Raw genomic sequence first — 53,313 nt, 5'->3', positions numbered from 1 at the left:
TTTTCGGCGCATTTTTTTCGCCATGAGGAAATGCCGGATGTCGGATTTGCGCCGGATGCTGATTTCCCGATCATTTATGCTGAAAAAGGAATCATTGACGCCGATTTGTCGTACCGCCCGCCTAAATCGGCGGAGGCGGAAGGGCTCGCGCTTGCCTCATTCCAAGCCGGGCGCCGCTACAATATGGTGCCGGATGCGGCCGAAGCGGTGGTGGAAAGAGCGGGACGGACGGAGGAGCTGCTTGGCCTCTATGAACAGTTTTGCTGGGAGCGCGGCGTAAAGGGGAGCATGAGGCAAAGCGAAGGGGCCGTCGTCTTTCAATTGGAAGGGGTGTCCGCTCATGGCGCCGAGCCGGAGCGCGGCAAAAACGCCGGCGTCTATTTGGCTCAGTTTTTGGCGTCGCTTCCGCTCGATGGCCGAAGCCGGCCGTTCGTTCAGTTTGTGGCCTCCGCCTTTTTCGGCGATGCCCGCGGCCGGCGGCTCGGCCTTGCGTATCGGGACGAACAAAGCGGCGACTTGACGGTCAACGTCGGGGTGCTGTCGTATGACCGGCGGCATGGCGGAACGATTGGGCTGAACATCCGCTATCCGGTGACGGCCGACGGTGACGCGATCCGCCGGACGCTCGCCGGCGCTGCGGCTGAACATGGATTCGCGCTCAGCCGTTTCAGCGATACGAAGCCTCATTATATCGATCCGAGCCACGAGCTTGTCCGCACGCTTCAGCGCGTCTACGAAGAGCAGACGGGCGAGCCGGCCCGGCTTTTGGCCATCGGCGGCGGCACATACGCCCGCGCCTTGACCGCCGGGGTGGCGTTTGGCGCGTTGTTTCCGGGCCGTCCGGATGTCGCCCACCAGAAAGATGAGTATATCGAAATCGACGATTTGGTGAAAGCGACAGCCATTTACGCGCAGGCGATCTACGAGCTGGCGAAATAAACGGCGGTCCGCCGCCCCGGCGAAAAAAGAGAGCGGGGCGGGCGTTGTTTTAACGAAAGGGGGGACGGGATGGAAGCGGCGTTCAAACGGGAGGCGGCGGTGCGAAAACAGGTGTTTCCGCTCTTTTATTTTCTCATCTTTTTTGCTTTTGGCGCGTTGTTTCCGCTTTTGTCCGTCTATTTGCAGGAAGAGGCGCGCCTTTCGGGGGCGGCGATCGGCTGGATCATGTCGCTTCCCCCGATCGTGACGATGGCGGCCCAGCCGCTTTGGGGCACGGCGGCCGATTATACGCGCAAACCGGTCGAACTGTTGACGCTGGCGCTCGGGGTGACAGCGCTGTTTGGGCTTCTTTATTCGCTGGCCGGAAACTACCAGGTGTTCGTCGCCCTGACCGTGCTGCTTTCGGCGGCGCAAAGCGCGATCGTTCCGCTCTCAGACAGCATCGCCCTTCATCATGTGCGCCGCTCGGGCGGAAACTACGGGGCGATTCGGCTTTGGGGGTCGATCGGGTTTGCCGCGTCGGTGTTGGTTGTCGGATGGCTGTCCGATCATGTCGCGTTTGCGGTCATTTTTTACGCCTTTTCGTTGGCGCTGTTTTTCGGCCGTCTTTTCGGTCGACATGCNGTCGATCGGGTTTGCCGCGTCGGTGTTGGTTGTCGGATGGCTGTCCGATCATGTCGCGTTTGCGGTCATTTTTTACGCCTTTTCGTTGGCGCTGTTGGCCGCGTCTGTTTTGGCCGCCCGCCTGCCGCGCTACCCGATGGCGGCGCCGGGGGCGTTGACGTTTCGGGATGTGCGCGGGCTGCTGTCCGTCCGCTCGTTTCAGCTCCTGCTTGTCGCAACATTTTTGCTGTTTGGTCCGATTTATGCCAACAATTCCTATTTCGGGCTGTTGATCCACGAGCTTGGCGGCACGCTGACCGGCATCGGCTTCGCCTTTTGGCTGGCTGCCGGAAGCGAAGCGCCGTTTATGAAAACGGCCGACCGGCTCATCCGCCGGTTCGGCATGACGCGCCTGCTCGTGTTGGCTGCGCTCGTGTCGGCCGCCCGCTGGTGGTCGTATGTCGCCGATCCGCCGCTTTGGTTTGTCTATATCACAGCGATCGTTCAAGGATGTTCGGTCGGGCTGGCAATTCCAACCGCCCTCCAGTATGTGCGCCGCTTGGCGCCCGAGCGGGTGCAGGCGACGGCCGTCGCCCTTTACTCGGCGACGAGCAGCGGACTTGGCGCGTGGTTTTGCACGTTGGTGGGCGGATATTTGTTTGAGCGTTGGCAGATCGGCGCTGTCTACGTGTTTTTTGGCGCTTGCACCATCGTTGGAGTGTTCGTGCTCATTTGGTTGGGGAAACTGGAAAAAACGACCAAATCGGCAGGTGAGAAAGGATGAAACGGAGTCATTATTTCATCGCTGTTCCGCTGACAGCCGAAGCGAAACAAGCCATCGCCCGTTTTTCGAGCAATGCGGCGCCGTCGCTGCCGTTTCGCACATGGGTGCATGAAGAGGACTATCATATCACCCTCGCGTTTTTAGGCGATGTGCCGCCGAAAAAAATGGCGCCGCTGTGCGAAGCGATGGCCGCCACCGCCGCCCGATGCGCCCCGTTTCCCCTCGTGCTTGCCGGGCTTGGGACGTTCGGGGAGCGGACGGCGCCGCGCATTTTTTGGCAAGGAGTCGAAATGGAAGAGCGGCTGCATGCGCTGCGGCGCGACGTGTATGAAGCGTGCATGAAGCTTGGGTTTTCCTTGGACCGGCGGCCGTTTGCCCCGCATATTACGATCGCTCGCAAATGGCAGGGAGCCGAACCGTTTCACCCGGATCGCCTCCGTTCGCTTGCCGCGGCCAAGGCGGTGTTTTCGGTGCCTGAGATCGTGCTGTATCGGACGAATATGGAACGGACGCCGAAGTACGAAGCGATCGCCGTGTTCCCGTTGCTTGGCGCGCCGATGAATGGCCGGAAATAGCAGGTGAAACAATGGGTCAGCTCGTTAAACTCATGGATTGCATTTCCCGCTACGAAACGGATGTGTACTATTATGTGCCGGAGTTCATCCGGCTGAAGCAGCGGCAATGGGAGCAGGCAAAAGCGCGGTGGCAAGCCGAACGAACGGCTGAGGCCAGCGGATGGCTTGAAACGGGCGAGACGTGGAATGCTTGGCTTGACAAACCGTCATGGTGGGAACGGCTGACGAAACGATGGCGCCGCCGTGCCGCGCTTACGGAAGAAGAGACGTTTTCTCTTGCGCCGATGGCTCGTCCGGCGGCTACTCTGGAGGAATTGAAACAGCAGTTTTTGGATGAGTTGTTCGAGTTGCAGCTGAAATGGGCGAGTTCCACGATGATGTACGTTTCCTCCCTCGATGAAGCCGTGTATGGCGATGAGACGTTGAAATATTTTTTGCAACGGTTTCCGGATACGCATTTATGCTTTTACCGGCCGGTGGCGATGGTCGGCAAGGCGCCGGTGGAGCTGGAGACGATGATGTTGACGCCATCCGCGCTCTGGTGCATTGCCTTCGTCGAAGGAAGGCCGGACAACATCGTCATGGCGTCAACCGGCCGGTTTTGGGTGGAACAGGCCGGAACGAACGAAACGAGGCTGGTCAACCCGGTCGTGTCGCTGCGGCGGACGGAGCAGATCGTTTCGGAGATTTTTCGCAAACATGAGGTCGATTGGCCGATCCACCTCGTGCTGTTAAACCGCTCCGGCTACATTGACAGCGGCGGTCTTTTTCCGTTTATCCGCTATATTGATAAGCGAAATTATGACGAGTGGTTTTCCCGCCTGCGCCGCTCCGCTCTCCCGCTTCGGCACGGGCAGCTGAAAGCGGCTGAGGCGCTGCTTCGCCATTGCGCCAGCTTTTACGACCGCCGCCATGACGGGAATATGAGCGGCGAGGAAGGGCAACAATAGAAACATCTGTGCATCGATAGGGCGACCGGCCGATGATTTGGCACCGCCCTTTTTCTTTTACGTATGATGGTATTAACGGGAGAAAAAAGGGGTGAACGCACATGCTTCACATCAGCCGAACGTTTGCCGCCTATTTGGACGAGATGGATCAAATCGTTGTGCTTGCGCCGAAATCGCTCGGCTTTGATGGAATGGCGCCGTTTACGCTCGTGGCGCCGAGCGGCGAGGAGATTCCGCTGTCCGTGCAGCACGTCGAGGATGTTGGGGAGACGGTGAAATATGTGTGCCGGTTTGCATCCGCGTTCGAGTTTGGAGCGACATACTGGGTGCGTTCTTGCCGCGGGGAGGAGACCGATGTTCAAATCGGCGCCGTTGTGCGCACTCCTGCATTTGATGATCGGTTTTTCTATGATGGACCGTTAGGAGCGGAGTATCTCAAAGAACAGACGGTATTTCGCGTATGGGCGCCGACCGCCACCGCGGTTAGCGTCAAGCTGGTTCATCCGCATCTCGACGAGATCCGCTGCGTGCCGCTTGTGTGCGGCGAACGCGGCGTATGGTCAGCCGTCGTCCCCGGCGATTGGGAGCGAGCGCGTTACACATATATCGCCTGCATCAACCGCGTATGGCGCGAGGCAGTGGACCCGTATGCGACCGCGGTTTCGGTCAATGGCGAGTTCGGCGTCGTGATCGACTGGGAGAAAACGAAGCTGGCGCCGCCCTCTTTGCCGCTTCCGCCGCTCTGTTCGCCGACGGATGCCATCATTTATGAGCTGAGCATCCGCGACTTTACCAGCCACCCGGACAGCGGCGCCGTCCATAAAGGGAAGTATCTCGGGCTGGCCGAAACGAACACGAGCGGGCCGAACGGGACGGCCACCGGGCTTTCGTATGTCAAAGAGCTGGGCGTCACCCATGTGCAGCTCATGCCGTTTATGGACTTTGCGGGCGTCGATGAGCGCGACCCACAAGCGGCTTACAACTGGGGATACAATCCCCTTCATCTATATGCGCCGGAAGGGAGTTATGCGACCGATCCAGCGGATCCATACGCGCGCATTGTAGAATTGAAGCAGGCGATCCACACGCTGCACGAAAATGGCTTGCGCGTCGTGATGGATGCGGTCTACAACCATGTCTATGACCGGGAGCAATCGCCGCTTGAGAAGCTCGTTCCCGGTTATTACTTCCGCTACGACGCCTATGGCCAACCGGCCAACGGCACCGGCGTCGGCAACGACATCGCTTCGGAGCGGCGGATGGCGCGCCGCTGGATCGTCGATTCGGTGGTGTTTTGGGCGAAAGAATATGGCATTGACGGGTTCCGCTTTGATTTGATGGGCGTGCACGATATCGAGACGATGAAAGCGGTGCGCGATGCCCTCGACGCCATCGATCCGTCGATCCTTGTGTATGGGGAAGGGTGGGATTTGCCGACGCCTCTTCCACCGGAACAAAAGGCGACGATGGCCAACGCCAAGCAGCTGCCGCGCTTCGCTTATTTCAATGACCGGTTTCGCGATGCGGTGAAAGGGAGCACCTTTCATTTGCCGGACCGTGGGTTCGCCCTCGGCAACCCAGGCGGGCGAGAACAGGTGAAGCTCGCCATTGCCGGGAGCTTGCGAGCGCTCGGCGGGCTGTTTTGCCACCCGCGTCAGTCAATCAATTACGTCGAATGTCATGACAACCATACGTTTTGGGATAAGATGGAGGCGGCCAACCATGATGAGCCGGAATGGCTCCGGCGAAAGCGGCAAAAGCTGGCGACGGCGATCGTTCTGTTGGCGCAAGGCATTCCGTTTTTGCACAGCGGCCAAGAGTTTTATCGGACGAAAGGCGGCGATGGGAACAGCTACCGATCGCCGGATGCGGTCAATCAGCTGGATTGGGAGCGGAAAAGCCGCTATGAAGACGACGTCCGCTACGTTCAAGGATTGATCGCCCTTCGCCGTGCGCATGGCGCATTTCGCCTCGCCACGGAGGCGGAAGTGCTGCGTCATTTCACGTTTCTTGAGCCGCTGCCGCCGTCGGTCATCGCCTACCGATTGCATGATGCCGCCGTCTATGGGCCTTGGGAGGACATCATCGTCGTGCATCATAACGAGGAGAAAGAGACAGCCATTGCGCTCCCCGACGAGCGCGAGTGGGCGGTTGTATGCGACGGACAGCGATGCGGGACAACGCCCTTTGGCCAAGCGCGCGGCATGCTTCGGCTTGACGGCATCGGCACATGGGTGCTCGTCCATCCTGCAGGGTGACCGCTCAGACGGCGCGCGGGGTTCGCCACAAGACCTTTGGAAGGCCGATGAAAAACGAGTATGTTCGCCAAGCCAATGGGGGTTGTCGGAAAGGAGAAGCCGATTTGGCAATCCTTCTGCACTTGAGAAAGACCGGCGTTGAGCAGGTTGTTTGTTTCAGTCGTCAGCCCTTTGCAAGAGCGGCTGCGCTCGTCTTTGGCGCACCCAATGAACGGTGTTCCAGTTGAGACGAAACGGGAAAGGGCGGCCGATCGGAGTGGGAGCCGCGGGGCACTTCCGCTTTGGCAGTTTTAAGCAGGGCGTTTGCCGAGAAAAATGTTTGCATGCCGGAGCGGTATTTCAGTATAATACAAGTAAAACGGACGGAGGAAGGACGCGGCCTGGCCGTCCTTTTTATTTGGGCGCGAGAAGCAAACGGAGATGTTTCTATTTTTAAGTCGCAGGTGAACACGCTTGGAACAGTTACTAGGTAAGGAGTGGGAGATCACTCCCGCTGGCGGCGCTACAGGGGATGCGTATTTTGCGGAATATGAAGGAAAGAAATTGTTTTTAAAGCGGAATTCTTCTCCGTTTCTGGCTGTATTGTCGGCCGAGGGCATCGTCCCGAAGCTTGTATGGACGAAACGGCTCGAAAACGGCGATGTGTTTACGGCCCAGCAATGGCTGAACGGCCGGGAGCTGAAGCCGTGGGAGATGGGAAGCGAGCAAGTGGCGGCGCTGCTAAGGAAAATCCATCGTTCAAAAGAGCTGGTGACGATGCTGAAGCGGCTCGGCAAATCTCCGCTGCGCGCGAAGAAAATGCTCGCTCTCCTCGCTGAGCAGCAGCGGCGTCATCCGGTCGGTGGTTCTGTCGTCTGTCAGGCGCTTGACTGGCTGGAGCAGCATGTGTCGTCATTGCCGGATGGCGAATATGTTGTCTGCCACTGTGACATCAACCATAACAATTGGCTGCTGGCCGATGATGGCACGTTGTACTTGATCGATTGGGACGGAGCGATGATCGCCGATCCGGCGATCGACATCGGCATGCTCCTTCATCTGTACATTCCGCGCGCCGAATGGAAGACGTGGCTCGACCAGTACGGATGGGAATGGAGCCAGGAGCTTGGCCTCCGCCTAAAGTGGTATACGATCGCTCATACGTTGCACTCGCTGTTTTGGCCGAAAGGGAAGGACGGCCAAAAAGAAAAGGAGCAGTCGCTTCGGTTATTGAAGCGCGTCATGGTAGAGAGTTGACCAAGCGAGGCCTCAGCGTCCGAACGGCCGGCGCCGGGGGCTGCGCGATCGCTGTGTTCGGCTGCCGCCGCGCCATTTGTTTCCGCTGCCGATGACGAAGGCGCCGCGGTCAGGACAGCCCATTCACCCAGTCGGCGAGCTGGCCTTGGTGGGCGGAAATGTGGGCGTTTAAATCAGTGCTGTATTTCCCGCCTTGGCCATAAGCGTAAATATGGGGGAGAATTTGCTTGACTTGGCCGTCCACCTCATCGTTGGCGAGCAGCGATTTAGCGAGCCGTTCAATTTGTTCGCATTCGGAAACCGTTCCGCAGCAATCGAGCTGATGTTCGGATAAAATGTCGCGAAGTACGGTCAATTGATGGTTATAGTTGAGCGGCATGCTGGTCACCATCCTTTCGCCAGGCTGTACGGTTTTATCATGCCCGGATCGAGCCGAGTTTATTATTCGAAACCGAAAAGACCCCCTGCTTCTACGCGTGAGCGTAGGTGGGAGAGCGTTCAAGCCCGGGCGTTTTTTCGCGTTTGCTTCTTTGGCGCGAGTGTGGTATCGTCAAACCAACAAACGGAAACAAGGCTGAGGTGTCAATATGCGTTTGCGCAACAAACCGTGGGCGAAAGACAAAATCGCCGCGTATCCGCAATACGTCATTCCCGATCCCGAAACAAAGCGCGGGCGATGGCGCGAGCTGTTCGGCCACGACCAACCGCTCCATGTCGAGATCGGGACGGGGAAAGGCAAATTTATCACGGAAATGGCCAAACTTCATCCGGATGTCAATTTCATCGGCATCGAGCTGTACCCGAGCGTGCTCGTGTCCGCGCTTGACAAACTGATCGAAAGCGGGCTCGCGAACGTCAAGCTGCTGAACGCCAATGCGAAAGATCTGACCGCGTTTTTTGCCGACGGGGAAGTGTCGCGCATTTATTTGAACTTTTCCGACCCATGGCCGAAAAAGCGGCACGAAAAGCGGCGGCTGACGTATCGGGACTTTTTGGCGCTCTATGACCGCATTTTGGCGGAAGACGGAGACATCCATTTGAAAACGGACAATCAATCGTTTTTCGAATACTCGCTTGTCAGTTTGTCGCAATATGGGTTTGTGCTCGCATCGGTCCAGCTCGACTTGCATCAAAGCGGCATGACGGACAATGTCATGACAGAGTATGAGGAAAAATTTTCTGCCAAAGGAAACCGCATTTACCGATGCGAGGCGGTGCGCCCGCCGCGGCGGTCGTCATAGGCCCGAACCGATTGGTCGGGTCTTTTTCTATTTCCGATTGATGGAGAAAATGGTACACTAGTGGAGGGGGGAGAGAGGAAATGGAACAGTTGCGAATTGGACAAGTCACATTGACATGGCTTCGGGGCGGCGTCACCCATCTTGACGGCGGGGCGATGTTTGGCGTCGTGCCGAAACCGCTTTGGTCGAAAAAATATCCGCCGAACGACAACAATCAAATCGAGCTGCGCACCGATCCGATTTTGGTGGAAGCCTATGGAAAACGGCTGCTCATTGAATCCGGCATCGGCAACGGCAAGCTGACCGACAAGCAAAAGCGAAACTTCGGCGTCACGGAAGAATCAGCGATTGATGAATCGCTTGCCAAGCTCGGGCTGACGCGGCGCGACATCGACATCGTCATCATGACCCATTTGCATTTTGACCATGCGTGCGGATTGACCGTTTGGGAAGACGGACGGCTCGTGCCGGCGTTTCCGCGCGCGGCGATCATCACCTCGGATGTCGAGTGGGAGGAAATGCGAAACCCGAACATCCGATCGCGCAATACGTATTGGAAAGAAAATTGGGAGCCGATCGCGGATCAAGTCGTTCCGTTTAAAAAGGAAACGGAAGTCGTTCCTGGCATCCGCCTCGTCCATACCGGCGGGCATAGCGCCGGGCATGCGATCGTGCTCATCGAATCAGACGGGGAGATGGCCATTCATCTTGGCGATTTGCTTGGCACGCACGCCCATCAAAACGTCCTTTGGGTGATGGCGTACGACGATTACCCGATGGATTCGATTTTTGCCAAACAGCGATGGCTCCCGTACGGCATAGAAAGAAACGCGTGGTTTACGTTTTATCACGACGCCTATTACCGGGCGGTCAAATGGCGGACCGACGGAACGATGGAAGCTGCCGTGAAGCGGGAGCGGTCTGCGCTATAGCGGTCTGATCTCGATGATGGCGCCGGTGCAGGCGTTCACGAAAAACTCGTCATCTCCATCGTCGCAACAGACGCCGCCGCGGTATACGGTGTACGCCAGGCCGTTTTTCTCATACCGCTCCGGGGCGGATTGAATCCAGGAACCGCGGATGGCGCGCGGACCGCCAAGCGCGGCTTTCGCCAGCGCCAGCGCTTGTTCCGGGGCAAGGAGCGCCGGTTTGGAAGCGGAGCGGATGGCATAGACGACGGCCGCACCGACGGCGGCGCCGACGAGCCACTGTTTCCAAGCCATGTTTCTTTCCTCCTTTTCGCTTTGATACGGTTTAGTATAGCCGATTTTGGCGGAACATGTAAGAAGGACGGAAAGAAACGGAACGGTGAAATCGAACATAGAAAGGGAGACGCGTGATGAATAAGGACACGCTGCAATTATTCCAAACGTTGACCGAGCTTCCAGGCGCACCGGGTTATGAACATCCGGTGCGGCAGTTTATGCGCCAAGAGCTCGCGAAATACGCCGATGATATTGTGCAAGACCGCCTCGGGAGCCTTTTCGGCGTCAAACGCGGTGATGAGGCGGGCCCGACGGTGATGGTCGCCGGCCATATGGATGAAGTCGGATTTATGGTGACAGCGATCACGGATCACGGCATGATTCGTTTCCAGCCGCTAGGAGGCTGGTGGGATCAAGTGCTGCTCGCCCAGCGCGTGCAGATTATCACGGACGGAGGGCCGGTCATCGGCGTGATCGGGTCGATTCCGCCGCATTTGCTTGATGAGGAGCAGCGCAAAAAACCGATGGAGATCAAAAACATGTTGATTGACATCGGAGCGGAAAGCCGTGAAGATGCCGAACGAGTCGGCATTCGCCCCGGCCAGCCGATCGTGCCGGTCAGCCCGTTTACTTTGCTTGCCAACGGAAAAACCGTGATGGCAAAAGCGTGGGACAATCGGTTTGGCTGCGGATTGGCGATCGAGCTGTTAAAAGAGCTGAACGGCGAAACAGTGCCGAACGTCTTGTACGCCGGGGCGACCGTGCAGGAAGAGGTCGGGCTGCGTGGGGCCCAGACGGCGGCCTCGATGATCAACCCGGACATCTTTTTTGCCCTGGAAGCAAGCCCGGCCAACGATATGTCCGGCGACAAGCAGGCGTTCGGCCATATCGGCAAAGGAGCGCTCATCCGCTTGTACGACCGGACGATGATTACGCACCGCGGCATGCGCGAATTTGTGCTTGATACGGCGGAAACGATCGGCGTCCCGTACCAGTTTTTCATTTCCCCAGGCGGCGGAACCGACGCCGGGCGGGTGCATATCGCCAACCGCGGCGTGCCGTCGGCGGTGATCGGCATTTGCGCCCGCTACATTCATACGCATGCGTCGATCATTCATGTCGACGATTACGCGGCGGCCAAACAGCTCATCGTTGAGCTCGTCAAACGGTGCGACCGGACAACGGTCGAGACGATTCGCCAAAACAGCTGAGGAGAAGCGAGCGCTTCTCCTTTTCCATGACAAGGAGGGCACTGGATGAAAACCGTTGCGGTTGGAACGAACAACGAAGCGAAAATCGCCGCCGTTCGGGCGGTGCTTTCGGAAAAGGAATACCGCATTGTATCGCTTGAGGTGCCATCAGGCGTTTCCGCGCAGCCGCTGTCCGATGAAGAGACGCGGCTTGGCGCCATCGGGCGCGCCAAACGGGCGCTCGAAGCGACGGAGGCGGACATCGGCATCGGATTGGAAGGCGGCGTGACGAAGATCGATGGGCAATGGTGGCTGTGCAACTGGGGGGCGCTCGTTGACCGAGACGGAGTGATGGTGGCCGCCGGCGGCGCACGCCTCGCCCTCCCGCCGGACGTCGGCGCCGGCATCGAGGCGGGGCGCGAGCTCGGCGACGTGATGGAAGCGTACACCGGGCGGAGGAACGTTCGGCGGAAAGAAGGCGCGGTCGGCGTATTGACGAACGGGCGCGTTGACCGATCGGCGATGTTTTCCCACATCGTCGAGCTTTTGGCCGGTCAATATGAATGGCTTTGTCAAAACGGGTCGTTCCATGTATGATAAATAACGAACGGTCATGCCGATGATGGCGGGCGGCTGAATGAGCGGGCCGCGCGAGGATCTAGACCGAGCGGCCGGCAAAGCGAGGGGCGGCGCCAAACGGTGAAAACGCCGCACGGGCATGGCCTGGCATTGTCAACGCCGGATGCGCCTTTGGCCAAGTCCCGGCCGAAAGAGGGAAACGGAAGGCACGGCCGCCGGCAAAACAAGGAGGAACACGAATGAACAGCCGGCAAATGTATGAGAAGATTAAAGAGCGCCTCGTCGCCCACCGGCACTGGACGTTTCGCTTTGACGCCAAGCAAGACGCGATGCGCGTCGAAGACCGCCGCACGAAAAAAGGCGTCACGATCTCGCTTCCCGGCGTGATCGCCAAATGGCACGAACAAAAAGATGAGGCGGTGCGCGAAGTCGTTTATTATGTAGAGGAAACGTTGAAAACGATGGAGGAAGACGCGGCGCTTTCCGGCAACGAGCGAAACATTTATCCCGTCATTCGCTCGGCGTCGTTTCCGACGGAGACGAAAGAAGGCATTCCGTTGCTGTTTGATGATCATACAGCCGAAACGCGCATTTACTATGCGCTCGACCTAGGCAAAACGTATCGCTTGATTGATGAGCGCATGCTGGAGAAAGACAAATGGAGCCGCGAGCGGGTGAAGGAAATCGCCCGTTTCAACGTTCGGTCGCTGCCGACGCCGGTGAAAGAGGATCGGGTGGCCGACAACGTGTTTTATTTTGTGAACACCAATGACGGGTATGATGCGAGCCGCATTTTAAACGAATCGTTTTTGGCCGGCATGCGGGCGCGCGTGGAAGGAACGATGGCCGTCGCTGTTCCGCATCAAGATGTGCTCATCATCGCTGATGTCCGCAACGACATCGGTTATGACGTGCTCGCGCAAATGACGATGAGCTTTTTTGCCGGCGGCCGCGTGCCGATCACGGCGCTGTCGTTTTTATACGAAAATGGGAAACTTGAACCGATTTTTATTTTAGGAAAAAAACGGAGAACGTAGCGGCAAGGAGGAATGAAGCGATGAACGTGTTTTACAACCGAGAAGGGGTCGGCGACGTGCTGCTCGTGTCGCTGAAACCGGCGGCGGATGAGGAACGGACGTTTGTCAGACAAGGCGATGTCGTCCGCATCATGTCCGAACGGACGGGCGAGACGGTCGGCTATAACATTTTTTCCGCGTCTTCGTACTATCCGTTTTCCGGCAACGGTCCGCTGGAAGTGAATGAGGAGCTCGTCGGCGTCATCAACGACATCTTGGCGAAAAACGGTTTTGACGAACCGATCGAAGCTGACTTGTCGCCAAAGTTTGTCGTCGGATATGTGAAAGAGAAAACGAAGCATCCGAACGCCGATAAATTGAGCGTCTGCCAAGTCGATGTCGGCGGTGAGGTGCTGCAAATCGTCTGCGGAGCGCCGAACGTCGCCGAAGGGCAAAAAGTCGTCGTCGCCAAAATCGGCGCCGTGATGCCAAACGGCCTCGTCATTCAAGAAAGCGAGCTGCGCGGCGTCCGGTCATCCGGCATGATTTGTTCGGCCCGCGAGCTTGGGCTGCCAAACGCCCCGCAGGAGAAAGGCATTTTGGTGCTGTCCGATGAGTATGAGGTCGGCCAGCCGTTCGTTTTTTGACGTTCCGACGGGCGGTGCAGACGGATTCCGACTGTTGTTTCGCCACTGGAACGACGCCAGTGGCGTTTTTTCCGACAATGAAGGCAAAGAAAGAGTGACGTGATGGATGAAATTTTGGAAACGATGGCTTCGTTTTCTCACGAGCGACGAGGAAGAGGAAGGGAACGAGCAGCGAGCGAATTCCCGGCTGTCGGCCGGCATGCCCGAACGCGGCGCGGTGAATGTCATTTACCAATATCCGCAAGGCCGCTTCCGCTTTCCGTTGATTCCGGATGACCAGCCGGGTGAAAATCAGGAAAGGCCGAGGCGGGAGAAAAGCGAGGCATCCCGGCCGCTGCCGAGTCGGCGCCCGTCAGCTGGCGTTTCAAGGGAAATAGCGGAAAAACGGCCGTTCCGCCCGTCCGATGTGCCATCCCCGGTTTTTGGATATGATCGGAATCGGGGGAAACAGCGGCAACGAGCGGATGAACCCGAGCTGACCGGTGCGGGGGACATAGAGAATCGGAGCGATGAGGCGGTTCGGGAAGAGGCCCTCCGCGGAGAAGCGACACGGCGAGACGCGCGAGAGGGCACGGAAAGCCGGGCGGCTGAACCGCCAAAAGAAGAGGCGCCTTTGGCCAAGGGGGCAGAGGAATGGAACGAAGACGCGAGCGGAGCGATGCCCGCGGCTGTTATGGAAACGGAAGGAAAACATGAGCTGGCGCCGGCGGCAGGGCAGGAAGAACGTGATGCCGAGGCGGATGAAAAGAAAGGGCAGGAGCTGGACGAACGAGGCAACGAACGCGCGCCGCACGCAACAGACGGCGGCTTGGAGAGCGAAGGACGAGGGGTGCCGTCACAGATGAGGAATGGAGACGGAGGGAGCGCTTCTTCGACAGAACAGCGGGAGACGACCCCAGATCGCGAAATCCGTCACTCGGCGGCGCCCGCGGGCCGGGAGGAGGCTTCCCGCCCCGAACGAACGCGCATCCCGTATAATGTGATCATGTTAAAGCAAGATTGGCGCAAACTCGAAGAAAAGGCGGCGAATCGATCGAACGGCTGCGTACTGCCGCCATTGGCGCTTCTTGAACCGCCCGAGAAAGCGGCCGAACGCGACGAGCAGTGGCTTCGCGACCAATGCCAGCGTTTGGACCGGACGTTTGCGAGCTTCCATATCGGCGCCAAAGTCGTTGGGGCGACGCAAGGACCGACGGTGACGCGGTTTGAAGTGCAGCCGGATTTAGGAGTGAAAGTGAGCAAGATTACGAGTTTAATCGATGATATCAAACTCAGTCTGGCGGCGAAAGATATTCGCATCGAGGCGCCGATCCCGGGAAAACGGACGATTGGCATTGAAGTGCCGAACCGAACGAGCCGTCCGGTGCGCCTGCGGGAAATTTTAGAAAGCGAAGCGTTCCGTAAAAGCCCATCGCCGCTTACCGTGGCGCTTGGGCTTGACATTAGCGGTGCGCCGGTCGTGACTGACATCCGAAAAATGCCGCATGGGCTGATCGCCGGGGCGACCGGGTCGGGAAAAAGCGTATGCATGAACGCGATGCTTATCAGCATGTTGTATAAAGCAGCGCCGCACGAAGTGAAATGGCTGCTCATTGATCCAAAAATGGTCGAACTGGCGCCGTACAACGGGCTGCCGCATTTGCTCAGCCCGGTGATCACCGAGGCGAAGGCGGCGGCGGGGGCGCTCAAGTGGGCGGTCGGCGAAATGGAACGGCGGTATGAACAGTTTGTCCACGCCGGCGTGCGCGATATTGAAAAGTATAACGCCCATCTTCGCGAACGCGGAAGCAGCGAGCCGCCGCTGCCGTACATCGTCATCGTCATTGATGAGCTAGCGGACCTCATGATGGCCGCTCCAGCCGATGTCGAAGAATCGATTTGCCGGCTGGCGCAAAAAGCGCGGGCGTGCGGCATCCATCTGCTGATCGCGACGCAGCGGCCGTCGGTCGATGTCCTCACGGGATTGATCAAGGCGAACATTCCGACGCGCATTGCGTTTTCCGTCTCCTCCCAAGTCGATTCGCGCACCATTTTAGATGTGAATGGGGCTGAGCGGCTGCTTGGGCGCGGCGATATGCTGTTTTTGGAAAATGGTTCGGCCAAGCCGGTGCGGCTGCAAGGCTGCTTTATTTCTGATGAGGAAATCGAGCGGGTGGCAGCGCACGTGAAAGAGAAGCAAGGCCCATCCTATCTGTTTGATCCGGACGATTTTCGGCAAACGGCGTCGATGGGCGGCGAGGATGACGAACTGTTCGAGGAGGCGTGCCGGTTTGTCATCGCCCAAGGAGGGGCGTCGACATCGAGCCTGCAGCGTCATTTCCGCATCGGCTACAACCGCGCTGCCCGGTTGATCGAGATGATGGAGGAACGAGGGTTGATTTCGGAGGCGCGCGGCAGCAAACCGCGCGATGTGTTGATGAGCGAGGATGAGTGGGAGCGCTGGCGCGAGCAGAACAGCTGAGGGCGGGCGGCCTCCTTTGGGCGGGCGGTAGTGTTTTGCCTCCTTGCGTGCTATAATGGGGAAATGAATGGTGCACCGCAATGAGAGAAATGGCAAAACGAGATGGATATCATATACTGTCTTACAGAGAGACGATGGTTGGAGGGCTTAACGATGACAGCTTACCATTTTGTAGGCATTAAAGGCACGGGGATGAGCGCGCTCGCGCAAGTGCTTCATGACCTTGGCTATACGGTGCAAGGGTCGGATGTAGAGAAATGGTTTTTCACGCAAAAGGCGCTTGAAGAGCGGGGAATCCCGGTGCTGCCTTTTTCGAAAGACAATATTCGTCCAGGTTATACGGTCATTGCCGGCAACGCATTTCCGGATACGCATGAGGAAATCGAGGCGGCCCGTCAGCTTGGTGTGCCTGTCATTCGTTACCATCGCTTTTTAGGCCAGCTGGCAGGCAAGTTTACGAGCATCGCGGTGACCGGTTCGCATGGAAAGACGACGACGACGGGGTTGCTTGCCCATGTGATGCAAGGAGCCCATCCAACGTCCTATTTGATCGGAGACGGCACGGGAAAAGGAGAGCCAGGGAGCAAATACTTTGTGTTTGAAGCGTGCGAATACCGCCGGCACTTCCTTTCCTACTTTCCAGATTATGCGATCATGACAAATATTGACTTTGATCACCCGGATTATTTTGCCAATGTCGACGATGTGTTTTCCGCTTTCCAGCAAATGGCGAATCAAGTGAAAAAAGCGATCGTCGCCTGCGGGGATGATCCGTATTTGCCGAACATTCAGGCGAAAGTGCCGATTTTGTTTTATGGATTCGGCGAAGAAAACGATTTTCAGGCGCGCAATATCGTCAAGACGACGGAAGGGATGGCGTTTGATGTGTTCGTGCGCAACACATTTTTCGCTTCGTTTGCCATTCCGCGCTTCGGCACTCATAACGTATTGAATGCTCTCGCCGTGATCGCCCTCTGCCACTACGAAGGGGTGGATGCGGGCACGATCGCCAAGCGGCTGCAAACGTTCCAAGGCGTGAAGCGCCGCTTCAGTGAAAAAACGGTCGGGCGCCAAGTGCTGATCGATGATTACGCGCATCATCCACGCGAAATTACGGCGACATTGGAGGCGGCAAGGCAAAAATATCCGGGGCGCGAAGTGGTGGCGATTTTTCAGCCGCATACGTATACGCGGACGCAGACGTTTTTGCGCGAGTTTGCCGAAAGTTTGCTGCAAGCGGACCACGTGTATTTGTGCGACATTTTCGGCTCGGCGCGCGAACATGAGGGCAAGCTGACGATCCGTGATTTGCAGGCGCAAATTCCGCGTTCCCAGCTGCTTGAGGAACAAAACGTAGCCGTGTTGAAGCAGCATCAAGACGCGGTGTTGGTGTTCATGGGCGCCGGCGACATTCAAAAGTTTCAACAAGCGTACGAACGGGCCGTTCTTTCCGCCTGACGGCCGACAGGGAACGGGCTGTGATGAAGATGGCCCGTTTTTTCCTGTTTCAAAAAGGAAGCCGTCTTTTCTATGTCGAAGTTTGAAAGCGGGAAAAGATGGGTACAAAGGGAATGAAACGTTCGAATGGGCAAGGAGGGAATCGGGTGGAATGGCTTTTGTATGGAAGCGTGGCGCTCATCGCGCTTGCTTTTTTGCTGCTTGTTGTTTACATAGCCAGGACGCTCATCGTTTTGCAGGAAACGCTGCGCCGGCTGACGGCGGCGATCGACCATGCCGATGAGCAAGTGCAAACGGTGGCGAAAGAAGTTCGTGAACTTCTCCATACGGCCAACGGCATCGCCAGCGATGTGCAAAAAAAAGTAGAAACGCTAAATGGCGCAATCGAAGCGGTCGGAGAGATCGGCGGCACGATTCGTTCGCTCAACCGCGCGCTTCGGCAGGCGGCTGCCGGTTTGTCGGCGCGGGCGGGCCTGGGGCAAGGAAAATGGGGCAAGGCGTTGCGCTGGACAAATGTTTTGCTCGATTTACGGGAAAAATGGAGAAAAAACAATCGTTAAAGGAGGGTGTATCGAATGGCGAAAAATAACGGTGGATTTTTGCTTGGCGCGCTGGTCGGCGGCATCGCCGGCGCGGCTGCTGCGTTGTTTTTGACGAGCGAAAAAGGGCGGAAATGGCTGGCCGAGTGGAGCAACGATGAAACGTGGGAGCCGGTGAAAACAACGGCTGTCGAATGGTTGGAAACGGCGAAAGAGAAAACGAAGGAAATCGCCAACTTCATCCCGTTGAAATCCACGACGGCGCCAGCCGGCGGGGAAAACGATGGAGAGGAAGCCAAGGAGGCGACGATTCCGATTCCGCCATCCGCCGGGCCAGCCGACCGGGAAACGCTGCAAAAGCTGCTTGAGGAAGCCGAGGCGGCGCTTGATGACGCCGAGCAAAGCATCACGTCGCGAAAAGAAACGGAGTGAAGGCGATGGGAATGGAGAAGCTGGAGACGATCGAACAGTTTGACCGCGTCATGAAGGAAACGGAGCGTTTTTTGTTCGTCAAGCATAGCCTCACCTGCCCGATCAGTCAAGCGGCGTTTGGCGAATGCGAGAAGTTCGCCGCAGACCATCCAGAGCTGGCGGTGTATTGCCTGTACGTCCAAGAGGCGCGGCCGCTCTCCAACTATATCGCCGAAACGACCGGGGTGAAACACGAGTCGCCGCAAGTGCTGCTGTTTGAAAACGGCCGCGTCGTCTGGCATGCGTCCCATTGGGCCATTACGTATGGCGCGCTCTCGGAGCATGTCGGCGCTTGACCGTCCGCCTTTACTGCGGGCGGTTTTTTGCACACTTTTTACTTTATCGCTTAAAAGCGTTTAATCAAAAAAGCATTTTTTTCGTGACAACGATAGCTCCATCGATTATAATAAACACTAATTAAACGACTTCGCTCTCCAAGACGGGGGCGCCGCTTGCCGGCAAGCGGCGAAAACAATGCACTACACTTGGCGAAAGGATGAGAAAAGCATGAGCAATGAGAGATTAGACGAACTGCGGGCGCGAGTCGATGAGATCAACTTGCAGCTGTTGAAACTGATCAATGAACGGGGGCGGCTCGTTCAGGAGATCGGAAAAATTAAAGAAGCGCAAGGGACGCACCGCTACGACCCGGTGCGCGAACGGAAAATGTTGGATCTCATTTCCGAGCATAACGATGGGCCGTTTGAAACATCGACGCTGCAGCACATTTTCAAGGAAATTTTTAAAGCAGCGCTCGAGCTGCAGGAAGACGACCACCGCAAGGCGCTCCTTGTCTCGCGGAAAAAGCATCCGGAAAACACGATTGTTGAAGTGAAAGGCGAGCGAATCGGCGACGGCAATCAATATTTCGTCATGGGCCCGTGCGCTGTGGAAAGCTATGAACAAGTCGCTGCGGTGGCGGAGGCCGTGAAAAAACAAGGGATCAAGCTGCTGCGCGGCGGCGCCTACAAACCGCGCACGTCGCCGTACGATTTCCAAGGGCTCGGCGTGGAAGGGCTGAAAATTTTGAAACGGATCGCCGATGAGTTTGATTTGGCGGTCATCAGTGAAATCGTCACGCCGGCGGACATTGAAATCGCCTTGGACTATATTGACGTCATCCAAATCGGCGCGCGCAACATGCAAAACTTTGAGCTGCTTAAGGCAGCCGGCCAAGTGAACAAGCCGATTTTGCTGAAGCGCGGCTTGGCGGCGACGATTGAAGAATTCATCAACGCCGCTGAGTACATCATGTCACAAGGAAACGGGCAGATCATTTTGTGCGAGCGCGGCATCCGCACGTACGAGCGGGCGACGCGCAACACGCTCGACATTTCGGCTGTGCCGATTTTGAAGAAAGAAACGCACTTGCCGGTGTTCGTCGATGTCACCCACTCAACGGGGCGGCGCGATCTGCTCATCCCGTGCGCCAAAGCGGCCTTGGCGATCGGCGCCGACGGCGTCATGGCCGAAGTGCATCCGGACCCGGCCGTCGCCTTGTCCGATTCCGCCCAGCAAATGGACATCGCTCAATTCAACGAGTTTATGGAAGAAGTGCGCGCGTTCCAACGTCAGTTTGTTCAGGCGTAAGACGATCCCCTCGGTTGTTGCCCGAGGGGATTTTTTGATGAGATGGCGAGTGTTGGGGCAAACTACCCGTGAACGGTTTGTGAACAAACCGGCAAAATGGTTGCGATTTCGTTGCGAGTTGGCGATAATGTATCGTATGATAGTTGTACATACATTCGGAATTTGACCGGTTATCGGATCGAGCGAAAAGGAGTGAAACAAAATGACGGTAACGATTTATGATGTGGCGCGGGAGGCGAACGTCTCGATGGCGACCGTCTCGCGCGTCGTCAATGGCAACCCGAACGTCAAACCGTCGACGAGAAAAAAAGTGCTTGAGGCCATCGAACGGCTCGGCTACCGCCCGAACGCCGTGGCGCGGGGGCTCGCCAGCAAAAAAACGACGACGGTCGGAGTGATCATCCCGGATATTTCGAGCATTTTCTTCGCCGAACTGGCGCGCGGCATTGAGGACATCGCCACGATGTACAAGTACAACATCATTTTGAGCAACTCCGACCAAAACAAAGAAAAAGAGCTGCATTTGCTCAACACGATGCTCGCCAAGCAAGTGGACGGCCTGTTGTTTATGGGCGGGACGATCACCGATGAGCACGTCGCCGAATTTCAAAAGTCGTCGGTGCCGATCGTGCTTGCGGCGACGATGGGACCGAACGAGATTCCCTCGGTCAACATCGACTATGAGCAGGCGGCGTTTGAAGCCGTGACGTATTTGCTGGAAAAAGGAAACCGCCGCATTGTCTATGTGACCGGTCCGACCGATGACCCGATCAACCAGCGGAAGTTGGCGGGGTACCGACGCGCGCTTGAAGAACACGGCGCGCCGTATGAGGAAGAGCTCGTCATTGAGGGCGACAACTCGTACGACTCCGGCTTGGAGGCGTATGAGAAAATCACAGAGCTTGCCGAACGGCCGACGGCGGTGTTTGCTGGCACGGACGAAATGGCGCTCGGCATCATCCACAGCGCCCAAGACCACGGGGTGCGCGTGCCGGATGAACTGGAAGTCGTCGGTTTTGACAACACGCGATTGGCGACGATGGTGCGGCCGCGGCTGACGACCGTCGTGCAGCCGATGTACGACATCGGGGCGGTGGCGATGCGGCTCTTGACGAAGTATATGAACAAAGAGCCAGTGGACCACCATATCGTTGTCTTGCCGCACCGGCTTGAAGTGCGGGAGTCGACGAAATGAAAAAAGCTGGCCTCAACACGGGGGCCAGCTTCTTGCTTGCTTTGCTCCATTTCTTTTTTGACAGCTGCAATCGCCTTGCAGTCGGCCCGTTTTTCGGTGAAAACGGAAGTTGACTAGGAAAACAGGACGTAGAAATCCATTGTTTTCTTTAAATGAAAAAAAATCAAGTCCCCGCCCGGCGTTGACTGCGAATGAAATACAACGCCTTTTCCACCGTTTGCGCATTTTTTTCGCTGATCTCCGCCTTGCGCGGGATCGGGGGATACAAGTCATCCGGGTCGTCCCACTCGAGCGGAAGCGCGACGGGTGAAAGCGGTTGCCAACGTTCGCGCCACTCATCCGGCAGCGGGCCGGACACATCGGCTTGTCCCGTCATCTCGAGCCAAAGGAGCGCCCATGCCCGCGGCACGACGCGCCAGATGTCATAGCCGCCGCCGCCGACGGCGATCCAGCGTCCGCCGCAATATTCATGCGCGATTTCGTGCGCGAGTTTCGGAATGGCGCGGTACGTTTTCATCGTCACCGACAAATGGGTGAGCGGATCGTAATAGTGGGCGTCGACGCCGTTTTGCGTCACGATGACGTCCGGGCGGAAAAAGTCGGCGATTTCCCGAAGCGCGGTCGTATAGGCGGCGATCCATGATTCGTCTTCCGTGAACGCATCAACGGGAATGTTGAACGAATAGCCGTAGCCCGCGCCTAAGCCGCGCTCGTTGACATTTCCGGTCCCTGGGAACAAATAGCGCCCCGTTTCATGAATGGAAAACGTGCAAACGTTCGGATCGTCGTAAAACGCCCATTGCACCCCGTCGCCGTGGTGGGCGTCCGTGTCGACGTACAACACGCGCAGTCCGTATTTCTCCCTGATGTATTGAATGGCGACCGCGCTGTCGTTGTAGACGCAAAAGCCGGATGCTTTGCCGCGGAAGCCGTGGTGCAGACCGCCGCCAAGGTTGAGCGCATGCTCGGCCGCTCCGGAAAGAACCGCGTCGACGGCGGTGAGGGTGCTGCCGACCAAAAGAGCGCTCGCTTCGTGCATGTTTGGGAAAATCGGCGTATCCTCGGTGCCAAGGCCGTAGTTTTGCGCCGCCGCTTCCGACAGCTCGCCGCGCCCGGCCGCTTTCACCGCCTCGATGTAGGAGCGGTCGTGAATGAGCGCCAGCTCGTCATCGGTCGCCATGCGCGGGGCGACGATCTGGCGGTCTTCGAGCGCGCCGAGCGTGCAAAGCAAGTCGTATGTCATTTTGACCCGCAGCTGGTTGAACGGATGGTCGTCATGAAATTTGTACTGAAGAAATTGCTCGCTATAGACGAATGCGCAGTTTCGGCTCATGACGTAACCCCCGGCAAGTTCGGCCATAGCACGTGATAGCCGGCGTTTTGCAAATCGCGGATCAATGGAAGCGGATTCATCGTCTGCACGCGGAAAACTAAAATTTTCTCATTCGGATCCGGAGCTGGATACACCAAGACGCTGGCGATGTTCACATGGCGCTCGCTGATGATGGCCGCCGCTTTGCTTAACATGCCGGTTTCGTTCGGCACTTTGATCTCGATTTGCGACCCCGGCTGGTGAACGCCGGTCAATTCAATGAACGTGCGGAGCAAATCCGTTTGCGTGATGATGCCGACGAGTTTCCCGTGATTGACGATCGGCAGACAGCCGATTCGGTGTTCGTAAAAGAGCGCCGCCACCTCCTCGACGAAATCGAGCGGATGGCCGACGATGAGGTCGGTTTTCATAATCGTGCTGACCGGTTTTTGCAAGTCTTCAAGATGTTCATGAAGATGGAAAATGGACGGGCTCGCGTCGCGCAAATCTTGGCTCGTCACAAGCCCCAGAAGACGTCCTTCCTCGTCGACGACCGGCAGATGGCGGATGCGGTGATGTCTTAGCAGCTGCAGCGCTTCGGCGATTGTATTGGTGGCGCGAAGCGTGATAACCGGTGCTTTCATCACTTGTTCGACAAGCATCGTTCTCCTCTCCCCTTTGTGCGTGGCATTTTATGCGCGCCGCCCGCAACCGGCAAGGCGGGCGCAAACGTCCGGACAGCTGAGAATTTCAGCTAGTACATATAGCGGTTCATAAACCGAAGCCGGTCGAACCGTTGAATCGATTCGGCGTCGACCCGTTTGCCAATGCGGACCATGAGGCAGTTCGCCGGATGGGAGCAAATTTCCGGGTCGTCGGTCGCATACCAGACGAGCCCGCCGGCGTTCATCATTTTCTCCATCACTTTTCGGTACTCCCATACGTTCAGCCCCGTGCCTTTTAGATCCCAATGCCAATAATACTCCGTTGTAATGATGATATAGTCTTCCATGGCGTCGTCCATCATCGAGACGATCAATAAATTTTTTCCGACGCCAAACCCGCGGAACTCCGGAATGACTTCAATGGCGCCAAGCTCGAGCAAATTTTCCATGTTCCCTTCCGACCAACGTTCGAGAGGATCAGGATACAAAAACGTCACATACCCGACAATCACCTCGCCGCGGCGGGCGATGATGATCCGCCCTTCCGGCAGCTTGGCGATTTCGATCAACGCTTTGTGCTGTTTGGCAGGCGGGCGGAAGGAAGTGAGGTCATGGTGGAATTCATAGCTGGCCAACGCTTCCGGCGTCACCGGCCCTTCGATGAGGAGCGTTCCTTTCGGGGTTTTCAGCTCTTTGGCGTTATACGTTTTTTTATGTTCCATTCGTCCACCACCTGAATTGGTCGTTCTGCTTCCATTATACATAAAAACGGCGCCGGCTGGCGCGGTTCAAAAAAATTTCAAAAAAGTGGGGACGAGGAATATTTTAAAAATTGAGAAATGGTTTTCAATCGACTATAATAGAAATGTAATCACTTACATAAGGGGGATCGGAGAATGAACACAGAACGGCTTCCTGTCATACAAGGGGACTACAATTTGAAAAACTACGAAGAAACATATAAACAGTTTCAATGGTCGGAAGTGGAGAAAGAGTTTTCTTGGCATGAAACAGGCCGAGTCAACATGGCGTATGAGGCGATCGACCGCCATGCTGAGTCGTTCCGTAAAAATAAAGTGGCGCTCTATTACCGCGACGCGGTGCGGAACGAGAAATATACGTTCAAAGAAATGAAAGAGATGTCCAATAAGGTGGCGAACGTCTTAAAACAGGCGGCGGACATTCAGAAGGGCGACCGTGTGTTCGTGTTCATGCCGCGTTCTCCGGAACTGTACTTTGCGGTGCTTGGGATCATTAAAACCGGCGCCATCGTCGGGCCGTTGTTTGAGGCGTTCATGGAAGGAGCGGTGCGCGACCGTCTTGAAGACAGCGGGGCGAAGGCGATCATTACGACGCCGGAGCTTCTGCCGCGCGTGCCGGTCGGCGATTTGCCGGAGTTGAAGTACGTCTTTTTGGTCGGCGACGGCATTGTCGAGGAAGGGCCGTACATCGATTTGAAAAAGCGGATGAATGAGGCAAGCAAGCATTTCGACATCGAATGGGTCGACCGCCAAGACGGCTTGATTTTGCATTACACATCCGGTTCGACCGGCAAGCCGAAAGGCGTTTTGCACGTCCATAACGCGATGATTCAGCACTATCAAACGGCGAAATGGGTGCTCGACTTAAAAGAAGACGACATTTACTGGTGCACGGCTGACCCGGGGTGGGTGACTGGGACGTCGTACGGCATCTTCGGCCCGTGGCTGTGCGGAGCGTCAAGCGTCATCGTCGGCGGCCGCTTCAGCCCGGATGCTTGGTATCAAACGATCCAAGATTTCGGCGTCACCGTCTGGTACAGCGCGCCGACGGCGTTCCGCATGCTGATGGGCGCCGGCGATGAAGTCGTGAAAAAATATGATTTAAGCTCGCTCCGCCACATTTTGAGCGTCGGCGAGCCGCTCAACCCGGAAGTCATCCGCTGGGGGATGAAAGTGTTCGGCCGCCGCATCCATGATACGTGGTGGATGACGGAAACAGGCGGGCATCTCATTTGCAACTACCCGTGCATGGAAATCAAGCCGGGATCGATGGGGAAACCGATTCCGGGCGTTGAGGCGGCGATCATTGATGACCAAGGAAACGTCTTGCCGCCGTACCGGATGGGCAACTTGGCCATCAAAAAAGGCTGGCCGTCGATGATGAAAACGATTTGGAACAACCCGCAAAAATATGAATCATACTTTATCGGCGACTGGTACGTATCCGGCGATTCGGCCTACATGGATGAAGACGGCTACTTCTGGTTCCAAGGCCGTGTTGACGATGTCATCAACACATCCGGCGAACGCGTTGGGCCGTTTGAAGTCGAAAGCAAGCTCGTCGAGCATCCGGCCGTTGCCGAAGCCGGCGTCATCGGAAAGCCGGATCCGGTGCGCGGGGAAATCATCAAAGCGTTCATCGCGCTTCGCGAAGGGTACGAGCCGTCCGAGGAGCTGAAAGAAGACATCCGCCAATTTGTGAAAAAAGGGCTTGCCGCTCATGCCGCGCCGCGTGAGATCGAGTTCCGCGACAAACTGCCGAAAACGCGGAGCGGGAAAATCATGCGCCGCGTCCTAAAGGCGTGGGAGCTCAACTTGCCGACCGGCGATTTGTCGACGATGGAAGACTGATGAGCGAAAAGCGTCTGGAACATCCGCTGTTCCAGGCGCTGTTGTTCTTTTCAGGCTGGGGCCGAAGCGGGGCGGCTGCAAAGACGGTGATGGAACGGAAAACGCGGCCAACAGCGTGATTTCTCCATTTGAAAAACTTGATACATGCCCGTTTCCTCTTCGCTTAAGAACCATCCATTTGGCGAAAATCCCCATCTTCACAAAACAAGAAAGGGTGTCCCAACAAGGATCGGGACACCCTCTTTTCGATCACCATATATACGCGCCAACTCTTTATTCAAAACGAATGGCATCTTCTAAAGAAAGCCAATCAAAGAAAGACAATCTTTTGGGTCAGCTCCTTGTCACTCCACGTCACCCGACGGCGGGGGAGAAGACGGCTCGCCGCTCTTTTGATGACCGGAATTGGGCGGCGAGGCGGACGGCAGCGAAACGAGGTTCGACGGCGCCGATTCCTGTCCGGCGATGTCCACAGCAGTGACGCAGTACGCGGCGCCCGGCTGCAGCGGCGAAAACGAGGCTGCCTCGTCCGCTTTAACAGCGGCGGCGAGGCGTCGTTCCCCCGTTTCGTTCACTAGATAGACGCGGTAGCCGATGACATCCGGCTCGTTATGGCGATTCCAGACGAGCTTGCCCCCTGCAAGCCGAGCGGCGGGTGGAGCCGGTGGACGGCCGTTTTCCTTTAATGTGGAGACGAGCGATGCATCGCCCGCCTGCCCTTCGCCGTTGATCCCCCAATCGGCGAGAAGCTTCGGATTCACGATCACTTCGCGAGTGACAAACTCTTCCGGCGTCGTCTCAAGCGCCACATAGCGGCGTCCGCCGATGACGACGACCCGGCTTTCCATCACTTCCTCGCCGCTTCCTTCCCGCGGTGCAAACTTCGTATTGTACAGATCGTAACGGACGAGCCCGGCTTTTTCGCACGCGGCCGACGGGCTGAAGCCGCTCGCGGCGCAGTAAGCGCGGCGGACGATGCCGCCTGGCATGAGAAACCGCTTCGGCGGAGCGATGAGCTTCGGGTTTTCTTGATAGGCAGCATTGATCAACCGCGCCCATAACAGCTGGGTGCGCTGGCTGTAGGAAAGCCCTTTGTAGCGGGACTCAAGCGGCGCCGGCCGGTCATAGCCGATCCAAACGCCGAACGTGACGTTCGGATTGACGGCGATAAACCACGAATCGCGCTTGTCTTGCGATGTGCCGGTTTTTCCCGCCCAATCGGCGGAAAAGGTCAAGTAGCGCGGCACCGACGAGGCCGTTCCGCCGTGAAGCACGTCGCGCATCATATCAATCATCAAGTACGACGTTTGCGGCGAAAACACCGGGACGGGTTTGCTTTGATGTTTGTAAACGATCTTTCCGTTTTTGTCCACAATCTTCTCAATCATGTAAGCGTCCACGAACGATCCGTAATTGGCGAACGTCGCATAGGCGTTGACGTTTTCCTCGACCGTGACGCCAATGTGCGTCCCGCCGATCGCCAAAGCTGGATTGGCCTCTTCTTGTTTGGCGACGCTCGTGACCCCCATTTTATGCAAATAGTCAATCGGATGGCGGGATCGAATTCTCATATACGTCCGAACGGCCGGAATGTTGAACGATTGCTGCAAGGCATAGCGCGCCGTGACGAGCCCGTGCGTTTTTCCGTCTGCGTTTTTCGGTGTATACGAACCGATCGAAAGCGGCAAGTCGGGAATGATCGTCGCCGGCTGGATGACGCCCATCTCCATCGCCGGCGCGTATACTAAGAGCGGTTTCATCGTTGACCCGTTGGACCGGTGCGCTTGGGTGGCGTGGTTCAACTGCTCACGCCCATAATCGCGGCCGCCGACGAAGCTGATGATTTTTCCCGTTTTGTTTTCGATGAGCATCGCCCCGACTTCGACCGGTTGGCGATGGGGGATCATTTTTCCTGTTTTCTTGTCTTTGGTGTAATACACATTGTCGCTTCCGTAATACGGGTAGCGGGCGGCGATGCGCTGCATTTGTTCATAAATCTTTTTGTCGATCGTCGTATAAATCCGATATCCGCCTTGGCGCAACGCTTTTTCCGCCTCGCCGAGATAGCGGCGGAAACGAGCGGGGTCGCGCTTCACCTCTTCCGGCTTATAGCCGTCGCGCTTGGCGAACGTCTCGGCGAGCACCTCTTTCGCCCGCCGCTCAATCTCCATCGTCAAAAACGGATATTGTTCAAACGGCGACGGCTTCGGGGCGGCCAAATGCTTCGCCACATCATAGGAAAGCGCTTCCTTATACTGTTTTTCCGAGATGTAGCCGGCCCGTTTCATCCGGTACAGCACCGTTTTCATCCGTTTCAATCCCGCCGAGAGATCCGATTTGACGCTGCCGTCAGCGGCAAACGGGGTGTAGACGAACGGGTTTTGCGGCAGTCCGGCCAAAAACGCCGCTTGAGCGAGATTCAACTCTTTGGCGTTGACGCCAAAGACGCCTTGGGCCGCGGCTTGGATGCCGGCGATGTTGCGCCCTGAAGAATTGCGGCCGAACGGAACGACGTTTAAATACGCCTCTAAAATGTCTTCTTTGGAAAAAAATTTCTCCAGACGAAGTGAAAGCAGCATTTCTTTCGCCTTCCGCTCAAACGACACCTCGTTCGTCAACATCTGGTTTTTGACGAGCTGCTGCGTAAGCGTGCTCCCGCCGCTTTTGACCGGCGAGTTGGTCAGCTCTTGAAACACGGCGCGGATGACGGCCTTCGGAACGACGCCGTCGTGTTCATAAAAATGTTCGTCTTCGGTCGCGATGATCGCCTGCACGACGTATGGCGACACCTCGGAAAGAGGCACCGCCTCGCGGTCAAGGTCGGACCGGAACCGCCCTAAATATACGCCGCCGTCAAAGTACATGTGGCTCGTTTCGCCGTAATGGTAAATCTCCTTTTTCATCTCGTCGGGCGAGGGAACGGGCATATCTTTGACCAAAAAGGCAAAATAGCCGGCACCGGCGCCGATGGCAAAGCAGACAAGGCAGAGTGCGGCGATGAGCAAAATTAAGATGACGTTCCAAACCACATCGTATGTAAGGGAAAAATAATGCCACGCTTTTTCAAGAGAAATGGAAAGTTGGTTTCGCTTCATGCCAGCCCCCCCTATGCGGCAAGTCATTATATATCAGTATACCATAGGAAGGGGAGGCATTGTGGAATTTTGCCGATTTTTCGCCGTTTGTGCGAAAAGCGTTAGGGTTGACAGCGAGCGCATCGCTATGGTAATAAGAATGTATATATTTCATATGAGAAAGCGATGATGGGAACAAGTAGCGGCTGTCTCCCTGGTGCAGAGAGCTGGCGGACGGTGCGAGCCAGTCCACAGGCAGGCGTGAATTACCTCCCTGAGCAGCGATGGCGAACGTTTTTGGCACCTAGTAGCCATCCGCCGGCCGGCGCCGTTATCCAAATGAGTGAGAAAGCACCATGCTTTCTAAGTAGGGTGGTACCGCGACGAACACTCGCCCCTTCATCACGGGCGGGTGTTTTCTTTTGCATGACATTTATAGAGAGGTGAAGGACATGGATTTGCTTGCGGAATTGCAATGGCGCGGGCTCGTCAACCAAACGACGGATGAAGACGGGTTGCGCAAGCTGTTGAATGAGGAGCGGGTGACGCTCTACTGCGGGTTTGACCCGACGGCGGACAGTTTGCATATCGGCAACTTGGCCGCCATTTTGACGCTGCGCCGCTTCCAGCAGGCGGGGCACCGGCCGATCGCCCTAGTCGGCGGAGCGACGGGGTTGATCGGTGACCCGAGCGGGAAAAAAAGCGAGCGCACGCTCAATGCGAAAGAAACCGTCGAGGCATGGAGCGCGCGTATTAAAGAACAGCTCGGCCGTTTTTTAGATTTTGAAGCGGACGGCAATCCGGCGAAAATCAAAAACAACTACGACTGGATCGGGCCGCTGGATGTCATTACGTTTTTGCGCGATGTGGGCAAGCATTTCAGCGTCAACTACATGATGGCGAAAGAGTCGGTGCAATCGCGCATCGAGACGGGCATTTCATTTACCGAGTTCAGCTATATGATGCTGCAGGCATACGATTTTCTCCGCCTGTACGAGACGGAAGGCTGCCGCCTGCAAATCGGCGGGAGCGACCAATGGGGCAACATCACGGCAGGGCTTGAGCTTATTCGCAAAACGAAAGGCGAGGCGCGGGCGTTTGGCTTGACGATCCCGCTTGTGACGAAAGCGGACGGCACGAAATTCGGGAAAACGGAAAGCGGCACGATTTGGCTCGATAAAGAGAAAACATCGCCGTACGAGTTTTACCAGTTTTGGATCAACACCGACGACCGCGATGTGATCCGCTACTTGAAGTACTTTACGTTCCTGTCAAAAGAGGAAATCGAAGCGCTTGAACAAGAGCTTCGTGAAGCCCCAGAGAAGCGGGCGGCCCAAAAGGCGCTTGCTGAGGAAGTGACAAAGCTCGTGCACGGCGAAGAGGCGCTCAGGCAAGCGATTCGCATTTCTGAAGCGCTCTTTAGCGGCGACATTGCCAATTTGACAGCGGCGGAAATTGAGCAAGGGTTCAAAGATGTGCCGTCATTCGTTCATGAAGGAGGCGACGTTCCGCTTGTCGAGCTGCTCGTTTCTGCCGGCATTTCGCCATCGAAGCGGCAAGCGCGCGAAGACATCCAAAACGGCGCCATTTACGTCAACGGCGAGCGCCTTCAAGACGTCGGAGCCATATTAACGGCTGAACACCGCCTTGAGGGGCGGTTTACGGTCATCCGCCGCGGGAAGAAAAAGTATTATTTGATTCGCTACGCCTAAGAAAAAAGATCCGAAATGCATCGGCATTTCGGATCTTTTTTGCGCCTTAACGCGAGTAGAACTCGACGATGAGCGCTTCGTTGATTTCCGCCGGCAGTTCGGAACGCTCCGGCAAGCGGGTGTACGTCCCTTCCATTTTTTCCGGATTGAACGTCAAGTAATCCGGAATGTAGTTGTTCGCTTCGAGCGCTTCTTTAATCACTTGCAAGTTGCGCGATTTTTCGCGAACGGCGATCGTTTGTCCCGGTTTGACGCGGTACGACGGGATGTTGACACGGCTGCCGTCGACCAAAATGTGGCCGTGCGTCACGAGCTGGCGGGCTTGACGGCGCGTGCGGGCCAACCCTAAGCGATAGACGAGGTTGTCTAGGCGCGATTCTAACAAAATCATGAAGTTTTCGCCGTGTTTGCCCGGCATTTTGCCTGCTTCTTCAAACGTTTTGCGGAATTGGCGTTCGTTCACGCCGTACATATGGCGCAGCTTTTGTTTTTCTTGCAGCTGCAAGCCATATTCCGACAATTTCCGCCGTTGCCCCGGACCATGTTGGCCAGGCGGATACGGACGTTTTTGCAATTCTTTCCCCGTGCCGCTCAACGAGATGCCAAGGCGGCGGGAAATTTTCCACATTGGGCCAGTATAACGAGCCATTCGTTGCTCCTCCTTACGCTTTTATTCCCGTAAAATAAAAGCAGATGTGCGCCAACAATTATGGCCATTTTGTTTTCATGCATCCTCGCTCTCGCAGCTAAGAGTTACACGATGCACCTCGGCGGGTCGAGGAACAAAATGAACCATAAAGGTGGGCACAAAGGCTGCTATATTTTACACAAAGGCTATTATATGATTTTTAGAGGATAAAGTCAACATTTTGTTTCCCTTCTTCTCTATTTGTATGATATAATAAAAGATGCAATTTTTAGAAAAAATTTGTCATCCCATTCTCTCATTTGGAATGATGATGCCGGTTTGGGTGGAAAAGGCGATGAACAAGGAAGAAATGAAGCGGTATGAATCATTTAAACAAAAATTTTTCCACTGGTTTTTAGCGTTTCAGGACGATGGGCCGTTTTCGGCGGCGGCGGGCGAGTTGCTCGCGCTGCTAAAAGAAGAGCTGGCGCTCGAGCAAGCCGTTTTTTATTTGTACGACCCGGTGCGGGCTGCCTTTTATCCGGAAGCGGCCGCGGTTGGGACGCCGGACGCTGGGCCGATCGCGGCTGATGGAGAGCGGAAAGTCGCTGTTGTCGATGCCGGTGGGCCGCATATGGCGGCCCGGCTCTTTTTCATGCTTTCCGATGAGACGCCGGCGATGGTCGAGCTGATGTATCGAAAAGATGGCGGTTTTGACGAGCGGTTGTTGTGGGAGATCCGGACGGATTTGGCGCGATTGTTTCGGAAACTTAGCGCGGTGCTGCAAGGAGAGGGCGAAGAGAAACGGTATGGACAGCTGCATCACTTTGCCGCAAAAATTCATTCCTCGATGCATATCGATGTTGTGCTTGAAGAAATTATCCGCACGCTGCAAAACGTCTATCCATCATTCACCTACCACCTTCTGTTGTCGCATGACAACCATCTGCGCGGAAATTTGCCGATTAAAACGCTTGTATTGGATGAAAGGGAAAAACAGACGGCGGCGTTGCGGGCGTTTTTGACTGGACAAGTGCAATGCGAGGAGATGGAGGCGCCGCCGCGCTCGGTGCTGTACGCCCCGATTAAAGGGGTGCAGGCGGTGTATGGGGTGATTGAAATTATCGCCCCATACGCTGCGCCATTTCCAAAACGAGAGATTCATTTTATTTCGCTGCTGGCGAGCACGGCTGGAAGCGCGCTTGAGAACGCCAAGTTGTATGAACAGTCGCGCCGGCTTGTCGCCGATTTGCAGCTGATCAACGACACAATGCGCCAATTGAACGCCCGGCCGCGGCTTCATGAAGCCATTGAGTACATGGTATCGCAAATCCAACAATCGTTCGGCGCGGATGAAGTCGGTTTTTTCTTGTTTGCCGACGGCAAGCGGGAGCTTTTGCCAGGCAGCACGCCGTTTTTTTTCGACCATCGGTCCGAGCCCTATATCGAATGGGTGGAAAAGCGGCGCCAAAGCGGAAATGACATTTTATTTGCCGGTGATGTATGCGTGTCCGCTTTCGGTTCGTTTCGTTCCATCATGGCGGCGCCGATGCAGCAAAACAAGGAAACGAAGGGACTGTGCATTGCGCTCGCCAGCGAGCCATACCGATTTACGTTTGAGATGTTTAAGCTCTTGGAATCCCTCGTTCAACATTCAACGCTGGCGTTTATGAACGCGATGCTGCGCGAAGAGCTCGAGAAGATGGTAGTCACCGATTATTTGACAAAGCTGCATACGCGCCGTTACTTGGACGAGGTGATCCAAACATCCATGGGATCCGATGCATCCGGGGCGCTCATTTTGTTTGACATTGACAACTTTAAGCAAATCAACGATGTGTACGGCCATCAAACGGGCGATGGGGTGCTCGTCCAAGTGGCTGAGACGGTGCGCGCCAACATTCGCGATGGCGATGTGGCGGCGCGTTGGGGCGGGGAAGAGCTGGCGGTGTATTTGCCGAAAGTGCCGCTGTCTGACGCCATTTCGATTGCCCGCCGCATCACAGAAAAAGTCAGAGAACAAACGATTCCGACGGTGACCGTTTCGTGCGGCGTGTCATGGTGGGAGCGCCAAGGCTGCGAGGATGCAAAACAGCTGTTCAAACGAGCCGACGCCGCGCTTTATATGGCAAAAGAGACGGGAAAAAACTGCATTTTTGTGCACGATGACTGTCATTTGTATAAGGTGTAAAAAAAAGGAATCCGAGCAAGCGGATTCCTTCTTCGCGCTTGGTGCGCTTTTTTCGTCAGGCGGAAATGAGCACGCTGGCAAACTGCTCCAAGTAGCGGCGGTCGATGTCATCGAAGCGGTTTTTCACCGGGCTGTCGATGTCAAGAACGCCGATGACGCGGTCGTCTTTGATGAGCGGCACGACGATTTCCGATTGAGACGCCGCATCGCAGGCGATATGGCCCGGGAATTGGTGAACGTCTGGAACGACCACCGTCCGCCGTTTGGCGGCCGCCGTGCCGCACACCCCTTTGCCGAACGGAATGCGCACGCATGCCGGCAAGCCTTGGAACGGGCCAAGCACAAGCTCCTCGCCGTCTGCGAGATAAAAACCGACCCAATTGATGTCGGTGAAAAACTGGTTGAGCAAGGCGGCTGCGTTCGCCAAGTTGGCGATGAAGTTGGGTTCCCCGGAAATGAGCGATTTCAGCTGTTCGATGACGAGCGCGTAATTTTCTTCGCGTGTTCCGTTGTAAGCCATGGGACGAAACATAGAACTAGCCTCCTTTTTCATCATGGTTGGAGCAGGACTCTGGCCTCAACATCCAGCAGGATGCAAGCAGGGAAATGGCTGATTCGCCTATTTTATGACGGCTGCGGGCGGTTGTCAACCGAAAGCGCCTCGCGGTCCATCCTCTCCCGTCCTTGGTGCAAGTCGGCGGCGCGATGGGCGTCGGATCCGTAGACGATTGGGATGCCCCGCCGCCGCGCCTCGGCGATCACGCCGCCCGGCGGATACGGCTCAAGGCAGAGCGGTTTGGCGGCGCCGGCGCCGTTGTAGTCCAATTCATAGCCGAACTGCTTGATGTCATCGAGAATGGCAACAATCCACTCATCCATTGGTTCCAAGCATGGGAAACGGCGTTGGAACTTGCGCACAAGCGTCATATGGCCGATGCGTCTCGGTTTGTAGCGGCCAAGCTCCGTGCGGATCGATTGCAGCACCGTTTCGTAGTAGGCGCGGTGGACGCGTTCGACCGATCCGAACAAGCGGACGATGTCGGCGAACATATCTTCGCTGTAATCAAGGCATACATATTGCCCTTCGTGGGCCAAAAAGTGAACCGATAAAATGCTGTCGTCAAGCAGCGGGCCGACCTCGTCGAGCAGGCGGGTTGTTTCTTCCTCAAAGCCAGGAATAAAATCGACTTCGAGCCCGACACGGATGGCAATGTCGTTTCGGTAGCGGGCTTTCACCTCAGCGACGGCGTGCAAATAGCGCTCAAGCTGGCTAAGCTTCATCGAACAGTCCTGGTTGGGCGTTGGATCGATAAACCGCTCAGGAAGCGGGGCATGCTCCGTAAAGGAAATGTCGGTATAGCCCAGTTCGATCGCGCGCTCTACATAGGCCTCAAGCGGATCTTGGCTTCCGTGCGGACAAAACGGCGTATGAATATGCCCGTCGCGCATGATCGATTTTCCTCCTTTCTTCCTTATGTATCATAGCAAAAATAGTGAAGATTCTTGTAAAAAAAATAAAAATTTTGGTCAAAAAATGTCGTTAACATGGTATCATAAAAACATTGAAAAACATATATTTTTGCCTTCTCCGCTATTTTCGTTTGTTTGATAGAAGTAGCTTGAATGCAAGGAGGGCATCAGCGGATGGGAATGGCATGGATCGTTCTGCTCCTCGGAGCGGGGGCAATCATATATAATCATGTGTACCGGAAGCGGATGTACCGGGAAATCGATCGGCTCGAGGAATGGAAAATCAACTTGATGAACCGGCCGGTGCCGGATGAGCTGGCGAAAGTGAAACAGCTGAATATGACAGGGGAGACGGAGCAGCTGTTTGAACGATGGCGCCAGCAATGGGACGACATTGTGGCAGTGAAGCTGCCGAATGTGGAAGAACAGCTGTTTGACGCGGAGCGGCTGCTCGACAAATACCGCTACCGGCAGGCGCGCCGGCTGCTTGGGCAGATCGCCGACGGATTGCGTCGTCTTGAGGAAGAAGTGCATGAAATCATTCATGAAGTGAATGAGTTGATCGGCAGCGAGGAACAAAGCCGGGCGGAGATCGAGGAGCTGCGTGCGGCTCACCGGGAAGCGAAAAAGGCGCTGCTTGCTTACCGTTATACGTTCGGTTCGGCTGCCGACTTGCTTGACGTCCGTTTAACGGAAGCGGAAAAGCAGTTTCAGCGGTTTGCCGAATTGACGGAAGCCGGCAACTATTTGGCGGCGCGCGATGTGGTTCTGACACTGAAGGAAGAGCTCGGCCGGCTCACAGCTATGATGGAAGAAATTCCCAAACTTCTTGGCGAATGCCAAACGTCGTTGCCAGCTCAGCTCGCTGAGTTGGCTGATGGCTATCGAGAGATGGAAGAGCGCGGATACATCCTTGACCATTTGCACATGGAGCGCACGCTTCAGGAAAAACGGGAAAAAATCGAGCAATGTCTGGCCATGATCCATGAGCTGCGCATCGAAGAAGCGAAGCAGATTGTCGCTGAGCTGAAAGAAGAGATCGACGCGCTCTACGATTTGCTCGAAAACGAAGTGCTCGCGCATCAATATGTGCAAACGGAAATGCCGCGCCTCAGCGGCATGCTTCAGGAGCTCGCCGCCGAGGCGAAGGAAACCGAGGCCGAGGCGCTGTTCGTCCAGCAAAGCTACCATTTGGCGCCAAGCGACCTCGAAAAGTACCGGAGCATCGAAAAGCAGCTGCACCAGTTGCAAAAGCGGTTTTTTCTCATTCAAGACCGCGTTGCCGAGGCGAAAACAGCGTATTCGCTCCTGAAAGAGGAGCTTGAGCAGCTTGTGTCTCAGATCGACCTCATGAAGGAAGAGCATGAACAGTTTCGAACGATGCTGCAGACGCTGCGCAAAGACGAATTGATCGCCCGCGAAAAGCTTGACGGCATGAGAAAAACATTGGCCGAGGCGCTCCGCCTTGTGCAAAAAAGCCGGCTGCCGGGGCTGCCTGAACCGTATGCGCTTGAATTGGCGGAAGCGAGACGCAGCTTGCAAGCCGTTGCCGCGCGTCTTGAAGAAAAGCCGCTTGACATGCCGGCGGTCGACCAAGCGTTGGAGGAGGCGAAAGCGGCTGTGGAACGGTTGTATGAGCGGACGGTGGAAATGATCGAACAGGCGACGCTGGCGGAGCAGACGATTCAATACGGCAACCGCTACCGCCGCCGCTATCCAGCGGTCCGCAAAGGGCTGGAAGAAGCCGAATTTTTATTTCGCCATTATGATTATGAGGAGGCGCTCCGGCAGGCGGTGGCGGCCGTTGAAGAAGTCGAGCCGGGCGCGTTTGACCGTGTGCAGAAATTATGGCAGGAGGATAACAGCCGCGAACAGTGATAAACCACCCGATCACGAGTATTGATTATCCATTATTTTACCTAAAAAACACAGAATCATATGGCTGAACACAAGCTTTTCTGCCTCTTCCCTCGAACAAGAACGCCGCCCGGAATATCTTGAATGAGGGGCTTCGTTTGCTGTCTTCGTAAGGCAGCCAAACCGTGGGACGCACGGGGATGGCTTGGCTGACAGCCTGCCGTGGGGCGGGTGTTCCCAAGAATCTCCCACCTCTAAGCGCAGGTGGGAGATTGTTCAATGGGTTTTTGGTGAATAATGTAAATGACGGTGTGTTTTCGTTGTCGATTGGCGCCTGTTTTGGTTAAGATGGACGATGTACAGCGATATTTTGCCGACAATGAGCGGAGGATGGAAGCGATGATTTATCTTGACAACAGTGCGACGACCAAACCATTTCCCGAGGTGATCGATTCGTTCGTCGCCGTCGCAACGAACTATTTTGCCAATCCGTCGTCGCTCCATGGGCTGGGCATGAAGGCGGAGCGGCTTTTGGCGCAGGCGCGTGAACAAATCGCCGCCATGCTGCGCGTTAAGCCGAACGAAATCGTTTTTACCTCCGGCGGAACGGAGGCGAACAATTTCGCCATCAAAGGGGTCGCCTGGCAATATCAGCGGCGCGGCCGGCATATCATTACGACGAAAATCGAGCATCCGTCTGTCGCTGAACCGTGCCGCCAGCTTGAGGAGCTTGGTTTTGAGGTGACGTACTTGCCGGTCGACCGCGAAGGAAGGGTATCGGTTGAGCAAGTGGAACGCGCGCTGCGCGACGATACGATTCTCGTGTCGGTCATGCACGTCAATAACGAAGTTGGCACGGTGCAGCCGATCGAAGAAATCGGCGCCCTCTTGTCCCGCTATCCGAAAACATTGTTTCACGTCGATCGGGTGCAAGGGATCAGCAAAGTGCCGCTCGACTTGAAGCAAGCCGGTGTCGATTTATGCACGATATCGGCGCATAAATTTCACGGATTGCGCGGCGCCGGCTTGCTTTACGTCCGTGAAGGCGTCCGCTTGGCGCCGTTGATTGCCGGCGGCGGGCAGGAGCGGCAGCTTCGGTCCGGAACGGAAAATGTCGCCGCCATCGTCGCGATGGCGAAGGCGCTTCGCTTGGCGCTCGAGCGCTACGAGCGGGACATCGGCCGGCTTCAAGCATTGAAAGACGAGTGGCTTGAAGCGCTCTTGGCGATTCCAGACATCGAGATCAACACGCCGCGCGATGGCGCCGCTCCTCATATCATCAACTTTTCGTTAAAGCGCGGCGTGAAGCCGGAAGTGTTTGTTCACGAACTGGAAAAAAGCGGAATCTACGTTTCGACGACGTCAGCCTGTTCATCGAAAAAAAAGGCGCCGAGCAAGACGCTTTTGGCCATGGGGCTTGGTGAAGACCGAGCCGAGCGCGGCATTCGCATCAGCTTGTCGTTTGACAACAGCCGGGAAGAAATCGCGCCGGCGGTGGCAGCGATCAAGCAGGCGATCAAAACATTAAGCGAGGTAACGGAATAAGATGATGAACTATGACCGCATTTTGATCCGCTACGGAGAAATGACGACGAAAGGAAAAAATCGGAACATCTTCGTCCGGCGTCTTAAAAACAACATTGCCCGCAAACTGCAGGCGTTCGAGCGGATTCAGATTGAATATATGCGCGACCGAATGTACATTTTATTAAACGGCGAGCCGCATGAACCGATCATCGAAAAGCTGAAAACCGTTTTTGGCATTCATTCGTTCAGCCTGGCGATGAAGTGCGAAAACGATCTGGACGCCATTAAGGAAACGGCGCTCGCCGCCGTCCGCCAGCTCCCATACAAAGGAAAAACGTTTAAAGTGAGCGCCCGCCGCGTCGATAAGCAGTTTCCGTATCGAAGCGACGAGCTGAACTACGAGGTGGGGGCGCATATTTTGCGGCAGACGGACGGGCTTAGGGTCAACGTGCGCGAGCCGGATATTGACGTGCGCATTGAAGTGCGCCAAGACGGGACATATGTCACGTGCCGCGACATTTTCGGCGCCGGCGGCCTGCCGGTCGGAACGAGCGGCAAGGCGATGCTCATGCTCTCCGGCGGCATCGACAGCCCGGTTGCTGGTTATTTGGCGATGAAGCGCGGTTTGGAAATCGAGGCCGTCCACTTTTTCAGCCCGCCGTTTACAAGCGAACGGGCGAAGCAAAAAGTGATTGACCTCGTGCGCAAGTTGACGACATACGGCGGGAGAATCAAGCTTCACATCGTGCCGTTTACGGAAGTGCAGCAAGCCATTTATCAAGGAGTTCCGAACGAGTACTCGCTCATTTCCACTCGGCGGGCGATGCTTAGGATCACCGACGCGCTGCGCCGCCGCCAGCGGGCGTTGGCGATTGTCACAGGCGAAAGCCTCGGCCAAGTCGCGAGCCAGACGCTAGAAAGCATGTACGTGATCAATGAGGTGACCAATACCCCGATTTTGCGCCCGCTTGTTTCGATGGATAAACTTGAAATTATCGAGCTGGCGAAGCAAATCGGCACACATGATATTTCCATTCTTCCGTATGAAGACTGTTGCACCATTTTTACGCCAAGAGCGCCGAAAACGAAGCCAAAAAAAGAAAAAGTGTTCCATTATGAGAGCCAGCTCGACCTCGCTCCGCTTCTGGAAAAGGCAGTCAATGACACAGAAACGCTCGTCATTGATGAAGAAACAGGGCAGGGCGATGAGTTTGCCGAGCTGTTTTGAATCTCAAAATTTACCAAAAAGCATCGCTGCATATCGCCATCTGTTTTCACACATTCTATAGGTACAAGGAGGTGAAAACAGATGGCACGCAACAACAGCAATCAACTGCTTGTTCCGGGTGCGCAACAAGCGCTGGAGCAAATGAAATATGAGATCGCTCAAGAATTTGGCGTGAACTTAGGCGCTGACACGACTTCGCGCGCCAACGGTTCGGTCGGCGGCGAGATCACGAAACGTCTCGTAGCCATGGCGCAGCAACAATTGGGCGGCGCACGCCAATTCTAATTTCATAATGATGGCTTACTGATGGCTTACGCGGCGGGGGCATTCCCCGCCGCTTTCATATGAGAAAAACGGTATTCAAAATAGAACGACTATTTTGTATAATAGAGATGCCGACCAAGGCGAAACAAGACAGAGGGGGAGAGGAACGATGAGGCGGGAAGACTTGATTGCTCCCGAGCGCTACAATTTAACATCGGAAATGGAACGGCATGCGGCCGCCGACCCGGACCGGATCGCGTTGAAATGGGAGAGCGAGCAAGGCGAAACGAAAGAGATTACATACGGCCGCTTGATGGCGCGCGCCAACCAAATTGGAAACGCTTTCTTATCACATGGGCTCGAAAAAGGCGATAAAGTGCTCGTCATGATGCCGCGCCTCATTGAAACATACGAAGTGTATATAGGGGCGCTCAAAGCCGGGCTTGTCGTCATCCCAAGCTCGGAGATGCTGCGGACAAAGGATTTGCAATATCGGCTCGTCCATAGCGAAGCGAAAGCGGTTGTCGCTTATGCGCCGTATACGGACGAATTTGCGCCGATTGACGGCATCGAACGTTTGACGAAGTTCGTCATCGGGGAACCCCGGGACGGATGGATTCCGCTTGAAGACGCCATGGCCAAAGAGAGCGAAACGCTCGAGGCGGCGGATACCTCGCGCGATGATATGGCGTTTTTGTCGTACACATCCGGCACGACCGGCAATCCGAAAGGGGTCGTCCATTGCCATGGTTGGGCGTACGCCCACTTGCGCACGGCTGCGAAAAACTGGCTGTGCATTGAAGAAGGCGACCTCGTTTGGGCGACGGCCGGACCGGGATGGCAAAAATGGATTTGGAGCCCGTTTTTATCGGTGCTCGGCTCGGGGGCGACCGGTTTCGTCTACTACGGCCGCTTTGAGCCGGAAACATATTTGCAGCTATTGGAAAAATACAACATCAATGTGCTGTGCTGCACGCCAACCGAGTATCGTTTGATGGCGAAAGTGCCGGACATCGGCCGCTATCATCTATCTCATTTGCACAGCGCCGTGTCCGCCGGAGAGCCGCTCAACCGCGAAGTGATCGACACGTTTGCCAAGCATTTCGGCGTCGAAGTGCGCGACGGCTACGGCCAGACAGAAAACACGCTGCTTGTCGGCGTCATGAAAGGAATGCCCATCAAGCCGGGTTCGATGGGGAAACCGACGCCAGGCAACCGCGTCGAAATTATCGATGAAAACGGCGAGCCGTGCCCGCCCGGACAAGTCGGCGACATCGCCGTCCATATCGAAACGCCGGCGCTGTTTAAGTATTATTACAAAGATCCGGAGCGGACAGCGATGCAGTTCCGCGGCGACTACTACATTACGGGAGACAAAGCGCGCAAAGACGAAGACGGCTATTTCTGGTTTGAAGGCCGCGGGGATGACATCATCATCAGCGCCGGCTATACGATCGGCCCGTTTGAAGTCGAAGACGCGCTTGTCAAGCACCCAGCCGTAAAAGAGTGCGCCGTCGTCGCCAGTCCGGATGAAGTGCGCGGCCATGTTGTCAAAGCGTTTGTCGTGCTGCGCGACGGGGTCGACAAAGACGATCCGTCTCTGATTCCGGCCCTGCAAGAACATGTGAAACAGTTGACGGCGCCGTACAAATACCCGCGCAAAATCGAGTTTGTCGACGATTTGCCGAAAACGGCGTCCGGAAAAATCCGCCGCGTCGAGCTGCGCGAGCGGGAAGCCCGCCTTGCCGGCCGGTCGTTGTAAGCAGAAAGAGCCGATTGAGCTGGCCGTTGCCAGAAGCGGAGCGATGTCCGCACAGCGGCCAAACAAGAGGGTGTCTCGTTGCGAGACACCCTCTTGCCGCATGCGCGTCGAACGGATTCGCCATTTTAGATCCGGTGTTTCGCCGGGAGAACAGACACACGCTTCACAAAAAGACGCGTTTCACTTTATCCCAGAACGAATTGTCTTTTAGGCGCACCGTTTTGACCACCCGGTCGCTTAAACGAATGTCAATCCGCTCAATATGCTGGATGCTGAGCGCTTCATTGTCGAGGCCGATGATTGGAAAATGGCTTGTTTCTTCCGACATTTTCAGCGTCAACGTCCGCGAGCCGCTCAAAATGAACGGCGAGCCGAGCGTCCGATAGCGGTTGCTGTTGAGCGAGGCGAGTTCGCTCACTTGAAAGCACGGCAAGAGCGGATCGACGACCGCTCCGTGCACCGATTTATTGTAGCCGGTGCTGCCGGTCGGCGTCGAAACGATGATGCCGTCGCCGCGGAACGTCTCGAAATGCAAGTCGTCGATGAAAACGTCGATCGCCATCGTTTTAATGATTTGCGAGCGGATCGAACATTCGTTTAAGCAGAAAAACGAAGCCGCGCCGTCGATCGTCACTTCGATGATTGGGTAGCGCCGCACTTCGAGTTTCCAATTTTTCGCCGCTTCCACCATATGATCGATGTCGTCAATATGGAAATCGCAGTAAAACCCGCGCGCCGGCAAGACGGACACGCCGACGTACAAACGGTCAGGAAGAAATCCCGTCTGCCGCACCGCCTGCAAAAACGCGCCGTCATCCCCGATGCTGACGATGATGTTCGCTTCCCGATAGTCGTCGACGACCACAAACGGACCGCGCTCTGCCAGCTCAATGAGCGGCTTCACCCGTTCGATGAGCTTGTCGTCGCGCTTATAAAAAAAATAAAGACGGTTGCGTTCCATATCCATGTTTTGCGTCCTCCCGATGGCATCATCTAATCAATCGATGTACAATGAATATTGTACCACGTTTGCCAGGATTCTAAAAATATGGGCAGCCGATGCAGGGGGGAAGACGATGAATCGAAAACGATGGACCGCGTTGGCCATCGCCGCCGCCTTGTTTGTGATCTCGGTGCTTGTTCAAGCGGTTGGCGTTCTTTTGTCCGACAAGGCCGGCGGCTGGTCGGAAAGCTGGCTGGCGCTCATGGAGTCGCCATTTAGCGAAGAAGTCATCGCCGAGGGCGACCCGTTGAAAAAAATCGCTGTGTTGGAAGTGAACGGAGTTATTCAAGATGCGGGGGAAGCGGAGTCGCTTCTTTCCTCATCACAGTACAACCACCAAACGTTTTTGCAAATGATCAAACAGGCGAAAGAGGATCAAGACGTCAAAGCGATCATCTTGCGCATCAATTCGCCGGGCGGCGGTGTCGCGGAAAGCGCGGAAATTTACGATCAGCTGATGAAGCTGAAAAAGAAGACGAACAAGCCGATTTACGTATCGATGGGGGCCATGGCCGCCTCGGGCGGTTACTATATCGCTGCGGCCGGCGATAAAATTTTCGCCAGCCCGGAGACGATCACCGGCTCCATCGGCGTCATCATGCAAAGCGTCAACTATGAAGGGCTGGCAAAGAAGTACGGCGTGGAGCTTGTCACGATCAAAAGCGGGCCGTACAAAGACATCATGAATCCGGCGCGCAAAATGACCGAAGCGGAACGGGAGATTTTGCAGCGGCTGATCAATGATTCGTATGATGCGTTTGTTGATGTGGTAGCCAAAGGGAGAAAGCTGCCGGAAGACACGGTGCGCAAGCTGGCGGACGGCCGCATTTATGACGGGCGACAGGCGAAGGAGCTCCGCCTTGTCGACGAGTTCGGCTACTTGGATGACGCGATCGCTGCGCTCAAAAAAGAGCATCATTTAACCGGCGCTCAAGTCGTAAAATACGTGAACGATGCGCCGTGGAGCTCTCTCTTTGAGATGGTGTCGAACCGGATGAAGCCGGACAGCGAGGCGGCCGGGCTCATCCGCCTGTTGTCGCGCCCTTCCTCGCCGCGGCTTATGTATTTATACGCCGAATAAAGGAGTGGAAACATGACGGACATGCAAATAACGGCGACGCTGGCGGATCATCATCTCCCGCCGGCAGAGCGCCCCCTCTGCTACGGCGGCTTTTGGCTTCGTTTTTGGGCGTATTGCCTTGATGTCATTGTTGTCTCGAGCCTCAACCGGCTCATCGTTTGGCCGCTTTTTCGCCTGTTCGATTGGCCGCTTGCGCAGGACGGTTTGTTCGCGCCAGCGACGGTCGCGGCCGCCGTCGTCTTTTACGCCTATTTCGTGTTGATGACGAAAGCGTTTGGGCAGACGCTTGGCAAAATGGTGTTCGGCTTAAAAGTGGTCGATGAGCGCGGCGAGCCGCTCACCTGGCTGACCGTGTTGTTTCGCGAAGTCGTCGGCAAATTCATCGCGAAAAAATTGCTGTTCATCGGTTTTTTGTTTGTTGCGTTTTCCGAAAAGAAAAAAGGGATGCATGACCAGTTCGCGGATACGATCGTCGTCCGCGAGTAACAATCCGCCTGCATCAAGAACAGAACGTCAACCAATGTCCGCCTGCCGAAACGGCAGGTTTATTTTTTTTCCAGATGGCGACAATGTATGATGAAAGGGAGGGCGGACATTGAAAGCAGTCATCGCGGTCATCGCAACGGTTGTTCTTTTGCTTCTTCTCGTCGCCTGGATGAAAGTATCGGTGACGGTCGTGTTTCGCCATGTGAAAGACGACGATGAATGCAAAATCGTGGTGCGCACGCTGTTTGGCCTCCTCCGCTATACTGTCCGCATTCCGTTCATCAAGCTGGACATGGATCCGGATGCGCCGGGAGTGGCGTTTCTCCAGAAAAAAGGAGTGGAGGGAACGCGCGGGAAGGAGGAAAAGAAAGGGAAATTGACCCTAAAAAAAATCGCTGACCTGTTTCGACAGCTGAAACGGTTTCTCGAGCAAGTCGTCGACTTGCATGAAATTATGAAACAATTTTATCGCCACGTGACGATTACGAAATGGGAGTGGAAAACGAGAATCGGCACCGGCGACGCCGCGTCAACCGGCTTGCTCGTGGGGCTTGGCTGGTCGCTGAAATACATGATCATCGGCGCGGCGAGCCGCTATATGAACATGAAAACAACTCCGGCTGTCGTCATCGTTCCGGCCTACGATCGGGCCGCTTCGGAAACGGTGTTTTTATGTATGATTCAGTTTCGAATCGGGCATGCTATGGTAGCAGGATTGCGAGTGGTCAAACATTGGCGCGGACGGCGGCTGCCAAAGCGAAACCCATTGGCGGCCAAGCAGGCAAATGAAGGCTACTAGGAGGAATGACGATGACGAACCATCCGATTCAAGGGCTGATGACAACAGCGATGGAAAACTTAAAACAAATGATCGACGTCAATACGATTATCGGCGACCCGGTGGAGACGCCTGACGGCAGTGTCATTTTGACCGTTTCGAAAGTCGGGTTTGGCTTTGCCGCCGGCGGCAGCGAGTTTATGCTTGACGGCCAACAAAATGGCCGCCAAGGGGCGCAAGCCGACGGGAACGGGCAGGCCCAAGGGAACGGACATCCGTTTGGCGGCGGCAGCGGCGGCGGCGTCTCGATTACGCCGATTGCGTTTCTCGTCGTCAACTCGTCCGGGGTGAAGCTGCTCCATTTGGATGAAAGCACGCACTTATACGAAAAAATTCTCGATGTCGCGCCGCAGGCGTTTGAGAAGATTCAGGCGATGCTGAAGAAAAACAAGAAAGACGGCGCCGCAGGCCAAAAAGCAGACGACTTTGACATTTAGCCGGACCGTTGGCGTCCGGCCTTTTGTTTGTCTGCTGTCATGAACGGACAAAATCGTTGAAAAATTCCGTTCCGCGTTTTAGTATGGAAGTAGTACATATTTTCTCTAAAGGGGGAGAGAACCCATGGCCTATGTGACGTTTAAAGGGCAGCCGGTGACGCTTGTCGGCAACGAAGTGAAAGTCGGCGACAAAGCGCCGGATTTCACCGTGCTTGATCAAAACTTGCAGGAAGTGACGCTCGCGGATACGAAAGGGCACGTCCGCCTGATCAGCGTCGTTCCGTCGCTCGACACCGGAGTTTGCGACGCGCAAACGCGCCGGTTTAACGAGGAAGCGGCAAAGCTCGACAATGTGAAAGTGTTGACGATCAGCGTCGATTTGCCGTTTGCGCAAAAGCGGTGGTGCGGCGCCGCCGGCATTGAGAACGTTCAAGTGTTGTCCGACCATCGCGATGTTTCGTTCGGACAAGCATACGGCGTCTTGATCAAAGAACTGCGCCTGCTTGCCCGCGCCGTGTTTGTCATCGACAGCAATGACACAGTGACGTATGTCGAATACGTGCCGGAAGTGACGAACCATCCGAACTACGAAGCGGCGATTGAAGCGGCGAAAGCGGCGAAATAATGAAAAGGCCCCGACCCGTTCGGGGCCTTTTCGTTCCTATCGGCGCTTTTCTTGCGGCGCGAGGCGGACGGTCGTACAATATACAGAAGGGACGTTGGCAGAAAGGTGGGGACGTACAGATGATGACGCCAGTCGAACGGTTGTTCACGGTATTCGATGAAACGGCCCAACTTTTGCAAGAAGAATTGCAATGCACGTATTTAGAAGCCGTCGCGGAGACGGGGGAGAATTTGTTCCACGGCGACGTGCTGCAAAGCGAAGTGAGCGAGCTGAACGCGAAACGGCTGAAAAAGCAGTATCGCGAACTGATGCTGGAACGGTTTCAAAACGAAGAAATCCGCAAGGCGTTTCAGCTTGCGGTGTTAAAAGGGATGCGCAAGCATGTTCAGCCGCACCACCAAATGACTCCGGATGCGGTCAGTTTGTTTTTGGCGTATTTGGTCCGCGAGTTTACGCGCTCGCATTTGGCGCTTAAGATCCTCGACCCGGCCGTCGGCACGGCGAATTTATTGACGGCGGTGTTAAACGGCCTTCGAGGAAAACAGGCGGCGAGCTACGGCAGCGATGTCGATGATCTGCTTGTCAAATTGGCGTACGTCAACGCGAACTTGCAAAAGCATCCGGTGCAGCTGTTTAACCAAGACAGCCTAAGGCCGCTGTTTGTTGAGCCGGTTGACGTCGTCGTCTGCGATCTGCCGGTCGGCTATTACCCGGATGACGACAATGCCGCCCGCTTCGCCTTAAAAGCGAAGGAAGGCCGGTCGTATGCCCATCATTTGTTCATCGAGCAAAGCTTGCGCTATACGAAAGAGGGCGGCTACTTGTTTTTCCTCATCCCGAATATGTTGTTCTCGAGCCCGCAGGCGGGGCAGCTGAACGAATTTTTAAAAGAGGCGGCCATTGTCCAAGGAGTCTTGCAGCTGCCGCTGTCGATGTTTAAAAACGATCAGGCGGCAAAAAGCGTGTTGATTTTGCAAAAGAAAGGGCCGAACGTCAAAAAGCCAAAACACGTGCTGCTTGTCGAGCTGCCGCGGTTTTCCAACAAATCGGCGATGCAGGCGATGATGGCGAAAATCGACGCCTGGATCACCGAGGAAAAAGAATGTTGACGAAAGGGTGTCCCAAACGCAGCGGGACGCCCTTTTTGATCACCGTATAGGCCGTCAAGCCCCTTCACAAAACGAGAGGTTGCATCTTCCTCCCCTTGCGCTCACGCGTGGAAGTGGGGGGTCTTCTCGGCTCAAGATGATAAATGTTGCTCTTTTCTTCATCGAAGAATCGCTGTTTTTCACCGACCTTTTCGGTCAGCTCCGTTTTCATTTTTCACAACATAAAAACTTTTTCTTGCAACCGGTTGCGAAACAAAGCCGCGCTTGAAACGCGAAAACGGGAGGCATACAATGAAAAAGGCATAGTGAAACGGCGCCCAATCGCGCACACTAACGGTAAGCGCGAGCGGATTTTGGCAAAAAAGGAGCTGTGTTTTCGATGGCGAAAGTGCTAGCCATTAATGCGGGAAGTTCCTCGTTGAAATTCCAGCTGTTTGAGATGCCGGCAGAAACGGTGTTGACCAAAGGGGTCGTCGAACGGATCGGCTTTGACGACGCGATTTTCACCATTGTCGTAAACGGTGAAAAACATCAAGAAGTGACGGCGATTCCGGATCATGCCGCGGCCGTTAAAATGCTGCTTGATAAGCTCATTCGCTACGGCATTATCCGTTCGTTTGACGAAATTGACGGCATCGGGCACCGCGTCGTCCACGGCGGGGAGAAGTTCAGTGATTCGGTGCTCATCACCGAGGACGTCATCAAGCAAATTGAAGAAGTGTCCGAGCTCGCCCCGCTCCATAACCCGGCCAACCTCGTCGGCATTCGGGCGTTTCAGGAAGTGCTGCCGGACGTGCCGGCCGTGGCGGTGTTTGACACGGCGTTCCACCAGACGATGCCGGAACAGTCGTTTTTATACAGCTTGCCATATGAGTATTACACGAAATTCGGCATCCGCAAGTACGGATTCCACGGCACGTCGCACAAATACGTCACCCAGCGGGCGGCGGAGCTTCTCGGCCGACCGATCGAACAGCTGCGCCTCATCTCGTGCCATTTAGGCAACGGGGCGAGCATCGCGGCGGTTGAGGGCGGCAAGTCGATCGACACGTCCATGGGCTTTACGCCATTAGCCGGCGTGGCGATGGGAACGCGCTCCGGCAACATCGACCCGGCGCTCATCCCGTACATTATGGAAAAAACGGGAATGACTGCGGATGAAGTGATTGAAGTGCTGAACAAAAAGAGCGGCATGCTCGGTCTGTCCGGCATCTCGAGCGATTTGCGCGACTTGGAAAAAGCGGCCGCCGAAGGAAATGAGCGCGCGGAACTGGCACTTGAAGTGTTTGCGAACCGCATTCATAAGTACATCGGCTCGTATGCGGCGCGCATGTGCGGAGTCGATGCCATCATCTTCACCGCCGGCATCGGCGAGAACAGCGAAGTCGTGCGGGCGAAAGTGTTGCGCGGCCTCGAGTTTATGGGAGTTTACTGGGATCCCATCCTAAACAAAGTGCGCGGCAAGGAAGCGTTCATCAGCTATCCGCACTCGCCGGTCAAAGTGCTCGTCATCCCGACCAATGAAGAGTTGATGATCGCCCGCGACGTCATGCGGTTGGCGAATTTGTAAGCGGATTGTAATAAAAAGAATCGTTGCAGCCATTTTGGCCAAAACGGCTGCCCCAAACAAACGGGGCAGCCATTTTTTTGTTTTGCCGCTTTGGTGCGCTTGATTCTTGTTTCAACAACTCCGGACGGAGATGTCTTGCGTTTTTCGTCTCCCCGGCAATCATCGGAATTGCCGGCGGCGTTGTTTCACGCCAAAATGAGAGTGCATACTCGGTTGAAGGGAGTGAACGGATATGGCATTGTTTCGTGATGATGCTCATGTGTATCGGGTGATTGGCGAGTTTATGCAAATTCCGTCGCGCCCAAGGACGGAATTTGAGCTGCGCAGCTGGTGGGAGCGGCATCCAGCGTATAAGGAATACGGCAACGAGGTGGAGCAAATCAATCGGATTGGAGAACAAATCCGCCGTTCCCGCGCCGCGTTCGTCTTTTATTTGACCGATCCGGAGGCGGTCATCAGCATCGATGCGAGGCGGCCGGAAACCGGTGAAAACTACGCCATTTATTTCGGGCAGGCAATCGATGCGCCTGATGTCGCCATCAAGACGACCGGCGATATCGCCCACCAATTTTGGGGCGGCAACATCAACGTTCCATTGGCGCTCATGACCGGAAAAATGAAGGCAAAAGGATCGAAAGCGAAGGCGTTGCAGCTGTTGCCGCGCATCGTGCCGGCGTTTCCGCTTTATCGGCGCTATTTGGAACTGATCGATGAGCGCGCGCTTCTCCATGCTTTAAAGGCGTAAAAACATCGGGGAGCGCCGCGAGGGAGGAAAGAAAGTTCCGACGATTTTCGGGATAGGACATGAAACGGAAACGCGATATAGTAAAATTACAAAATGAAATTTCAGACAGTTCTAAATTTTTAAGGAGGCCATGAAGATGACGACGGTAAGAGACATTTTCCAACTGATCGATTCGCAATTGAGGGAAGACCCATCCCGCGCCGATGGGATTGTCGCGGTGTACCAGTTTAACTTAAGCGGGTCTGATGCGGGGGTGTACCAAGTCGTCCTTCGCCCAGACGCTGGATTTGTCATTGAAGGGGAGCAAGAAACGCCTGATTGCACGCTCAGCATGGACAGCGAGGATTTTAAAAAAATGGTGGACGGCGAGCTCAACGGAACGGAAGCGTTTATGAGCGGGCGGCTTCGCATTGACGGGGACATGGGGCTGGCGCTGCGGCTCCAAGAAGTGCTGTCCGCCTACAACAGCGCCAATCAAAACCAATAAGCACAACAAGAAAGCCGGCCGGCATGTTTTTCCGTGCATTGACAACAGCGCCGACCGTCAGAAGGAAGGAGACGAAAGGCGGCGGGCTTGGCCTTTTTCGCAGGCCCGCCTAATTTGGTTAAAGGAGACGGGGGAATGGATTTACGAACGGTTTGGACGAAAAATATCGAGCGGTTCGGTCCTTATCCGGCACTGATTTTTGAAGGAAACGAATATACGAACGTGGACTGCGACGCCCGTTCGTCCCAGCTGGCTCATGCGTTGATTGAACTTGGGGTCAAGCCGGGCGACCGCGTTGTTGTAACGATGCCGAACAGCCCAGAAGTAGTAGTCGCCTTCAGCGGCGTCTTGAAAGCAGGAGCGGTTGTCGTGCCGGTGTTGCCGCTGTTGCAGACGCAGGAGCTCCATTACATTTTTAAAGACTGCGAACCGAAAGTTGTGCTGACGGCGGAAATGCTGTGGGCGAAAGCGAAAGAGGCCGCCAATGGCTTGCCGGCGCCTCCGATGATGTTTACGATTGACGATCCTCATTCACCTCGCTCTCTGCGAACAAGAATGGAGCAAGCTCCTGCCAGCATGCCGCTGGCGGCAGTCACCGAAAATGCCCCTGCCGCCTTGCTTTACACATCGGGAACGACCGGCCATCCGAAAGGGGTCGTGCTGACGCACCGCAATTTGTATGCCAACGCGGAAGCAGCGGCCGAGATGGCGAAGCGGCTGCCTACCGAATATGACCGCGTCGGTCTTGGCGTGCTGCCGATCTCCCATGCGTTCGGTTTTACGATGATGAACGTCGCGCTGTTATTGGGCGACAAGATCGTCCTCCTGCCGTATTTCGAGCCGAAAAAAGTGCTGGAGACAATCGAACGGCATCGAGTGACGCATACGGCGATGGTGCCAGCGATGTTCCATGCGTTGTGCTATTGCCCCGAGGCGGACCGCTATGACACATCCAGTTTGGTCGCGTGCGTGTCCGGCTCGGCTTCGTTGCCGCCGTCGCTCGCTTGGCAGTTTCAACGCAAGTTCAATTGCCTGATTTTGGAGGGATACGGTCTGTCCGAGGCGGCGCCGATTGTGACGGCGACCGATCCGACGAAGCCGATCAAGCCGGGGTCGGTCGGGCTTCCGTTGCCTGGCGTGCAAGTGGCTGTCGTCGATGAACACGGCAACCGCCTGCCGCCGAACGAAGTCGGAGAACTGATTGTTTCCGGCCCGAACGTTTTCCAAGGCTACTACGGAAAAGACGAAGAGACGCGCCAAGCGCTGCGCGACGGCTGGCTGTATACCGGCGATATGGCGCGCATCGATGAAGACGGGTACGTGTTTATCGTCGACCGGAAAAAAGATGTCATCATTCGCGGCGGATTCAACATTTATCCGCGCGATATCGAGGAACTGCTTATGTCCCATCCGGATGTGCTTGAAGCCGGCGTTGTCGGCGTCCCTTCGCCGAAAATGGGGGAAGAAGTCGCCGCATATGTCGTCGTCCGACGTGGGTCCCAAGTGACCGAAGAGGAGCTGATCGAGTTTTGCCAAAAGCGGGTGGCGAAATACAAAAGCCCGCGCTTTTTGAAAAAGGTCGGCTACCTGCCGAAAAACATCATCGGCAAAATCGACAAAAAGAAGCTGCGTGAATGGGCCAGCGAGTTTATTCCCGCTGTCCAATCATAATGGAAAAGGAGAGGGACAAGGTGATTTCGTTTCAACCGACTGAAGAAGAACAGGCGTTTTTTCAAGTCGCCCGCAGCCTTGCCGTCGAGAAAATTCGGCCGGCCGCGAGAGAATGTGAGAAACGCCGGACCGTTTCGGCTGACTTGAGTGACCGGGTGGATGAGCTCGGCTTGTCGGCGCTCGAGCTCCCGGAATCGTGGGGAGGCTTGGAACTGCCCCTTCTGTCGCAAGCGCTCATTTGGCAAGGGCTCAGCTATGGCGATNACCGACTGAAGAAGAACAGGCGTTTTTTCAAGTCGCCCGCAGCCTTGCCGTCGAGAAAATTCGGCCGGCCGCGAGAGAATGTGAGAAACGCCGGACCGTTTCGGCTGACTTGAGTGACCGGGTGGATGAGCTCGGCTTGTCGGCGCTCGAGCTCCCGGAATCGTGGGGAGGCTTGGAACTGCCCCTTCTGTCGCAAGCGCTCATTTGGCAAGGGCTCAGCTATGGCGATTTAGGCGTCATTCAAGGGCTTCCGGGGGCGCAAGAGGCGTCTTCCCTCTTTCGTCTGTCTTCCGAGCACCGCGTGTGGCACCGGTACCGGGAGATGGCGAAAGGCGGATGGCCGACTGTCTCCTGGATCGACGAAGCGGAACAAAAAGAACCGCTGAAGGAAGCGATTCGCGTGCGCCGGCGCGGCAGCGGATATATTGTGGACGGGGTGTCGTCTCCAGTCCGCTTGGCGTCGAAAGCCGACTGGGCGGTCATCGCCGCTAGGGACGAAGAAGAGGAAACGGTATTGCTCGCCTTTGATGAGCGAGTATGGGAGATCGAAGAAGGAGACATAAGGCTTGGGCTGCTTGCTGCCGGCATCGCTCGCCTTCGGTTTGCGGAAGTGTACGCCGGTCCGGAACAACTCGTTGCCCGCGGACCGGAAGCGGACGCATTGCTCAACCGCGTGCGCGCCCGAAACCAAGTCATCGAAGCGGCGAAGGAAGTCGGCTTGATGGAGGCGGCGCTTGATTACACCATTGAATACACTGCGGGAAGAAAGGCGTTCGGACAAGAGATCGCCAAGTTCCAAGGGGTGTCATTTACGATCGCAGAGATGGCGTTCGAATGCCGCGGGGCGAAACTGCTTGTATGGCAAGCGGCCGCTGCGGTTGACCAAGGGGATGAACAGGCGGGCGGCTACGCCTGGAGGGCGTTGTCGCGGGCTCATCGTTCCCTGCGCTATGTCACCGATCAGGCCGTGCAAATGCTCGGCGGGCACGGGTACGTGCAAGAATACCCAGCCGAAAAATGGATGCGCGACGCCGAAGCGCAAGTGATGCTGTACGGCCGGGAAACGGACTGGCTCATCCGCCGCGGCGAACAGCTGCTGGGCAAACGGAAAGAGAGGGTGGCGCCATGATTTCCTTTGAATTCTCACCGCAGCAAAAACAAATCAAAGAACTCGTTCATTGGTTTGCTAAACATGAAGTGCGCCCGATCGCGCTGGAGGCCGACCGGCTCGGGCGGGTGCCGGACGAATGGCTGCAAAAAGTCAACAAAATGGGCATCCAGCTGAATGCGTCTTCGTTTGGCGGAGGGCGTCCGCCGTCTCATGCGGAAGGAAAGAAAGAGAAAAAAGAGCGCGAAGGCAACCGCGTGGCCGTCATCGCCGCTGAGGAGCTCGCGTGGGGATGCCCAGGCATCGCCCTTTCCCTTCCCGGCCCTGGCCTTGGCGGGCCGCCGATTCAATCGAGCGGCACGCCGGAGCAGAAACGGCGGTTTTTGTCCATTTTCACGAAGGAGGAGCCGCGCTGGGGAGCTTACGCCTTGACGGAACCGGAAGCCGGCTCGGACGCGTCCGGCATCCGCACGACGGCGAAAAAAGTGGACGGCGGCTATGTATTAAACGGGCAAAAAATTTTCATCACCAACGGCGCCCGCGCTTCTTGGGTCGTCGTGTTCGCCACGGTTGATCCGAAGTTGGGCCGCGCCGGGCACCGGGCGTTTGTCGTCGAAAAAGGGACGCCGGGATTAAAAGCGAGCCGAAAA

General features: G+C 55.9%; 48 protein-coding genes, 3 pseudogenes and 1 other annotated feature. Of the genes and pseudogenes, 41 read left to right on the top strand and 10 right to left on the bottom strand.

Translation table 11 applies throughout. From position 1 onward, the window contains the following. The 7 genes and pseudogenes from T260_RS136865 to T260_RS136885 form a co-directional block, all read left to right on the top strand. A partial coding sequence (locus T260_RS136865; RefSeq protein WP_023633320.1) for a Sapep family Mn(2+)-dependent dipeptidase occupies positions 1-939 on the top strand: 939 nt, incomplete at its 5' end. Positions 940-1,008: 69 nt separating this feature from the next. Next, a pseudogene (locus T260_RS0119385) lies at positions 1,009-1,524 on the top strand (MFS transporter); the annotation flags it as partial. 40 nt (positions 1,525-1,564) lie between these two features. Further along, a pseudogene (locus T260_RS0119380) lies at positions 1,565-2,326 on the top strand (MFS transporter); the annotation flags it as partial. After that, entirely contained in the window at positions 2,323-2,901 is a 579-nt protein-coding gene (gene thpR, locus T260_RS136870) for an RNA 2',3'-cyclic phosphodiesterase (protein WP_011232303.1), read from the top strand. The pseudogene T260_RS0119380 and the gene thpR, both read left to right, overlap by 4 nt. Before the next feature lie 11 nt (positions 2,902-2,912). After that, entirely contained in the window at positions 2,913-3,851 is a 939-nt protein-coding gene (locus T260_RS136875) for a hypothetical protein (RefSeq protein ID WP_014196578.1), read from the top strand. A gap of 101 nt (positions 3,852-3,952) precedes the next feature. Further along, positions 3,953-6,109 carry a type I pullulanase gene (gene pulA, locus T260_RS136880; RefSeq protein WP_023633319.1) on the top strand — a complete coding sequence of 719 codons (2,157 nt, stop codon included), beginning with the start codon at positions 3,953-3,955 and terminating at the stop codon, positions 6,107-6,109. A 453-nt stretch (positions 6,110-6,562) separates the two neighbouring features. Next, positions 6,563-7,345, top strand: coding sequence for a phosphotransferase family protein (locus tag T260_RS136885; protein ID WP_015375644.1), 783 nt, complete (start codon positions 6,563-6,565; stop codon positions 7,343-7,345). A 109-nt stretch (positions 7,346-7,454) separates the two neighbouring features. Here the strand turns inward: T260_RS136885 and T260_RS136890 are convergent, their stop codons facing one another. Beyond that, positions 7,455-7,724 carry a YtzH-like family protein gene (locus T260_RS136890; RefSeq protein WP_011232298.1) on the bottom strand — a complete coding sequence of 90 codons (270 nt, stop codon included), beginning with the start codon at positions 7,722-7,724 and terminating at the stop codon, positions 7,455-7,457. Between the two features lie 208 nt (positions 7,725-7,932). Between T260_RS136890 and trmB the strand changes: the two genes are divergently transcribed. Together trmB and T260_RS136900 are read left to right on the top strand one after the other, a co-directional pair. Continuing rightward, complete coding sequence (gene trmB / locus T260_RS136895; protein WP_011232297.1) at positions 7,933-8,586, top strand: tRNA (guanosine(46)-N7)-methyltransferase TrmB; 654 nt, start codon at positions 7,933-7,935, stop codon at positions 8,584-8,586. 80 nt (positions 8,587-8,666) lie between these two features. Then, entirely contained in the window at positions 8,667-9,518 is an 852-nt protein-coding gene (locus T260_RS136900; RefSeq protein WP_023633318.1) for a YtnP family quorum-quenching lactonase, read from the top strand. Here the strand turns inward: T260_RS136900 and T260_RS0119375 are convergent. Then, complete coding sequence (locus tag T260_RS0119375) at positions 9,513-9,809, bottom strand: PepSY domain-containing protein (RefSeq protein WP_031212076.1); 297 nt, start codon at positions 9,807-9,809, stop codon at positions 9,513-9,515. The genes T260_RS136900 and T260_RS0119375 overlap by 6 nt on opposite strands. Before the next feature lie 116 nt (positions 9,810-9,925). On the opposite strand from T260_RS0119375, the gene T260_RS136905 reads away from it, so the two are divergent. The 11 genes from T260_RS136905 (at position 9,926) to ccpA (ending at position 20,937) form a co-directional block, all read left to right on the top strand. Continuing rightward, a complete protein-coding gene (locus T260_RS136905; RefSeq protein ID WP_011232294.1) occupies positions 9,926-11,002 on the top strand; it encodes a M42 family metallopeptidase in 1,077 nt (358 codons plus the stop codon). Positions 11,003-11,047: 45 nt separating this feature from the next. Beyond that, on the top strand, positions 11,048-11,578 hold the full coding sequence (locus T260_RS136910; RefSeq protein ID WP_023633316.1) for a DUF84 family protein: 531 nt from the start codon (positions 11,048-11,050) through the stop codon (positions 11,576-11,578). Between the two features lie 221 nt (positions 11,579-11,799). After that, positions 11,800-12,597, top strand: coding sequence for a DUF1444 domain-containing protein (locus T260_RS136915; protein WP_011232292.1), 798 nt, complete (start codon positions 11,800-11,802; stop codon positions 12,595-12,597). A gap of 20 nt (positions 12,598-12,617) precedes the next feature. Then, entirely contained in the window at positions 12,618-13,223 is a 606-nt protein-coding gene (ytpR, locus tag T260_RS136920) for a YtpR family tRNA-binding protein (protein ID WP_013144448.1), read from the top strand. 106 nt (positions 13,224-13,329) lie between these two features. Beyond that, complete coding sequence (locus T260_RS136925) at positions 13,330-15,684, top strand: DNA translocase FtsK (protein WP_014196572.1); 2,355 nt, start codon at positions 13,330-13,332, stop codon at positions 15,682-15,684. 153 nt (positions 15,685-15,837) lie between these two features. After that, entirely contained in the window at positions 15,838-17,142 is a 1,305-nt protein-coding gene (gene murC / locus T260_RS136930; RefSeq protein ID WP_011232289.1) for a UDP-N-acetylmuramate--L-alanine ligase, read from the top strand. Between the two features lie 146 nt (positions 17,143-17,288). After that, on the top strand, positions 17,289-17,702 hold the full coding sequence (locus tag T260_RS136935) for a DUF948 domain-containing protein (protein WP_011232288.1): 414 nt from the start codon (positions 17,289-17,291) through the stop codon (positions 17,700-17,702). Positions 17,703-17,717: 15 nt separating this feature from the next. After that, positions 17,718-18,113, top strand: a complete 396-nt coding sequence (locus tag T260_RS136940; protein WP_011232287.1) for a hypothetical protein — start codon at positions 17,718-17,720, stop codon at positions 18,111-18,113. Positions 18,114-18,118: 5 nt separating this feature from the next. Next, positions 18,119-18,448 (top strand): bacillithiol system redox-active protein YtxJ, encoded by a 330-nt coding sequence (ytxJ, locus tag T260_RS136945; RefSeq protein WP_011232286.1) that lies wholly within the window; start codon positions 18,119-18,121, stop codon positions 18,446-18,448. Between the two features lie 211 nt (positions 18,449-18,659). Continuing rightward, a complete protein-coding gene (locus T260_RS136950; protein WP_011232285.1) occupies positions 18,660-19,742 on the top strand; it encodes a bifunctional 3-deoxy-7-phosphoheptulonate synthase/chorismate mutase in 1,083 nt (360 codons plus the stop codon). A gap of 202 nt (positions 19,743-19,944) precedes the next feature. After that, entirely contained in the window at positions 19,945-20,937 is a 993-nt protein-coding gene (gene ccpA / locus T260_RS136955; protein WP_023633315.1) for a catabolite control protein A, read from the top strand. 163 nt (positions 20,938-21,100) lie between these two features. Here the strand turns inward: ccpA and T260_RS136960 are convergent, their stop codons facing one another. From T260_RS136960 to T260_RS136970, 3 genes are all read right to left on the bottom strand, one after another. Beyond that, positions 21,101-22,270, bottom strand: a complete 1,170-nt coding sequence (locus T260_RS136960) for an acetoin utilization protein AcuC (RefSeq protein WP_011232283.1) — start codon at positions 22,268-22,270, stop codon at positions 21,101-21,103. Then, on the bottom strand, positions 22,267-22,911 hold the full coding sequence (locus T260_RS136965; protein WP_011232282.1) for an acetoin utilization AcuB family protein: 645 nt from the start codon (positions 22,909-22,911) through the stop codon (positions 22,267-22,269). Before T260_RS136965 ends, T260_RS136960 begins: the two co-directional genes overlap by 4 nt. 92 nt (positions 22,912-23,003) lie before the next feature. Further along, positions 23,004-23,636, bottom strand: a complete 633-nt coding sequence (locus T260_RS136970; protein WP_011232281.1) for a GNAT family N-acetyltransferase — start codon at positions 23,634-23,636, stop codon at positions 23,004-23,006. Between the two features lie 174 nt (positions 23,637-23,810). Here T260_RS136970 and acsA point away from each other — a divergent pair, with 174 nt between their 5' ends. Then, entirely contained in the window at positions 23,811-25,526 is a 1,716-nt protein-coding gene (acsA, locus tag T260_RS136975) for an acetate--CoA ligase (protein WP_011232280.1), read from the top strand. Between the two features lie 344 nt (positions 25,527-25,870). Here acsA and T260_RS136980 read toward each other — a convergent pair whose 3' ends face one another. Next, positions 25,871-28,621, bottom strand: a complete 2,751-nt coding sequence (locus tag T260_RS136980; protein WP_023633313.1) for a transglycosylase domain-containing protein — start codon at positions 28,619-28,621, stop codon at positions 25,871-25,873. Positions 28,622-28,777: 156 nt separating this feature from the next. Continuing rightward, positions 28,778-29,002: a binding site (T-box leader), on the top strand. A gap of 50 nt (positions 29,003-29,052) precedes the next feature. On the opposite strand from T260_RS136980, the gene tyrS reads away from it, so the two are divergent. Beyond that, positions 29,053-30,312 (top strand): tyrosine--tRNA ligase, encoded by a 1,260-nt coding sequence (tyrS, locus tag T260_RS136985; RefSeq protein WP_015375638.1) that lies wholly within the window; start codon positions 29,053-29,055, stop codon positions 30,310-30,312. 46 nt (positions 30,313-30,358) lie between these two features. Here tyrS and rpsD read toward each other — a convergent pair whose 3' ends face one another. After that, entirely contained in the window at positions 30,359-30,961 is a 603-nt protein-coding gene (rpsD, locus tag T260_RS136990; RefSeq protein WP_011232276.1) for a 30S ribosomal protein S4, read from the bottom strand. A 310-nt stretch (positions 30,962-31,271) separates the two neighbouring features. Between rpsD and T260_RS136995 the strand changes: the two genes are divergently transcribed. Beyond that, positions 31,272-33,131, top strand: coding sequence for a sensor domain-containing diguanylate cyclase (locus tag T260_RS136995; protein WP_021322106.1), 1,860 nt, complete (start codon positions 31,272-31,274; stop codon positions 33,129-33,131). Between the two features lie 55 nt (positions 33,132-33,186). Here the strand turns inward: T260_RS136995 and msrC are convergent, their stop codons facing one another. Together msrC and hisJ are read right to left on the bottom strand one after the other, a co-directional pair. Next, positions 33,187-33,663 carry a free L-methionine (R)-S-oxide reductase MsrC gene (gene msrC, locus T260_RS137000; protein WP_011232274.1) on the bottom strand — a complete coding sequence of 159 codons (477 nt, stop codon included), beginning with the start codon at positions 33,661-33,663 and terminating at the stop codon, positions 33,187-33,189. A 92-nt stretch (positions 33,664-33,755) separates the two neighbouring features. Then, a complete protein-coding gene (gene hisJ, locus T260_RS137005) occupies positions 33,756-34,580 on the bottom strand; it encodes a histidinol-phosphatase HisJ (protein WP_011232273.1) in 825 nt (274 codons plus the stop codon). A 195-nt stretch (positions 34,581-34,775) separates the two neighbouring features. On the opposite strand from hisJ, the gene ezrA reads away from it, so the two are divergent. From ezrA to mbcS, 5 genes are all read left to right on the top strand, one after another. Continuing rightward, on the top strand, positions 34,776-36,479 hold the full coding sequence (gene ezrA / locus T260_RS137010; protein ID WP_023633312.1) for a septation ring formation regulator EzrA: 1,704 nt from the start codon (positions 34,776-34,778) through the stop codon (positions 36,477-36,479). 378 nt (positions 36,480-36,857) lie between these two features. Continuing rightward, complete coding sequence (locus T260_RS137015; RefSeq protein ID WP_011232270.1) at positions 36,858-38,003, top strand: cysteine desulfurase family protein; 1,146 nt, start codon at positions 36,858-36,860, stop codon at positions 38,001-38,003. Between the two features lie 4 nt (positions 38,004-38,007). Continuing rightward, positions 38,008-39,213, top strand: a complete 1,206-nt coding sequence (gene thiI, locus T260_RS137020; protein ID WP_011232269.1) for a tRNA uracil 4-sulfurtransferase ThiI — start codon at positions 38,008-38,010, stop codon at positions 39,211-39,213. Between the two features lie 81 nt (positions 39,214-39,294). Beyond that, positions 39,295-39,498 carry an alpha/beta-type small acid-soluble spore protein gene (locus T260_RS137025; RefSeq protein WP_011232268.1) on the top strand — a complete coding sequence of 68 codons (204 nt, stop codon included), beginning with the start codon at positions 39,295-39,297 and terminating at the stop codon, positions 39,496-39,498. 148 nt (positions 39,499-39,646) lie between these two features. Then, entirely contained in the window at positions 39,647-41,239 is a 1,593-nt protein-coding gene (gene mbcS / locus T260_RS137030) for an acyl-CoA synthetase MbcS (protein ID WP_011232267.1), read from the top strand. A 163-nt stretch (positions 41,240-41,402) separates the two neighbouring features. Here the strand turns inward: mbcS and T260_RS137035 are convergent, their stop codons facing one another. Beyond that, positions 41,403-42,206 (bottom strand): NAD kinase, encoded by an 804-nt coding sequence (locus T260_RS137035; RefSeq protein WP_011232266.1) that lies wholly within the window; start codon positions 42,204-42,206, stop codon positions 41,403-41,405. Between the two features lie 109 nt (positions 42,207-42,315). Between T260_RS137035 and sppA the strand changes: the two genes are divergently transcribed. The 13 genes and pseudogenes from sppA to T260_RS137100 form a co-directional block, all read left to right on the top strand. Beyond that, complete coding sequence (gene sppA, locus T260_RS137040; protein WP_023633311.1) at positions 42,316-43,323, top strand: signal peptide peptidase SppA; 1,008 nt, start codon at positions 42,316-42,318, stop codon at positions 43,321-43,323. A 12-nt stretch (positions 43,324-43,335) separates the two neighbouring features. Further along, positions 43,336-43,809 (top strand): RDD family protein, encoded by a 474-nt coding sequence (locus tag T260_RS137045; protein ID WP_023633310.1) that lies wholly within the window; start codon positions 43,336-43,338, stop codon positions 43,807-43,809. A gap of 109 nt (positions 43,810-43,918) precedes the next feature. Next, a complete protein-coding gene (locus T260_RS137050) occupies positions 43,919-44,608 on the top strand; it encodes a DUF2953 domain-containing protein (RefSeq protein ID WP_011232263.1) in 690 nt (229 codons plus the stop codon). Between the two features lie 11 nt (positions 44,609-44,619). Then, positions 44,620-45,084 carry a GerW family sporulation protein gene (ytfJ, locus tag T260_RS137055; RefSeq protein WP_011232262.1) on the top strand — a complete coding sequence of 155 codons (465 nt, stop codon included), beginning with the start codon at positions 44,620-44,622 and terminating at the stop codon, positions 45,082-45,084. A 124-nt stretch (positions 45,085-45,208) separates the two neighbouring features. Then, on the top strand, positions 45,209-45,709 hold the full coding sequence (gene tpx / locus T260_RS137060; protein ID WP_011232261.1) for a thiol peroxidase: 501 nt from the start codon (positions 45,209-45,211) through the stop codon (positions 45,707-45,709). A 119-nt stretch (positions 45,710-45,828) separates the two neighbouring features. Continuing rightward, complete coding sequence (locus T260_RS137065) at positions 45,829-46,818, top strand: class I SAM-dependent methyltransferase (RefSeq protein WP_021322113.1); 990 nt, start codon at positions 45,829-45,831, stop codon at positions 46,816-46,818. Positions 46,819-47,197: 379 nt separating this feature from the next. Then, a complete protein-coding gene (locus T260_RS137070; RefSeq protein ID WP_011232259.1) occupies positions 47,198-48,388 on the top strand; it encodes an acetate kinase in 1,191 nt (396 codons plus the stop codon). 232 nt (positions 48,389-48,620) lie between these two features. Next, the gene (locus T260_RS137080; RefSeq protein WP_011232258.1) at positions 48,621-49,133 is read left to right on the top strand and encodes a hypothetical protein; all 513 of its coding nucleotides are present in this window, start codon (positions 48,621-48,623) and stop codon (positions 49,131-49,133) included. A 136-nt stretch (positions 49,134-49,269) separates the two neighbouring features. Further along, complete coding sequence (locus T260_RS137085; RefSeq protein WP_011232257.1) at positions 49,270-49,620, top strand: SCP2 sterol-binding domain-containing protein; 351 nt, start codon at positions 49,270-49,272, stop codon at positions 49,618-49,620. A gap of 135 nt (positions 49,621-49,755) precedes the next feature. After that, positions 49,756-51,291 (top strand): long-chain-fatty-acid--CoA ligase, encoded by a 1,536-nt coding sequence (locus T260_RS137090; protein WP_011232256.1) that lies wholly within the window; start codon positions 49,756-49,758, stop codon positions 51,289-51,291. After that, positions 51,255-51,497 (top strand): annotated as a pseudogene (locus tag T260_RS1000000139340) (acyl-CoA dehydrogenase family protein); the annotation flags it as partial. The gene T260_RS137090 and the pseudogene T260_RS1000000139340, both read left to right, overlap by 37 nt. Before the next feature lie 32 nt (positions 51,498-51,529). Further along, complete coding sequence (locus T260_RS137095) at positions 51,530-52,684, top strand: acyl-CoA dehydrogenase family protein (RefSeq protein WP_023633309.1); 1,155 nt, start codon at positions 51,530-51,532, stop codon at positions 52,682-52,684. Then, positions 52,681-53,313, top strand: a 633-nt coding sequence (locus T260_RS137100; protein ID WP_023633308.1) for an acyl-CoA dehydrogenase family protein, incomplete at its 3' end; no start/stop codon positions are given. The genes T260_RS137095 and T260_RS137100, both read left to right, overlap by 4 nt.

Origin of the sequence: Geobacillus thermopakistaniensis, from assembly GCF_000498995.1 — a bacterium.
Classification (GTDB): Bacteria; Bacillota; Bacilli; order Bacillales; family Anoxybacillaceae; genus Geobacillus; species Geobacillus thermoleovorans.
Note: the sequence above shows the minus strand (reverse complement) of the source record. Positions and strands in the feature narration are given on the sequence as shown.

What these genes read in the sequence shown, in the direction of transcription:
- T260_RS137065 (WP_021322113.1), top strand. Translation starts at nt 45,829, where the DNA reads ATGATGACGCCAGTCGAACGGTTGTTCACGGTATTCGATGAAACGGCC.
- thpR (WP_011232303.1), top strand. Translation starts at nt 2,323, where the DNA reads ATGAAACGGAGTCATTATTTCATCGCTGTTCCGCTGACAGCCGAAGCG.
- ytfJ (WP_011232262.1), top strand. Translation starts at nt 44,620, where the DNA reads ATGACGAACCATCCGATTCAAGGGCTGATGACAACAGCGATGGAAAAC.
- ytpR (WP_013144448.1), top strand. Translation starts at nt 12,618, where the DNA reads ATGAACGTGTTTTACAACCGAGAAGGGGTCGGCGACGTGCTGCTCGTG.
- T260_RS136980 (WP_023633313.1), bottom strand. Translation starts at nt 28,621, where the DNA reads ATGAAGCGAAACCAACTTTCCATTTCTCTTGAAAAAGCGTGGCATTAT.
- T260_RS0119375 (WP_031212076.1), bottom strand. Translation starts at nt 9,809, where the DNA reads ATGGCTTGGAAACAGTGGCTCGTCGGCGCCGCCGTCGGTGCGGCCGTC.
- T260_RS136915 (WP_011232292.1), top strand. Translation starts at nt 11,800, where the DNA reads ATGAACAGCCGGCAAATGTATGAGAAGATTAAAGAGCGCCTCGTCGCC.
- T260_RS136950 (WP_011232285.1), top strand. Translation starts at nt 18,660, where the DNA reads ATGAGCAATGAGAGATTAGACGAACTGCGGGCGCGAGTCGATGAGATC.
- T260_RS137090 (WP_011232256.1), top strand. Translation starts at nt 49,756, where the DNA reads ATGGATTTACGAACGGTTTGGACGAAAAATATCGAGCGGTTCGGTCCT.
- T260_RS137070 (WP_011232259.1), top strand. Translation starts at nt 47,198, where the DNA reads ATGGCGAAAGTGCTAGCCATTAATGCGGGAAGTTCCTCGTTGAAATTC.
- T260_RS136940 (WP_011232287.1), top strand. Translation starts at nt 17,718, where the DNA reads ATGGCGAAAAATAACGGTGGATTTTTGCTTGGCGCGCTGGTCGGCGGC.
- acsA (WP_011232280.1), top strand. Translation starts at nt 23,811, where the DNA reads ATGAACACAGAACGGCTTCCTGTCATACAAGGGGACTACAATTTGAAA.
- hisJ (WP_011232273.1), bottom strand. Translation starts at nt 34,580, where the DNA reads ATGCGCGACGGGCATATTCATACGCCGTTTTGTCCGCACGGAAGCCAA.
- T260_RS136905 (WP_011232294.1), top strand. Translation starts at nt 9,926, where the DNA reads ATGAATAAGGACACGCTGCAATTATTCCAAACGTTGACCGAGCTTCCA.
- msrC (WP_011232274.1), bottom strand. Translation starts at nt 33,663, where the DNA reads ATGTTTCGTCCCATGGCTTACAACGGAACACGCGAAGAAAATTACGCG.
- T260_RS136900 (WP_023633318.1), top strand. Translation starts at nt 8,667, where the DNA reads ATGGAACAGTTGCGAATTGGACAAGTCACATTGACATGGCTTCGGGGC.
- T260_RS136910 (WP_023633316.1), top strand. Translation starts at nt 11,048, where the DNA reads ATGAAAACCGTTGCGGTTGGAACGAACAACGAAGCGAAAATCGCCGCC.
- tyrS (WP_015375638.1), top strand. Translation starts at nt 29,053, where the DNA reads ATGGATTTGCTTGCGGAATTGCAATGGCGCGGGCTCGTCAACCAAACG.
- T260_RS136970 (WP_011232281.1), bottom strand. Translation starts at nt 23,636, where the DNA reads ATGGAACATAAAAAAACGTATAACGCCAAAGAGCTGAAAACCCCGAAA.
- T260_RS137025 (WP_011232268.1), top strand. Translation starts at nt 39,295, where the DNA reads ATGGCACGCAACAACAGCAATCAACTGCTTGTTCCGGGTGCGCAACAA.
- rpsD (WP_011232276.1), bottom strand. Translation starts at nt 30,961, where the DNA reads ATGGCTCGTTATACTGGCCCAATGTGGAAAATTTCCCGCCGCCTTGGC.
- T260_RS136995 (WP_021322106.1), top strand. Translation starts at nt 31,272, where the DNA reads ATGCCGGTTTGGGTGGAAAAGGCGATGAACAAGGAAGAAATGAAGCGG.
- T260_RS137085 (WP_011232257.1), top strand. Translation starts at nt 49,270, where the DNA reads ATGACGACGGTAAGAGACATTTTCCAACTGATCGATTCGCAATTGAGG.
- T260_RS137015 (WP_011232270.1), top strand. Translation starts at nt 36,858, where the DNA reads ATGATTTATCTTGACAACAGTGCGACGACCAAACCATTTCCCGAGGTG.
- thiI (WP_011232269.1), top strand. Translation starts at nt 38,008, where the DNA reads ATGAACTATGACCGCATTTTGATCCGCTACGGAGAAATGACGACGAAA.
- T260_RS136890 (WP_011232298.1), bottom strand. Translation starts at nt 7,724, where the DNA reads ATGCCGCTCAACTATAACCATCAATTGACCGTACTTCGCGACATTTTA.
- T260_RS137045 (WP_023633310.1), top strand. Translation starts at nt 43,336, where the DNA reads ATGACGGACATGCAAATAACGGCGACGCTGGCGGATCATCATCTCCCG.
- T260_RS137080 (WP_011232258.1), top strand. Translation starts at nt 48,621, where the DNA reads ATGGCATTGTTTCGTGATGATGCTCATGTGTATCGGGTGATTGGCGAG.
- murC (WP_011232289.1), top strand. Translation starts at nt 15,838, where the DNA reads ATGACAGCTTACCATTTTGTAGGCATTAAAGGCACGGGGATGAGCGCG.
- sppA (WP_023633311.1), top strand. Translation starts at nt 42,316, where the DNA reads ATGAATCGAAAACGATGGACCGCGTTGGCCATCGCCGCCGCCTTGTTT.
- mbcS (WP_011232267.1), top strand. Translation starts at nt 39,647, where the DNA reads ATGAGGCGGGAAGACTTGATTGCTCCCGAGCGCTACAATTTAACATCG.
- T260_RS137035 (WP_011232266.1), bottom strand. Translation starts at nt 42,206, where the DNA reads ATGGATATGGAACGCAACCGTCTTTATTTTTTTTATAAGCGCGACGAC.
- T260_RS136965 (WP_011232282.1), bottom strand. Translation starts at nt 22,911, where the DNA reads ATGCTTGTCGAACAAGTGATGAAAGCACCGGTTATCACGCTTCGCGCC.
- ezrA (WP_023633312.1), top strand. Translation starts at nt 34,776, where the DNA reads ATGGGAATGGCATGGATCGTTCTGCTCCTCGGAGCGGGGGCAATCATA.
- pulA (WP_023633319.1), top strand. Translation starts at nt 3,953, where the DNA reads ATGCTTCACATCAGCCGAACGTTTGCCGCCTATTTGGACGAGATGGAT.
- T260_RS136925 (WP_014196572.1), top strand. Translation starts at nt 13,330, where the DNA reads ATGAAATTTTGGAAACGATGGCTTCGTTTTCTCACGAGCGACGAGGAA.
- ccpA (WP_023633315.1), top strand. Translation starts at nt 19,945, where the DNA reads ATGACGGTAACGATTTATGATGTGGCGCGGGAGGCGAACGTCTCGATG.
- ytxJ (WP_011232286.1), top strand. Translation starts at nt 18,119, where the DNA reads ATGGGAATGGAGAAGCTGGAGACGATCGAACAGTTTGACCGCGTCATG.
- T260_RS136875 (WP_014196578.1), top strand. Translation starts at nt 2,913, where the DNA reads ATGGGTCAGCTCGTTAAACTCATGGATTGCATTTCCCGCTACGAAACG.
- tpx (WP_011232261.1), top strand. Translation starts at nt 45,209, where the DNA reads ATGGCCTATGTGACGTTTAAAGGGCAGCCGGTGACGCTTGTCGGCAAC.
- trmB (WP_011232297.1), top strand. Translation starts at nt 7,933, where the DNA reads ATGCGTTTGCGCAACAAACCGTGGGCGAAAGACAAAATCGCCGCGTAT.
- T260_RS136960 (WP_011232283.1), bottom strand. Translation starts at nt 22,270, where the DNA reads ATGAGCCGAAACTGCGCATTCGTCTATAGCGAGCAATTTCTTCAGTAC.